General features: G+C 69.9%; 58 protein-coding genes and 2 pseudogenes (2 of these 60 running past the window's edge). 31 read left to right on the forward strand and 29 right to left on the reverse strand.

Annotated features, from left to right (window positions below; all coding sequences use genetic code 11):
- From IEY55_RS19330 to IEY55_RS19340, 3 genes are all read left to right on the forward strand, one after another.
- Nucleotides 1-319, forward strand: the 3' portion of a protein-coding gene (locus IEY55_RS19330; protein WP_189059847.1) for a hypothetical protein. Its footprint begins 2 nt before the window's first position; only the last 319 of its 321 coding nucleotides appear in the window; only part of the start codon is in view: it crosses the left edge, with 1 base visible at nt 1; it ends in the stop codon at nt 317-319.
- A 76-nt stretch (nt 320-395) separates the two neighbouring features.
- Nucleotides 396-1538 carry a LysM peptidoglycan-binding domain-containing protein gene (locus IEY55_RS19335; RefSeq protein WP_229686544.1) on the forward strand — a complete coding sequence of 381 codons (1143 nt, stop codon included), beginning with the start codon at nt 396-398 and terminating at the stop codon, nt 1536-1538.
- 10 nt (nt 1539-1548) lie between these two features.
- Nucleotides 1549-1818, forward strand: a complete 270-nt coding sequence (locus IEY55_RS19340; protein ID WP_189059851.1) for a hypothetical protein — start codon at nt 1549-1551, stop codon at nt 1816-1818.
- Between the two features lie 87 nt (nt 1819-1905).
- Here IEY55_RS19340 and IEY55_RS19345 read toward each other — a convergent pair whose 3' ends face one another.
- The 7 genes and pseudogenes from IEY55_RS19345 to IEY55_RS19370 all read right to left on the reverse strand — a co-directional run bounded on the left by IEY55_RS19345 (nt 1906) and on the right by IEY55_RS19370 (nt 5823).
- Nucleotides 1906-2736, reverse strand: coding sequence for a phosphotransferase family protein (locus tag IEY55_RS19345; RefSeq protein WP_189059853.1), 831 nt, complete (start codon nt 2734-2736; stop codon nt 1906-1908).
- Nucleotides 2733-3488, reverse strand: a complete 756-nt coding sequence (locus IEY55_RS19350) for an AAA family ATPase (protein WP_189059855.1) — start codon at nt 3486-3488, stop codon at nt 2733-2735. The genes IEY55_RS19345 and IEY55_RS19350 overlap by 4 nt, the downstream gene beginning before the upstream one ends.
- Before the next feature lie 9 nt (nt 3489-3497).
- The gene (locus tag IEY55_RS19355; RefSeq protein WP_229686545.1) at nt 3498-4382 is read right to left on the reverse strand and encodes a radical SAM/SPASM domain-containing protein; all 885 of its coding nucleotides are present in this window, start codon (nt 4380-4382) and stop codon (nt 3498-3500) included.
- A gap of 181 nt (nt 4383-4563) precedes the next feature.
- Nucleotides 4564-4767: pseudogene (locus IEY55_RS33040) on the reverse strand (helix-turn-helix domain-containing protein); the annotation flags it as partial.
- Nucleotides 4768-4956: 189 nt separating this feature from the next.
- The gene (locus IEY55_RS19360) at nt 4957-5178 is read right to left on the reverse strand and encodes a hypothetical protein (protein ID WP_189059859.1); all 222 of its coding nucleotides are present in this window, start codon (nt 5176-5178) and stop codon (nt 4957-4959) included.
- Nucleotides 5165-5512 (reverse strand): hypothetical protein, encoded by a 348-nt coding sequence (locus tag IEY55_RS19365; RefSeq protein WP_189059861.1) that lies wholly within the window; start codon nt 5510-5512, stop codon nt 5165-5167. The genes IEY55_RS19360 and IEY55_RS19365 overlap by 14 nt, the downstream gene beginning before the upstream one ends.
- Before the next feature lie 26 nt (nt 5513-5538).
- A complete protein-coding gene (locus IEY55_RS19370) occupies nt 5539-5823 on the reverse strand; it encodes a hypothetical protein (protein WP_189059863.1) in 285 nt (94 codons plus the stop codon).
- 252 nt (nt 5824-6075) lie between these two features.
- Between IEY55_RS19370 and IEY55_RS19375 the strand changes: the two genes are divergently transcribed.
- The gene (locus IEY55_RS19375) at nt 6076-7281 is read left to right on the forward strand and encodes a helix-turn-helix domain-containing protein (RefSeq protein WP_189059865.1); all 1206 of its coding nucleotides are present in this window, start codon (nt 6076-6078) and stop codon (nt 7279-7281) included.
- Between the two features lie 152 nt (nt 7282-7433).
- Here the strand turns inward: IEY55_RS19375 and IEY55_RS19380 are convergent, their stop codons facing one another.
- The 3 genes and pseudogenes from IEY55_RS19380 to ssd all read right to left on the reverse strand — a co-directional run bounded on the left by IEY55_RS19380 (nt 7434) and on the right by ssd (nt 9972).
- Nucleotides 7434-7961 carry a hypothetical protein gene (locus IEY55_RS19380; RefSeq protein ID WP_189059866.1) on the reverse strand — a complete coding sequence of 176 codons (528 nt, stop codon included), beginning with the start codon at nt 7959-7961 and terminating at the stop codon, nt 7434-7436.
- A gap of 323 nt (nt 7962-8284) precedes the next feature.
- Nucleotides 8285-8890: pseudogene (locus IEY55_RS19385) on the reverse strand (ATPase, T2SS/T4P/T4SS family); the annotation flags it as partial.
- Complete coding sequence (ssd, locus tag IEY55_RS19390; protein ID WP_189059870.1) at nt 8887-9972, reverse strand: septum site-determining protein Ssd; 1086 nt, start codon at nt 9970-9972, stop codon at nt 8887-8889. The gene ssd and the pseudogene IEY55_RS19385, both read right to left, overlap by 4 nt.
- 708 nt (nt 9973-10680) lie before the next feature.
- Between ssd and IEY55_RS19395 the strand changes: the two genes are divergently transcribed.
- From IEY55_RS19395 to IEY55_RS19425, 7 genes are all read left to right on the forward strand, one after another.
- Entirely contained in the window at nt 10681-11514 is an 834-nt protein-coding gene (locus IEY55_RS19395) for an HAD family hydrolase (protein ID WP_229686546.1), read from the forward strand.
- A gap of 689 nt (nt 11515-12203) precedes the next feature.
- Nucleotides 12204-14039: a glycoside hydrolase family 3 protein gene (locus IEY55_RS19400; protein WP_229686547.1), complete on the forward strand. Its 1836-nt coding sequence runs from the start codon at nt 12204-12206 to the stop codon at nt 14037-14039.
- A gap of 1 nt (nt 14040) precedes the next feature.
- Complete coding sequence (locus tag IEY55_RS19405) at nt 14041-15297, forward strand: exo-beta-N-acetylmuramidase NamZ family protein (protein ID WP_189059874.1); 1257 nt, start codon at nt 14041-14043, stop codon at nt 15295-15297.
- A gap of 7 nt (nt 15298-15304) precedes the next feature.
- Nucleotides 15305-17059 (forward strand): serine hydrolase domain-containing protein, encoded by a 1755-nt coding sequence (locus IEY55_RS19410; RefSeq protein ID WP_189059876.1) that lies wholly within the window; start codon nt 15305-15307, stop codon nt 17057-17059.
- Between the two features lie 1024 nt (nt 17060-18083).
- Nucleotides 18084-19016: a MurR/RpiR family transcriptional regulator gene (locus IEY55_RS19415; protein ID WP_189059877.1), complete on the forward strand. Its 933-nt coding sequence runs from the start codon at nt 18084-18086 to the stop codon at nt 19014-19016.
- Complete coding sequence (gene murQ / locus IEY55_RS19420; RefSeq protein WP_189059879.1) at nt 19013-19936, forward strand: N-acetylmuramic acid 6-phosphate etherase; 924 nt, start codon at nt 19013-19015, stop codon at nt 19934-19936. The genes IEY55_RS19415 and murQ overlap by 4 nt, the downstream gene beginning before the upstream one ends.
- 788 nt (nt 19937-20724) lie before the next feature.
- Nucleotides 20725-21042, forward strand: a complete 318-nt coding sequence (locus IEY55_RS19425; protein WP_189059881.1) for an ArsR/SmtB family transcription factor — start codon at nt 20725-20727, stop codon at nt 21040-21042.
- Between the two features lie 7 nt (nt 21043-21049).
- On the opposite strand, the gene IEY55_RS19430 is transcribed toward IEY55_RS19425, so the two are convergent.
- Together IEY55_RS19430 and IEY55_RS19435 are read right to left on the reverse strand one after the other, a co-directional pair.
- Nucleotides 21050-21256 (reverse strand): DUF5988 family protein, encoded by a 207-nt coding sequence (locus tag IEY55_RS19430; RefSeq protein ID WP_189059883.1) that lies wholly within the window; start codon nt 21254-21256, stop codon nt 21050-21052.
- A gap of 56 nt (nt 21257-21312) precedes the next feature.
- Complete coding sequence (locus IEY55_RS19435; RefSeq protein WP_189059885.1) at nt 21313-22092, reverse strand: Fic family protein; 780 nt, start codon at nt 22090-22092, stop codon at nt 21313-21315.
- Between the two features lie 269 nt (nt 22093-22361).
- Between IEY55_RS19435 and acs the strand changes: the two genes are divergently transcribed.
- Complete coding sequence (gene acs, locus IEY55_RS19440) at nt 22362-24350, forward strand: acetate--CoA ligase (protein WP_189059887.1); 1989 nt, start codon at nt 22362-22364, stop codon at nt 24348-24350.
- 106 nt (nt 24351-24456) lie between these two features.
- Here acs and IEY55_RS19445 read toward each other — a convergent pair whose 3' ends face one another.
- Nucleotides 24457-25335: an NmrA family NAD(P)-binding protein gene (locus IEY55_RS19445; protein WP_189059889.1), complete on the reverse strand. Its 879-nt coding sequence runs from the start codon at nt 25333-25335 to the stop codon at nt 24457-24459.
- Between the two features lie 55 nt (nt 25336-25390).
- Between IEY55_RS19445 and IEY55_RS19450 the strand changes: the two genes are divergently transcribed.
- The 5 genes from IEY55_RS19450 (at nt 25391) to IEY55_RS19470 (ending at nt 29449) form a co-directional block, all read left to right on the forward strand.
- Nucleotides 25391-25732, forward strand: a complete 342-nt coding sequence (locus tag IEY55_RS19450) for a winged helix-turn-helix transcriptional regulator (RefSeq protein ID WP_189059891.1) — start codon at nt 25391-25393, stop codon at nt 25730-25732.
- 602 nt (nt 25733-26334) lie between these two features.
- Entirely contained in the window at nt 26335-26715 is a 381-nt protein-coding gene (locus IEY55_RS19455; RefSeq protein ID WP_189059893.1) for a hypothetical protein, read from the forward strand.
- Nucleotides 26708-27310, forward strand: a complete 603-nt coding sequence (locus IEY55_RS19460; RefSeq protein ID WP_189059895.1) for a DUF3558 domain-containing protein — start codon at nt 26708-26710, stop codon at nt 27308-27310. Before IEY55_RS19455 ends, IEY55_RS19460 begins: the two co-directional genes overlap by 8 nt.
- 19 nt (nt 27311-27329) lie before the next feature.
- A complete protein-coding gene (locus IEY55_RS19465; RefSeq protein WP_189059897.1) occupies nt 27330-28694 on the forward strand; it encodes a PPE domain-containing protein in 1365 nt (454 codons plus the stop codon).
- A complete protein-coding gene (locus IEY55_RS19470; RefSeq protein ID WP_189059899.1) occupies nt 28691-29449 on the forward strand; it encodes an ESX secretion-associated protein EspG in 759 nt (252 codons plus the stop codon). The genes IEY55_RS19465 and IEY55_RS19470 overlap by 4 nt, the downstream gene beginning before the upstream one ends.
- On the opposite strand, the gene IEY55_RS19475 is transcribed toward IEY55_RS19470, so the two are convergent.
- A complete protein-coding gene (locus tag IEY55_RS19475) occupies nt 29446-29682 on the reverse strand; it encodes a DUF397 domain-containing protein (protein ID WP_189059901.1) in 237 nt (78 codons plus the stop codon). The genes IEY55_RS19470 and IEY55_RS19475 overlap by 4 nt on opposite strands.
- Nucleotides 29679-30551, reverse strand: coding sequence for a helix-turn-helix domain-containing protein (locus tag IEY55_RS19480; protein ID WP_189059902.1), 873 nt, complete (start codon nt 30549-30551; stop codon nt 29679-29681). The genes IEY55_RS19475 and IEY55_RS19480 overlap by 4 nt, the downstream gene beginning before the upstream one ends.
- Nucleotides 30552-30693: 142 nt before the next feature.
- On the opposite strand from IEY55_RS19480, the gene IEY55_RS19485 reads away from it, so the two are divergent.
- Nucleotides 30694-30933, forward strand: coding sequence for a hypothetical protein (locus IEY55_RS19485; protein WP_189059904.1), 240 nt, complete (start codon nt 30694-30696; stop codon nt 30931-30933).
- 47 nt (nt 30934-30980) lie between these two features.
- On the opposite strand, the gene IEY55_RS19490 is transcribed toward IEY55_RS19485, so the two are convergent.
- Nucleotides 30981-31784, reverse strand: coding sequence for a sulfite exporter TauE/SafE family protein (locus tag IEY55_RS19490; protein ID WP_189059906.1), 804 nt, complete (start codon nt 31782-31784; stop codon nt 30981-30983).
- 135 nt (nt 31785-31919) lie between these two features.
- Between IEY55_RS19490 and nhaA the strand changes: the two genes are divergently transcribed.
- From nhaA to IEY55_RS19505, 3 genes are read left to right on the forward strand one after another with little or no spacing between them, the layout of a single operon-like run.
- On the forward strand, nt 31920-33149 hold the full coding sequence (gene nhaA, locus IEY55_RS19495) for a Na+/H+ antiporter NhaA (protein ID WP_229686548.1): 1230 nt from the start codon (nt 31920-31922) through the stop codon (nt 33147-33149).
- 50 nt (nt 33150-33199) lie between these two features.
- The gene (locus IEY55_RS19500) at nt 33200-33730 is read left to right on the forward strand and encodes a phage holin family protein (protein WP_189059908.1); all 531 of its coding nucleotides are present in this window, start codon (nt 33200-33202) and stop codon (nt 33728-33730) included.
- Between the two features lie 23 nt (nt 33731-33753).
- Nucleotides 33754-34680, forward strand: a complete 927-nt coding sequence (locus IEY55_RS19505; RefSeq protein WP_189059962.1) for an alpha/beta fold hydrolase — start codon at nt 33754-33756, stop codon at nt 34678-34680.
- A gap of 179 nt (nt 34681-34859) precedes the next feature.
- Here IEY55_RS19505 and IEY55_RS19510 read toward each other — a convergent pair whose 3' ends face one another.
- The 4 genes from IEY55_RS19510 to nth are packed head-to-tail and all read right to left on the reverse strand — an operon-like array spanning nt 34860 to nt 38082.
- Entirely contained in the window at nt 34860-36044 is a 1185-nt protein-coding gene (locus tag IEY55_RS19510) for a MarP family serine protease (RefSeq protein WP_189059910.1), read from the reverse strand.
- Entirely contained in the window at nt 36041-36742 is a 702-nt protein-coding gene (locus IEY55_RS19515) for an NUDIX hydrolase (RefSeq protein ID WP_189059912.1), read from the reverse strand. Before IEY55_RS19515 ends, IEY55_RS19510 begins: the two co-directional genes overlap by 4 nt.
- A 3-nt stretch (nt 36743-36745) precedes the next feature.
- Nucleotides 36746-37372 (reverse strand): TlpA family protein disulfide reductase, encoded by a 627-nt coding sequence (locus IEY55_RS19520; protein ID WP_229686549.1) that lies wholly within the window; start codon nt 37370-37372, stop codon nt 36746-36748.
- Nucleotides 37369-38082 (reverse strand): endonuclease III, encoded by a 714-nt coding sequence (nth, locus tag IEY55_RS19525; protein ID WP_189059963.1) that lies wholly within the window; start codon nt 38080-38082, stop codon nt 37369-37371. The genes IEY55_RS19520 and nth overlap by 4 nt, the downstream gene beginning before the upstream one ends.
- Nucleotides 38083-38316: 234 nt before the next feature.
- On the opposite strand from nth, the gene IEY55_RS19530 reads away from it, so the two are divergent.
- The 3 genes from IEY55_RS19530 to IEY55_RS19540 all read left to right on the forward strand — a co-directional run bounded on the left by IEY55_RS19530 (nt 38317) and on the right by IEY55_RS19540 (nt 41519).
- Nucleotides 38317-38565 (forward strand): hypothetical protein, encoded by a 249-nt coding sequence (locus IEY55_RS19530; RefSeq protein WP_189059913.1) that lies wholly within the window; start codon nt 38317-38319, stop codon nt 38563-38565.
- A 136-nt stretch (nt 38566-38701) separates the two neighbouring features.
- Nucleotides 38702-39376, forward strand: coding sequence for a Crp/Fnr family transcriptional regulator (locus tag IEY55_RS19535; RefSeq protein WP_189059915.1), 675 nt, complete (start codon nt 38702-38704; stop codon nt 39374-39376).
- Nucleotides 39377-40259: 883 nt separating this feature from the next.
- Nucleotides 40260-41519, forward strand: coding sequence for an MFS transporter (locus IEY55_RS19540; RefSeq protein ID WP_189059917.1), 1260 nt, complete (start codon nt 40260-40262; stop codon nt 41517-41519).
- 290 nt (nt 41520-41809) lie between these two features.
- Here IEY55_RS19540 and IEY55_RS19545 read toward each other — a convergent pair whose 3' ends face one another.
- Nucleotides 41810-43285, reverse strand: a complete 1476-nt coding sequence (locus tag IEY55_RS19545; protein WP_189059919.1) for a CehA/McbA family metallohydrolase — start codon at nt 43283-43285, stop codon at nt 41810-41812.
- 162 nt (nt 43286-43447) lie between these two features.
- Between IEY55_RS19545 and dnaN the strand changes: the two genes are divergently transcribed.
- The gene (gene dnaN / locus IEY55_RS19550) at nt 43448-44557 is read left to right on the forward strand and encodes a DNA polymerase III subunit beta (RefSeq protein WP_189059921.1); all 1110 of its coding nucleotides are present in this window, start codon (nt 43448-43450) and stop codon (nt 44555-44557) included.
- A 90-nt stretch (nt 44558-44647) separates the two neighbouring features.
- Here the strand turns inward: dnaN and IEY55_RS19555 are convergent, their stop codons facing one another.
- The 3 genes from IEY55_RS19555 to IEY55_RS19565 are packed head-to-tail and all read right to left on the reverse strand — an operon-like array spanning nt 44648 to nt 46608.
- Nucleotides 44648-45457, reverse strand: a complete 810-nt coding sequence (locus IEY55_RS19555) for an MBL fold metallo-hydrolase (protein WP_229686550.1) — start codon at nt 45455-45457, stop codon at nt 44648-44650.
- Entirely contained in the window at nt 45454-46305 is an 852-nt protein-coding gene (locus IEY55_RS19560) for an NUDIX hydrolase (RefSeq protein ID WP_229686553.1), read from the reverse strand. The genes IEY55_RS19555 and IEY55_RS19560 overlap by 4 nt, the downstream gene beginning before the upstream one ends.
- A 30-nt stretch (nt 46306-46335) precedes the next feature.
- The gene (locus IEY55_RS19565; protein ID WP_189059925.1) at nt 46336-46608 is read right to left on the reverse strand and encodes a hypothetical protein; all 273 of its coding nucleotides are present in this window, start codon (nt 46606-46608) and stop codon (nt 46336-46338) included.
- A gap of 87 nt (nt 46609-46695) precedes the next feature.
- Here IEY55_RS19565 and IEY55_RS19570 point away from each other — a divergent pair, with 87 nt between their 5' ends.
- Together IEY55_RS19570 and IEY55_RS19575 are read left to right on the forward strand one after the other, a co-directional pair.
- Nucleotides 46696-47580 carry a Gfo/Idh/MocA family protein gene (locus IEY55_RS19570; protein WP_189059927.1) on the forward strand — a complete coding sequence of 295 codons (885 nt, stop codon included), beginning with the start codon at nt 46696-46698 and terminating at the stop codon, nt 47578-47580.
- 82 nt (nt 47581-47662) lie between these two features.
- Nucleotides 47663-48901, forward strand: coding sequence for a tetratricopeptide repeat protein (locus IEY55_RS19575; RefSeq protein WP_189059929.1), 1239 nt, complete (start codon nt 47663-47665; stop codon nt 48899-48901).
- 249 nt (nt 48902-49150) lie between these two features.
- Here IEY55_RS19575 and IEY55_RS19580 read toward each other — a convergent pair whose 3' ends face one another.
- The 4 genes from IEY55_RS19580 to sp36 are packed head-to-tail and all read right to left on the reverse strand — an operon-like array spanning nt 49151 to nt 51473.
- Complete coding sequence (locus IEY55_RS19580) at nt 49151-50167, reverse strand: hypothetical protein (RefSeq protein ID WP_189059931.1); 1017 nt, start codon at nt 50165-50167, stop codon at nt 49151-49153.
- 54 nt (nt 50168-50221) lie between these two features.
- Complete coding sequence (locus IEY55_RS19585) at nt 50222-50836, reverse strand: hypothetical protein (RefSeq protein WP_189059933.1); 615 nt, start codon at nt 50834-50836, stop codon at nt 50222-50224.
- 17 nt (nt 50837-50853) lie between these two features.
- Complete coding sequence (locus IEY55_RS19590; protein WP_189059934.1) at nt 50854-51312, reverse strand: RidA family protein; 459 nt, start codon at nt 51310-51312, stop codon at nt 50854-50856.
- 2 nt (nt 51313-51314) lie between these two features.
- The gene (gene sp36 / locus IEY55_RS19595; protein ID WP_189059936.1) at nt 51315-51473 is read right to left on the reverse strand and encodes a Sp36 family protein; all 159 of its coding nucleotides are present in this window, start codon (nt 51471-51473) and stop codon (nt 51315-51317) included.
- 107 nt (nt 51474-51580) lie between these two features.
- On the opposite strand from sp36, the gene IEY55_RS19600 reads away from it, so the two are divergent.
- The 3 genes from IEY55_RS19600 to bagB all read left to right on the forward strand — a co-directional run bounded on the left by IEY55_RS19600 (nt 51581) and on the right by bagB (nt 54219).
- The gene (locus IEY55_RS19600) at nt 51581-51832 is read left to right on the forward strand and encodes a hypothetical protein (protein ID WP_189059938.1); all 252 of its coding nucleotides are present in this window, start codon (nt 51581-51583) and stop codon (nt 51830-51832) included.
- A 249-nt stretch (nt 51833-52081) separates the two neighbouring features.
- On the forward strand, nt 52082-53086 hold the full coding sequence (gene bagA / locus IEY55_RS19605; RefSeq protein WP_189059940.1) for an ATPase BagA: 1005 nt from the start codon (nt 52082-52084) through the stop codon (nt 53084-53086).
- On the forward strand, nt 53083-54219 hold the full coding sequence (gene bagB / locus IEY55_RS19610) for an ATPase BagB (protein WP_189059942.1): 1137 nt from the start codon (nt 53083-53085) through the stop codon (nt 54217-54219). The genes bagA and bagB overlap by 4 nt, the downstream gene beginning before the upstream one ends.
- Nucleotides 54220-54872: 653 nt before the next feature.
- On the opposite strand, the gene IEY55_RS19615 is transcribed toward bagB, so the two are convergent.
- Entirely contained in the window at nt 54873-55181 is a 309-nt protein-coding gene (locus IEY55_RS19615) for a WhiB family transcriptional regulator (protein ID WP_189059944.1), read from the reverse strand.
- Nucleotides 55182-55400: 219 nt separating this feature from the next.
- Here IEY55_RS19615 and IEY55_RS19620 point away from each other — a divergent pair, with 219 nt between their 5' ends.
- Nucleotides 55401-56675, forward strand: partial view of a penicillin-binding protein gene (locus IEY55_RS19620; protein ID WP_189059946.1) — the 5' portion only. 1203 nt of this gene lie beyond the right edge of the window; the window shows 1275 of its 2478 coding nt (coding positions 1-1275); the start codon lies at nt 55401-55403; the stop codon falls past the right edge of the window.

Genomic DNA, 56675 nt, shown 5'->3' on the forward strand with positions numbered 1-56675 from the left:
GGACATCGGCACCGGACTCCTGACAGCCGCCCCACAGCTCGGCGTGGCCGGTGTCCTCGTCGCCCTGCTCGCCTACGTCCTGCGGCACGCCTCGGCCGACCGCAGCGACTACCGCGCCGCCCTGGTCGCCGCCGAACAACGCCACGCCACCGAACTCGACCGCATGCAACAGGCGCACGCGGCCGAGATCGCCGAGCTGCACGCGCGCCTGGACTCCCAGCAAAAGCAGATCGACGAGCTACACCGACTGCTCGACGACGAGCGGCGCCGCCGCTGGCGCGCCGAAGACGTCGCCGCCCGCGCACGCCGCACCACCTAACCCGATCACGCCGAACACCCGGCAGCACCGTTGCTGTGCCGGGTACTTCGGCATGCCCAGGAAAGGCACCACTCCCATGCCCGAGTACGGGATCGACGTCTCAAGCTGGAACAGCGCCTATGACTGGCACGCCGCCCGCGGCAACAACATCACGTACGCCAGCGTCAAACTCACCCAAGGCAACTACTACCTCTCGCCGGCCGCGCGCGAGCAGGTCCACGGCGCACGCAACGCCGGCATTTGCGCCGGCGGCTACCACTTCGCCGACCACCGCAACGGCGTCGCCGCCAACGTCACGACGTTCGTCGACACGGCACGCGAGCTGGGTCTACTCGACACCGGGGCGTTTTTGCCAATGTTGGACGTCGAGGACTCACCCGCCGACGGCATCTCATGGAACGCCAGCACCGCCAACACATTCGTCTCTGAGTGGATTCGCCACCTGCGCGACACCACGGGCGTGCAGCAGGTCGCCGTCTACGCCAACCTCTCGGCCTGGCGCGCACTCCTGCGACCGGATGAATGGTGCGACGACAACGTCGCGCTGTGGCTCGCCCTCTACAACGGCGACCCCGGCAACACCGGCGGCTACACACACCCCCGGCTCGCCCTGCACCAACACACCTCCCAAGGGCGCGTACCCGGCATCGCCGGCGACGTCGACCGCAACGTCACTGTTGGCCCGTTCAGCCTCGATCACCTGACCCTCGGCACCGTCACACCCCCACCCGCAGCCGGGCCACCCCCGGACGGCGACACCTACACCGTCGCGCCCGGCGACACGCTGTCCGGTATCGCGGCCCGGTACGGACTGGACTGGCGCGACCTCGCCCGCACCAACGCATTACCCAACCCCGACCTGATCTATCCCGGGCAAGTCCTGCAGTTACGCGGCGGCGCTCCCGCACCGGACGGTGCCACCTACACCGTGCAACCCGGCGACACCCTGTCCGCCATCGCGGCACGCGCCGGAACCACCTGGCAACACCTGCAACAGATCAACAGCATCCCGGACGCGAACCGCATCTATCCCGGCCAGGTACTCCGCGTCGACGGCGCCGCACCGGCACCGGCCGTCCGGACCTACACCGTCGCCCCCGGGGACACGCTCTCGGGCATTGCCGCCCGGTACGGCACCACCTATCAGGCCCTCGCCGCGGCAAACGGCATCGCCAACCCCGACCTGATCTATCCCGGCCAAATCCTGACCATCCCGTGAGGAGAACATCGTGCCCGACCGTCTCATCGCCTGGCTCCGCACCGTTATCCCCACCCTGTGGACAACCCTGTTGATCTACCTCGCCTCCCTCGGCGCCCCCGACTGGCTACTGACCCCACTCGGCCGCGCCGGCGAGCTGGTCGTCGTCCCCATCATCATGGGCGCCGTCTACCCACTCATGCGCGCAATCGAGCCCCGCCTACCCGACTGGCTCACCCGCATCCTGCTCGGCTCCGCCACACCTCCCAGCTACGCACCCGACCGGCGACCAAGCCAGTAAACAGCGCCCCTGCACCCGCGGCGACGGGTGCAGGGGCGTTTATTGTCGTTCTCAGACCGTCGCTGGCAACCGCCCGGCGGTTCAATGTCAGCGGCCCAGCAGCGAGCGGGCGTGCTGTGCGAGTGGCTTCGCAAGATCGGGGAAGTCTCCGCCGTCGATTCTGCGGAGAAGTCGGGCCACGACGTAGAGCTGAGCGATACGCCCGGTTGGTGATGCGAGTACGTCAGCGAATAGCGTGCGCACCCGCTCGGCAACGTCCGGGATCAGCAGGCTGTAGCAGAGCAGCGTCGCGGCGTCTGTTCCGGCTGGGCCGCGCCCCCACAGTTCCCAGTCGAGCAGGCCGAATTCGGGGCGCATGAGGTTGGCCCAGTGCAGGTCACCGTGGACGGTGTCCCATCGGTCGACAGCAGGGTCGACCTGGCCGCCGAATCGTTCCCGGATGCGTTGGGTGACCTTGTCCTGGTCGGCATTGACTCGGTGTGTCGGTGTCGCGGAGATGACGGAGATCGTTCGGTGTAGCTCGGTCCACCAGTGTTCAGGCAAGGTGATCGAGGTGCGGAGGACGTCGGTGGGTGAGCAGCGGCGTCCGGAAAGGCGGGTCATGATTTCGGCGCGTTGCTGGCGCCACTCTGCCCATTCGTAGACGTCGAGGACGTAGGGCTTGGATACTCCGGTGATGGCGTTGGCGTCGCGGTTGCCGGTCCAGAAGTCCAGGTGAGTCCACTGGGGATCTTCGGAGACCACGCGCAGCCAGTAGGTCCGGTCGTCCCGGCGTGCGGGTGCGCTGATCGAGCGGTCGAGCCAGCCGAAGCGAGGCTTTCCGGTGATCTTCAGTCCGAAGTGCTGGGCGGCACGCGTGAGGTTGTCGCGCATCCACTCGCGGAAGCGGGCGTCCGCCTCACTCGTCGGCTCGATCATGGTTGTTCGCTCTCGCCGTTGACGAAGTGTCGGAGGTAGGCGCGGGGGTTGTTGAGGTAGCGGCGCCAGTGATCGACGAGGTCGAGGTCATCCCAGGTGACGCGGCGCCATCCGTGCTCGCCAATCTCGATGATGTCGGCATCGGGTGTGGAAGCCAGGATCGGTGAGTGCGTGGCGCATACGACTTGGGCGCCGGACTGCCCGAGTTGGTGCATCAAGGCCACCAGTCGCAGGCAGGAGTCGAAGGAAAGGGCAGCTTCCGGCTCGTCCATCACGTAGAACCCGGGGTCACGGAACATCGCGGAGAACACGGTCAGGAAGGACTCGCCGTGGCTCATCTCGCTGGTGTCCTCCTCCCAGTACCCGCGGACACCGCCGAGGTTCTGCGTCATGTCGAACGCGGTTTCGGCGCGCAGAAAGAACCCGCGTTTCTTTAGCCGTGGACCGGACAGCATCCGGGCGCCCGCGGCGGTGGTCTCCAGCCGAAGCACCTCCCCGAGGGGCGTCTTGGGCCGGTCATTGCCGTACTTGCGCCCTGCTCGTCCGCCGCGCGCATCCAACCCGAACGCCTCGGCCACGGCTTCCACCACCGTGGACTTGCCCGAACCGTTCTCCCCAACCAGAAAGGTGACCGGCCGGTCGAACGTCATGCCCTCCTCGGCGAGCTGCTTCACACATGGCACGGTGAACGGCCACTCGGCACGGTCCCCGGGTTGCAGCGACTCCGGAATGTAGGCGCGACGGACGAGCACTAGTAATCCTTAGTAGTTGGGGGCGCAGTTGCCGGTGGGCCGACAGTTGTTCGCCGGCGCACAGGACGGGCTACAGGATGGCGAGCACGACGGGTCACACATCGTCGACGGGCAGCACCCCGGGTTACACCGGGCGTAGACCGGCTGGGCCCCGAGCTGCTGCTGCGCCGCAGCCATCGCCGGACCGGTGATGATCTCGGCAAGCGTTCGATCCCGGACGTTGCCAACCGGCATCCAGCGGGAGAAGACGCACGGCCACACGTCCCCCGTGGGTGACACCGCGACCTTGCCCCGGGCGCACTCCCCGCACAGCTGGGACAGGTCGGGGTACCGGTCACGCACGCCGCGTCCGACCTGGCGCAGCCGATCGACACCGATCTCGGTCACACCCAGCACGGTCAGCTCGGCGCGTGCCTGCTCGACGCGCTGCCCGTCCTGCACATCGATCAGACCCACACGCAGTGGAATGGACCGGCGCAGCGCCTCGGCGATGTTGGCCGTGGTCCGGGCGTGACTCCCTCGCCCCTGGGTGATGGCCTCGTGCTGGTCGGAGCGGTCGCTGTAGTAGCTCGTGGCCAGCCGCACCCCCGGCCGAGAGAAGACGTCCCAGAGCTGCGCAGACACGTGGACGAGGTTACTGAACACCTCGACGGTCAACCCGCGGTCAAGAGCCCGGCTCACCATGTCGGGCAAGCCCCGGTGCAGAGTCGGCTCACCACCGATGAACTGCACCATCCGCGTTCCCAAGCTCGCGGCCTGATCGATCACGCTCTCCCAGTCTTGCGAGGTCATCGTGCCGTGTGTGCCGCCCGGACCCGACTCGGCGTAGCAGTGACTGCACCGCAACTGACACTTCCCGGTGATCTCTAACCACACGAACGACAGGTCGTTCACGGGTACCTCCATGATCGCGACTGCACTGGTGAACTTGTCGAACAACTCGGCCCCCGCCTATCGCCCACAGGGCGTCAGACGAACGGGCGCAGGGCTCGTCCTGGTGCATCCGGGAGCGAGCGGACCTCCATCGGCATCCCGCGGAGTCGTCGCGTGGTTCGACGGTGCTCCGGGAGGTGCCGCCCGCTTCCCGGATCAAGGCCCGAACGTTCTCGCGCGAGCGCCCCGTGATGCGGGCCAGCTCGCGGACGGTGACACCCTCGCGCTCATACATGCGCCGCAGCGTGGCCGCCACGACCGTTCGGTTCGGGCCGACGAGCCTGGTGCCGGGTCCGAGATCCGCGAGGGGATCGCGAGGAGCGATCTGCTCAAGCCAGGTCTGCATACATCCTCACCGTGTCCAGTTGGTGTGCGGCGGGACCGACGGAGGTCGGGGGCTCGACGTCGGCCCCGCCGCGTCCCCCCGGTCGTCGCCCCCTCTCTGTCGCGCCCACGCCGCGCGACAGAACGACCGGGGAGGGCAACCCGCCCGTTTCCCCCTCGACAACGCGCCGAGGCACGGGCGGGATGGGGGTCACGTCGGCGTCCGCGCCTCGAAGAGGCGCACGCACTTCTTGCAGAGTTGGACGTCGTCGTAGGGAATGCGCAGCTCGGCAAGCGGCCAGAACAGGCGGCCTCGGCACAGCGGGCGCACCATCTCCCCGTCACGCTGCCCGCGGTGGGTGTCGCCGTCGGCCAGCGAGGCGACAAACCAGGAGTCCACGACCACCGCGCCGCCTCGGTCAGTGCCCGCCATCGGTCACCACCGGGGCCGTAAGACCGCACGGGCCGACCACCTCGACAGCGATCAAGTCACAGTCACGGGCACGGGCGACCAGGCGCCCGCCCGCCGGCGCGCGAGCGGCGACCACCACCTCGCAGCAGTTACCGACGAGTTGGATCGCCACCACCACCCACGGCAGTGCCGCCGTGTCCAGACGCCGCACCGTCTCGCCGACGCGCCAGCGGGACGCCACGCAGAACACCGACCGCGGCAACCACATCGGCGCCAGATCCCCGTCCAGCTCGACCGGATACCGCTCCCCCTCCGGAGGGCCGACAATCCGCCCCGGCCGCTGCTGACCGCCCATCCGGGCGATGATCGGCGTGTGTCGCACTAGGCCGCACACTTCGCATGCCTCCCCCGGTATCCCTCGACCTCGATCACCACGCCCGGACGCCACCGGACACGCGAGCGCCACCAATCCGCATAAGGCTCGTCATCGGGGTTGATAACCACTGTCGGTGCCTCACGCAGCCACCCCTCAACCGCGACTTGCGTGAGCCGGCGACTGCGGGTAAGCGCCTGCTCGATCACCTCGGCGTGCAAGTTTTCAACCCGCTCCCGCTGCCGAATCTTCAGCAGCAGCGCCACCGCGACCGCAACGGCCACGACCGCCATCAATCCGATGATGCTTCGCGCCCATTCGGCGCCCGTGACCGTCTGTAAGTCGCAGCGTCCACCGTCTGCCCCAACAGCCAGATCACGCCAACAGCCACGGTTAGCGACTCGGTCCACACCTCAGCCCTCCCCAGTCACAGCACGCTCTGTGATCAAGAGCGGACGTGACGTTAGGGTGACCAAGGTCGAAAAAGTTTCCTCTCAGGAAACCTAACTCTGGTGTACCCGATCGGACGCACGTACCGTCAGACCATGACCACTGGCGAGGCACCCGAGATCGGCACCGCCATCCGGCGTATGCGCCGCTGGCGCGGCATGACGCTCGACGCGCTTGCTGGCCTTAGCGGTCTGAGCAAGGGCTATCTCTCTCGGATCGAGAACGGGCGGCAAGCAGTAGAACGCCGCTCCACCCTGATCAAGATCGCGAACGGCCTCCGGTGCAGCGTCGCTGACCTCACGGGTGGGTTCGTGCCGACAGACCAATCCGACAGCGAGGTGCACGCGGCCATCCCAGACATTCAGTTTGCCCTGGTCACCACCAGCCTTGACCACACCCGATCCGCTCCACAACGCTCGCTAGCGGAGCTGAAGGCCGAGACTGCGCGAGTCGCTGACGCACGACAAGCGTGCGAATACACAGAGGTAGGGCGAGCACTACCACCCCTGCTAACTGATCTTCACGCGACCGCGGTGAAGGGCAAGGGGGACGACCGGCACGAGGCACTCCGGTGTCTCGTCCTGGCGTGTCAGGTCACCACCCTTTTGGTGCGCAACCTCGGGAATCACCTACTAGCTTGGAACGCTGCCCAGCGGGGATGCCAAGCTGCCGACAAGCTCGGCGATCCCGTATGGATCGCCGTTGCGGCGTTCGCCTACACGCAAGCCCTTATCTCTCTCGGCGCCTATGACGAGGCACACGAGCACGCACGGCAAGCGTTCCAAAACCTGCGTACGGACGACGACAAGAGTATCCAAGTCTACGGAACCTCGATCCTGACAGCAGGATTTTGTGCAGTAACCGCCGAGTCCGGGCAGGCTGACGACGAGATCGACGAGGCTCGGGCACTCGCCGCACGGGTCGAGCACCCCAATGCCTTCTGGCTAGGGTTCAGTCGTGCCAACGTCGATCTCTGGCAGATCTCGATCGCTCTTGAAGCAGACGACCCGGTGCTAGCCGCGGAGGTCGCGGAGCGGCTCGCCCCCGAGGAAATCCCTCTGCGGTCACGCCGGGCGGCATTCCACATCGACCATGCTCGTGCGCTTGCTGGGCTTCGGCGTCCGGATCGCGAAGTGGTTGACCTTCTACGCCGTGCCGAGCAGCTTGCGCCCCTTCGCACCAGGAACAATCTCTTCGCCCGAAGCATGGTGACCGAAATGGTGGAACGCTCCCGTCGCGACTCAGGCGGAAGGGAGCTGCTGGGGCTGGCCGAACGGATGGGCTTGTTCCGTTCCGTCTGATCATTTCAGGCAGCAGCGCCCCGATGGGTCCGGAACCCACCGGGGCGCTGTGCTATTAGTCGTCGCGCCGCGGGCTTGCCCTTGTGTTCATCCGCGCGCGTATGCGAACGCCCTCCCAGCCATCCCGGTGGGAGGGCGTTCGTGTTCATGGCCTACTTGGTGACGTTGCGCCGCGCCGTCTCGTATTCCTTGGCTTGGTCCGGTGGGAGCACGCGGGAAACGCGGACCAGCACCGGCCCGGCGACGTAGTCGTACTCGCCAGCAGCAGGCATGTTCTTCGCGATGTTCTGGATGTAATCAGCGCGCTTCTTCGCGCTCTCCGCGTCGGCGAACACCTCGACGGACCCGCCACGCTCGACGGCGTCCGGCTTGGTCCCCTCTACCTCGCTTTCCGGTACCCGGGAGTCGGCGAACGCGACCTTGGACTGATAACCGTTCGGCCGCCCGAGTAACTTGTTGGGGTCATCCTGCGCCGTGTACACCTTGGTGACCTTCGCCGTCGCGACCTCCGCAGTGAGCGCATTCGCGATTTTCTCGGCCGTTCTCTGCTTCGCCGGCTTGTCCGTCACGGCCGCGCTGGTCGAGTCGCCGCGTGCCGGCGTGCTCTCGGCCGATCCCGAACACCCACCCAGCACCGCGGCGGCGAGCACCGCGAGCACGGGCACCACAAAACGACGCATAGGTTCCCCTCACCTTTCGCCCAAACCGGGTCCGACGTTGGCGGCAAGATCACCGCCCGGACGGTGCATCGCTCAGACCTACGCGCTAGTTACCGAACGTCCCCACCTAACTCCGGAGAGTTCGATATGCGGCCGGCTCCACACGCCGGCAGACAGCGCCACGAAGCCACGGCCAGTCCTGCCGTATGACGATTGGGAGATAGACCGAACGTCTCAGTTCGTTACACCCGACTCACCTCCTGTGGTGGGCCGCTCGCACCTCGGGGCGCCCACGGGATGTTGTGCGATGCGAGTAGTCCATATGGGTGTTCTTGGCCATGTTCCGTGTTTCCCGAGCCCGTCCCTCCGACCACCAGGAAGGCCAGGCGGGCGAGCACGACCGCGTGCAGAAGTCCCGCAATGTCGGTGTCGAAGGTGCCGCCGCGCAGCAAGGAGCCCAGGTCGTGTGCTGCTGGGCGGAGCACGCGCAGCGACAGGCAGGTGCCATCGGTGGCAACGGGCGGCAACACGGCGTGCAACCGGACCGAGCCATCGGTGGCCAGCCCCGGGAGCCACGCGTCGACGAAGGGCTGGGCATCGTCGAGCCGGCGGCCGGCTGCGAGGGCGAGACGTTGGGCGAGCCGTCGCACGGCGTTCTCGTCGAGGAACCGGACACCTCGGGCTCGGCGCAGCCCACCTCCGCGGTCGACCCAGATTTCGGTCGGTCCGGTGACAAGGACGTCCGTCACGGCGGGGTCGCGCAGCAGCGGTTCGAGTGGGCCGGCACCTACGAATTCTTGTTGGAGCAGGCGAAGTGCGTCGAGGACGTCGCGGTCGCCGACGACTCCCCCAGCTTCGGCTCGTACCGCGGCGGCGACGGTGGCCGCCGTGACCGCGGTTCCGGCTCCGGCGAGCCGCTGGCGCACCCGCTCGACCAGTGCCGCGCTCATGCCGCACCGCCCATGGGCTCCGCTCGATCGGCCGCGGTGAGTACCGCGCGCGCGGCGCCCGCCAGCGGTCCGCGGCGGCGGAGAGGGAGTCGGCCGCGGTCCAGTGCGCGTTCCAGGCCGGGCTCGGGTCGCGTCGCGGCCAGCAGGGGTAGGTCCAGGGCGGTGGCCACGTCGGCAGGGGTGAGACCGCCGGGGGCGGGGCCGCGGACCAGCAGGCCGAGCCGGGCACCGTGTTCGAGGGCCGCCCGCGCCACGCCCGACGCGGCCGCGCAGGCGCGGACCTCGGCGGGGACGAGCAGGACGGTGAGGTCCGCTCGTCCGAGGACGGTGAGCGCGGCGTCGGTGGGATACCGGGGCAGGTCGCACACCACGGTGTCGCCGGCTCGGCGCCCGGCCTCGAGGACCGCGGCGACCGCTGCGGGGCTGGGTCCCTTCCCGCTGCGATCGCAGGAGAGGACCGTGAGCGCGGCGTCGCCGAGCTGCACCGTTGGGAGGGTGGCGTGCAGGGAGGCTGCAGCTACCCGGCCGCCGGTGAGGGCGAGCACCGGCCAGCGGGGTCCCTGCCGTTCCTCGATGCCGAGCAGGAGGTCGAGACCTCCCCCGTGCGGGTCGCAGTCGACCAGTAGGGTGCGGCTTCCCCGGTGTGCGGCAGCCGCGGCAACGGCGGCCGCCAGGACGGACGCTCCCGCCCCGCCTCGGCCGGCGCAGACCGCGAGGATGCGGCCGACGACGGGGCCCGGGGACTCGATGGCGTCGGCGAACCGGCTGATCAGCCAGCTCTCGGCCGCGGGCAGGGCGAGTACCCGCTCCGCGCCGACCGCGACCGCGGCCTGCCACACCGGGGGCGGTGGCTCGCCGGAGCAGAACACCAGGACACCGTGGCGCCGGGGAAGGGCGCCGGCGGCGCAGTCGGTCGCGGCGTAGCCGTCGAGAAGCACGAGCGGGGCCGTTGTCCAGCGTTGCCGAACGGCCGTCGCATCCGGAGCACGCTCGACTTCGCACCCGGCGGCGGCAGCCAGTCGGAGCAGGTCATCCAGCAGATCTCCGTCCCGTGCCACCACAAGTGGTCGTGCCGTAGTCATCGCCGTCCCTCCGTGTTCACTGCGCCGCACGACCACGGACCCGTTGTCCGCGCCAAGCCGCGGGCGCCGGTGATCACGGTGGCCCGACGTCCACCGACCCACCAGGGATCAAGATCAACTTGTGGATAACTTGAGGCACTGTGGACAACTCGACACCCGCCTGGGTGATCAAGGGGGATTTCGTCGGTGAGGTTGGGCAAGATCGAAAGGGATGCCGGGGGCGCCACCTCGTCGCCGTCCACAGGCCCACCGATGAGGAAGCTTCGGTGGGACTCGGCGAGGTTCTGGGCGTGTCGCACGCCTCGCACGTGTGCGACAGCTCTGCGAGCTCCTGCGGCGCGGCGGTTCAGGCGTCGTGCCGCACCACAACGGCATCGCCCGATGTAACACGTTGGCAGTACGAACAACGCTCGACGGGAGGTGACCACGAAGACAGAAACAGGAAAGACTTCAGGCGGGCGCGGCGTACGGCGGCAGGACCGCCTGCCGTCCCAAAACCGAGGCTGACCGGAAACGACCCCAGACATGGGACGACCCCCGCCAGGGGGGAGGGACGGGGGTCGTCGGAGTTCAGCCCCGGGGGGTCGAGCTGAACCCGTCCGGTGGAACACCGGACGCCCCATACTGTATCCCGCCCCGCCCGGGTGACGCCTCCCGTCCGATCGAGGGACCCGCCGACAATTGCCGATCGGCACCTATGCTGGGCCCGTGACCGAGCGCAGCGGGGACCCGCAGCCCGAACCCGGCTCCCGGGTCGCGGCGTTCTTCGACCTGGACAAGACCGTCATCGCGAAGTCCAGCACGCTCGCCTTCAGCCGCCCGTTCTTCCAGGAGGGCCTGATCAACCGGCGCGCGGTCCTGAAGAGCGCCTACGCGCAGTTCGTCTTCATGCTGGCCGGTGCGGACGCCGACCAGATGGACCGGATGCGGGCGCACATCACCGCGTTGTGCGCGGGCTGGGACGTCGAGCAGGTCCGGGCGATCGTCGAGGAGACCCTGCACGACATCGTGGACCCGCTGGTCTACAAGGAGGCCACCCAGCTCGTCGCCGAGCACAAGGAGCAGGGGCACGACGTCGTCGTGGTCTCCGCCTCGGGCGAGGAGATCGTGCGCCCGATCGCGGAGATGGTCGGCGCGACACACTGCATCGGCACCCGGATGGTCGTCAACGACGGCCGCTACACCGGAGAGGTCGAGTTCTACTGCTACGGCGACGGCAAGGTGGACGCGGTCCGCGAGCTCGCCGCGGAGCAGGGCTACGACCTCGCCCAGTGCTACGCCTACTCCGACTCGGTGACCGACCTACCGCTGCTGGACGCCGTGGGCCACCCCACCGCGGTCAACCCGGACCGGGGCCTGCGCAAGTCCGCGGTGCAGCGGGGGTGGCCGGTCCTGGCGTTCTCCCACCCGGTGTCGTTGCGCGCCCGGATCCCGACCCCGTCCGGCACCGCGGTCGCGGCGGCGGCGGTGGGCCTGGGCGCGGTGGCCGCGGCCGGCGTGGCCTGGTACGGCCTGCGCCGCCGCCGGCGCGGGGACGACTGAGCCGGGCCACGGCGCGTGAGCATCCGGTCGGCCATTCTCACGCTGCGTTCCTGTACCGGTGCACTCGACTGAGCCCTTGCTGTGGCGAGGGCCACGGATTACAAATGAGGTACGGACTCCCGGAGGCCAGGGACGGAGCGAAGAGAAGCGCCGTTCACCCCGAAGGGACTCCGCGCGTGAGCTTCGGGCACCCACGCCGAGCACGCCGCGGGAGGCTTAGTCGACAAGGGGCTGCGTATCGGGACGCCGGACGCCGAGCCCTGAAAGTACGACACAAGTGCACGCTTGGTAACCCGAAGGCCCGCGCAGTTGAAGGCGCCCACCCCGGCATCCGGTGGGCGCCTTCGCATGCGATTCGCATGTGACAGGCGGCGTCCGCATCGGCCGCCCGGACCCCTCAGCCGCGATCACGGTCGGGCTGTGCGCTGGTCCCGGGAGTGTTGCGCATACGCCCCGTGCGCCCCTTCCCTCACTGTTTCGGGTCGTTCCGCCCGCTTCTCCTCAGCACAATTACGTGCGCCGCCGATGCCCTCGGCATCGACGTTGCGCCCATGGGCTGCCTCTAGGGTCTGGGGCGGGCCCAGTTGGACGCAGCCCGGACCGGCCAGCCGGTCGTTGACCTGCCAAGAGTGACGTGAGTAACTTCCGAGAGGCGCCGCCGCGCCGGTAAAGAGTTTCCGGAGGCAGTCGTGGGTAAGGAGCGCTCCCCCAGCCGCCGGACCGCGACCGCCCTGGCGGCGCTGGTCACGGCACTCTGCGCCGCGGTCCCGGCGAGTGCCCGCCCGCACGTACCGGTGGCGGCGGGGCCGGAGCCACCGCCCCCTCCCCCCGCCGAGCAGACCGAACAGGACTGGGCCACCACCACGCTGCGGCAGATGTCCCTGCCGGAGAAGGTCGGCCAGCTGTTCGTGACCTACGTACACGGCACCGACGCCAACGCCCCGCACCCGGAGAACCGCAAGGAGTACGGGGTGGACACGCCGGCCGAGGTGGTGGAGCGCTATCACCTCGGTGGAGTCGTCTACTTCAACTGGAGTGCGAACTTTTCCAACCCGCCCCAGGTGGCTCGGCTGTCCAACGGGTTGCAGCGGGCCGCACTCGCCTCCGGGGCCCGCATTCCGCTGCTGATCTCCACGGATCAGGAACACGGCATGATCTCCCGGCTCGGCCCGCCGGCGACCCAGTTCCCCGGGGGCATGGCGCTGGGCGCCGGAAGGGACACCGGGGCCGCCGAGGAAGCGGCTCGCATCGCCGCCGCGGAGCTCCGCGCGGTCGGTATCAACCAGAACTACGCCCCGGTGGCCGACGTCAACGTCAACCCGGCCAACCCGATCATCGGGATCCGCTCGTTCTCCTCCGATCCGACGCTCGCCGCAGACATGGTCGCCGCCCAGGTGCGTGGCTACCAGAAGGGCGGCTGGCGGGGCGAGGGAGTCGCCTCCACGGTCAAGCACTTCCCCGGCCACGGCGACACGAACGTCGACAGCCACACCGGCCTCCCCGTGATCGAACACGATCGGGAGCAGTGGCAGCAGCTGGACGCGCCGCCGTTCCGCGCCGCGATCGAGCAGGGCGTCGACATGATCATGAGCGCCCACATCGTGGTGCCCAAGCTGGACTCGTCGGGCGAGCCGGCGACGCTCTCCCCCACCGTCCTGACCGGGATGCTCCGCAAGGAGCTCGGTTTCCACGGCGTGGTCATCACCGACTCGCTGCAGATGGAGGGCGTGCGGCAGCGCCACTCCGACGCCGAGATCGCCGTACGGGCGCTACTGGCCGGCGCCGACCAACTCCTGATGCCGCAGGACATGGATGCCGCCTACAACGGTGTGCTGGAGGCGGTCCGCTCGGGCCGTATCTCCGAGCAGCGCATCGATGAGAGCGTCCGGCGGGTCCTGGAGATGAAGTTCCGACAGGGAATCCTCATCCGTCCGATCGTGGACGAGTCCGCGGTGAGCAGGACCGTGGGTACACCAGAGAATCTGGCGGCAGCACAGCGGATCACCGACGGAACCACCACCCTGATCCGCAACGACGACAAGATCCTGCCGCTTCGCAGCAGGCCCAACCGCGTGCTGGTGACCGGCTGGGGCGAGACGACCACGGCCACGCTCGCCAAACGGATCTCCGCCCGTGGACCATCGGTCACCACGAAGACCACGGGCATGAAGCCCGATGCGAGCCGCATCGCTGAGGCGGTGGGCGCCGCCAAGGAGCACGACCTGACCGTCGTGTTGACCAACGGGGCGTGGAATGACCCCGGTCAACGCGATCTCGTTCGCCAGCTGGCCGGCACGGGTAAGCCGGTCGTCACGGTCGCCGTTCGGGACGCGTACGACGCCGCACACGTCGACGAAGCGCACACCTGGCTCGCGACCTACTCGTACGCACCAGTCGCGATGGAGTCGCTGGCCAAGGTCGTCTTCGGCGAGATCGCACCACGGGGCAAGCTCCCCGTCGCCATTCCTGATCCCGGCCGCCCCGGCGTTGACCGGTACCCGTTCGGACACGGGCTGGGTTGGTGACATGGCCAGGCTGGGTAGAAGGGGCTTCCTCGCCGCCTCCGTGCTCGCCGCCCCGGCGGTCTCGGCCTCAGCGACTGTCAGACGCGAGCAACACAACGACGTCCGTACCGGGGCGGACCTGCTCGCGGCGCAGGGCTGGCACCGGCTGGCCGGTCGTCGCGTCGCCGTCCTGACCAACCCCACGGGCCTCCTGCGCGATCTCCGGCACATCGTCGACGACATGCACGGCAGCGGAAACATCAACATCGTCGCGGTGTTCGGACCTGAGCACGGATTCCGTGGCACGGCGCAGGCCGGTGGGTCCGAGGGTGACCACATCGACCCCCGCACCGGCATCCCCGTCTACGACGCCTACGGCGCATCGGCCGACAAGCTCGCGGCGATGTTCCGCAAGGCAGGCGCGCAGGCGCTGGTCTTCGACATCGCGGACGTGGGCGCCCGCTTCTACACCTACATCTGGACCATGTACACGGCGATGCGGGCTGCGGCCGCGACGGACACCGCGTTCGTCGTGCTGGATCGACCGAATCCACTCGGTGGGCGGGCGGCTGGCCCCCAGCTGGATCCCGCCCAAGCCTCCGGTGTCGGTCTGAAGCCCGTCGTGCAGCAGCACGGGATGACCGTCGGGGAGCTCGCCAAGCTGTTCGACGCCGAGTTTCTGCCCGGCGACACGGGAAAGCGGCTGCCGAGCCTGGAGGTCGTTCCGGCCGCGGGCTGGCGCCGCTCGCAGCTCTTCGCAGAAACCGGCCTGCAATGGGTCCCGCCGAGCCCCAACATGCCGACCCCCCAGACCGCCATGGTCTACCCCGGAACCTGCCTGTTCGAGGGCACGTCGTTCTCGGAGGGCCGAGGCACCACACGCCCGTTCGAGACGATCGGTGCGCCCGGTGTCGACTGGCGCTGGGCCGACGATCTCAACGCCATGGGTCTGCCGGGCGTGCGATTCAGGGAAGCGTACTTCGTCCCGACCTTCAGTAAGCACGCCAAGCAGACCTGTGGCGGTGTCCAGATCCACATCGAGCAACCAGAGTCCGTCGACCCGATCCGCATCGGGGTCGCCATGCTCGTCACGGCCAAGCGGCGGTATCCCCAGGTCTTCTCGTGGCGGCAAGACAACTGGGTGGACAAGCTTTCGGGCTCCGACCGGCTACGGCGGATGGTCGACCGGGGCGCCGGGGTTGATGAGATCGTCGGTGCGTGGCAGGCGGAGCTGGCAGCGTTCCGGCGCCAACGCGGGCCATACCTGCTTTACCGGTGAGGTGTCTATGCGTGCTCTGGTCTTCACCCTCGTCGCGCTCCTGACGATGACCGCCGGTGCCTCCGCGGCGCATCCCGACGATCGCGACTCGACGGGCCGGTTCGACCGCCCGAGACCCGGTTTCGCCTCACCGCTCACGGTCTTACGCGAGGGAACGCCCGAAAGCGTCAGGCTCGACCCACGCCCCCTTGCCGCGGCGCTCCGCCGGATCAAGAACTGGACCGAGGGCTCCGGCTCGGTCCGCCCCATGTTCGCCGGTGCGGTCTCGCTCGTGGCGCACGACGGCGTGATCGTGCGTCAGGAAGCGGCGGGTTTCGCACTGCGTTACCGCGAGGTGCGGCCCGACGGCTCCGGGGTCGAGCTACCTCGCGACCAGTGGATCCCGGCCCGGGACGACACGATCTTCGACGTCGCCTCCGTGACGAAGCTCTTCACCTCGATCGTGGTGATGCAGCAGGTCGAGGCCGGGCGAATCGACCTGCAGCGGCAGGTCGCGCAGTACCTTCCCGAGTTCGCGGCCAACGGCAAGGAGTCCATCCCGGTCGAGTGGCTGCTCACCCACCGGTCCGGCCTCCCGCCGTTCCTGTTGCTGTGGAAGAACTGGCCGGACAAGCCCGCACGGATCCGTGCCGTGCTGGAGGCGGCGCCGCAGGAGAAGCCGGGAACGAAGTACATCTACTCGGACCTCAACCTCATCGCGCTCGGCGTCCTGGCCGAACGCGTCTCCGGGCAGCCCCTGGACGAGCTGGTCCGGCAGGGAATCACCGAGCCGCTGGGGATGAGCGACACCGGATACAATCCCTCCCCCGAGGTCCGGAACCGCGTGGCGGCCACGGAATTCGTCACCGATCCGCCACGTGGGCTGGTGCACGGCGAGGTGCACGACGAGAACGCCTGGTCACTCGGCGGCGTCGCGGGCCACGCCGGGATCTTCTCCACGGCACGGGATCTCGCGGTGCTGGGGCAGGCCATCCTCAACGGCGGCACCTATCGTGGCCGGCAGATCCTGCGGCCGGACACGGTCGAGGACATGCTGACCAACCGCAACCACGATTTCCCCGAGGACTCCCACGGTCTGGGCTTCGAACTGGACCAGCGCTGGTACATGGAGGGGCTCGCCAGCCCATGTACCGCCGGGCACACCGGGTTCACCGGCCCCTCCATCGTCATCGACCCGCTGTCCCGCTCCCTGGTCGTGCTGTTGGCCAACCGTGTGCACCCGAGCCGCAACTGGGGTAGCAACAACCCCGCGCGACGCGCCTTGGCACAGGGCCTCGCCGAGGCGATGGCCGTGATGCCGGTGGGCGGCCCGACCGCCTGGTTCTCCGGGGTCGAGCCGGCCCACGACGCCGTCCTGCGAACCGAGGATCTGCTAGTCCGTGACGGCCGGGTACGGGTGTTGTTCGACGCGTTCGTGGACACGGAGAAGACCGACACACTGGCACTGGAGTCCAGTGTGGACGGAGGAAAGAACTGGCGCCGGGCGTCGATGACGGCGCACGGTAGGGGTGCGCCAAAGGGTGAGCAGGCAACCCTCGCCGGCCATGGCCACCGGTCGTGGTGGCGGGTGCTGGCGGAGGTTCCCACCGCTCCCGGCGAGAGGGTGATGCTGCGCTGGCGTTACAGCACGGACGAGCTCTACACCGGTCGCGGTGTGTACCTCGACCGGATCCGGGTGCACGACGGCCGTGGTGTTCTCCTGGACGACGAGTGGGAGCCCGGCCGCCTGATCGCCGACGGGTGGCGACCGGCGGAACGGTAGGTGCGCTGTCTGCTGGGACCGTGTCAGTCTGGTTGCGATCTGGTGGGCGCGCCCTCGACCGTGTCCGGCCGCGGGATCCGACGGCAAGCCGTGAAGCCAGTCGCGCCGGCCCCGAGCGTCAGTCGGCCTCATGGGCAGCACACGGTGATCAGGTGGGACCCCGAACGCGGCCGCGCTGCTCGCCACAGCCGTGCGGCACCACGCCAGCATGCGGCGTCGCGGCTGTACGGGGGCTGGTGCGTGGTTGCCACACCGGCGACGAACCCGAGGGCTCCACGGTGGCGGCTCAGTGCGAGCTGGGGACCCGCGACCGCCTCAGACCAACAGCAAGTACCCGCCAATAGCGTCGGGGTGGCCAGGGGTGCCCGAAAAGGTTCGCCGGGTCGGCGCTAGTGCTGTCGCCAGGGGCGCTGGGGTGCCATGCAACCGGCGAGGTAGTGATCACCATACGAGACGCACAGTATGGTCGGGAGGGTTTCCACGTCGTTCGTCACACAACGATCACGGGCGCCCTCGCTTCATACCCTCAGCTACGCCCTCGCATAGGTCATCTAGGCCCAGTGCCACTGTGGCCTGCCGAGACGCCGAGGTACATGGCCCCCTTGATCGCTATGTACGCGGCATAGCATCGAGGCCTGCATCGCCGTGGGACACGGGCGTCTACCGAACCAACGCGCCGCCCGCTCCCGGAAGGCGCGTCTCCGCCATCCGCATGACCTCTCACCCGCCCGACACAGCCGTGATGGTCCGTTCGGCGCTGGCGCGGCCAGAGGATCGCCACACCTGGTTCCCACAACCGAGTGAGGTGCGCCACAGTAGGGGGTCAGACCTGCCGCGCCGACCGTCCACGGAGGAACACGTGAGAATCATTCACAATTGTGGGAAAAACTCGTACCGAAAACGTCTGACAAATAGCCAGCTGATCACGGTGTTGTTAGTTGACGCGAGCAAGCGCAGGCGTGGAGACACAAACAATGCCGCACAATGCGTTGACCTGGGCTCTACCTGTTAGTAAGTTTCCGACGTGAGCACCCAGAGCGGTCACCCCGAAACCGCGGAAAGCAGTCCACTGGTCCGGATCCGGTCGCTGTTGCCCGGCCTCGCCCGGGCCGAGCAACGGGTCGCGAAGGTGGTGTTGAGCGACCCCGCCTCGGTCGCGCACCGCAGCATCACGGAGGTCGCCGAGGAGGCCGGCACCAGCGAGACCACCGTGACCCGGTTCTGCAAGGCAATCGGCGTCGGTGGCTATCCGGAGCTGCGCATCGCCCTCGCCGCCGACACCGCCCGCAGCGCGGCTCGCGCCGACCGGGACCTGGGCAGTGACATCGAGCCAGGCGACGACCTGAACCGTGTGGTGGGGAAGGTGGCGTTCGCCGACGCCCGGGCGGTCGAGGAGACCGCCGGGCAGCTCGACGTCACCGTCCTGGACCGGGTCGTCCGCGTGGTCGCCGAGGCCCGACGGGTCGATGTCTACGGGGTCGGCGCCAGCGCGTTCGTCGCCCTCGACCTGCAGCAGAAGCTGCACCGGATCGGCCTGACCTGCTTCGCGTGGAACGACACGCACATCGCCCTCACCTCGGCCGCCGTGCTGCGTCCCGGTGACGTGGCCGTGGGCATCTCGCACACCGGCTCGACCGCCGAGACGGTCGAGGCGTTGCGGGTGGCCCGGGAGCGCGGCGCGACCACGGTCGCGTTGACCAACTTCCCGCGCTCGCCGATCTCGGAGGTGGCCGACCACGTGCTGACCACGGCGGCCCGGGAGACCACGTTCCGGTCCGGGGCGATGGCCAGCAGGATCGCCCAGCTCACCGTGATCGACTGCCTGTTCATCGGCGTGGCGCAGAAGCATCTCGACACCGCCCGGGCGGCGCTGGAGTCGACCTACAACGCGGTGAGCGGGCACCGGCTCGGTCCGCGTCCGGACGGCCGGCGACGTCCCCGGGAGGCCGGCCAATGATCCCAGCAGCTCGGCAACCGGTGGTGAACGTGGACTCGCCGACCGAGCAACGCAACCCGCGCACCCTGGACATCGACCGGGTGTCCACGGTGGACGTACTGCGGTTGATCAACGACGAGGACCGCACCGTGCCGGACGCGGTCGCGGCGGCTCTTCCGGAGCTGGCCGCGGCCGTCGACATCGCGGTGGAGACGCTTCGCGGCGGCGGGCGGGTGCACTACGTGGGGGCCGGTACCTCCGGCCGCCTCGCCGTGTTGGACGCCGCCGAGCTGGTGCCGACGTACAACGTGCCGCCGGACTGGTTCGTGGCACACCACGCGGGAGGGTCGTCGGCACTGGTGCGTTCGATCGAGGACGTCGAGGACGACGACATGGCCGGCCGCGCCGTGATCGAACGGAGTGCGACCGGCAAGGACTTCGTCGTCGGCGTCGCGGCCTCCGGACGCACGCCGTACGTGGTGGGTGCGTTGGCCGAGGCGCGGCGGATCGGGGCCCGGACGGCGTTGCTCGCCGCGAACCCGTTCATCACGCCCCAGGTGGACGTGCGGGTGCTCCTGGACACCGGGCCGGAGGCCATCGCGGGCTCGACGCGGATGAAGGCCGGGACGGCGCAGAAGATGGCGCTCACGGCGTTCTCGACCGCGGTGATGGTGCGGCTTGGTCGGACCTACTCCAACCTGATGGTCAGTGTCGTGGCGACCAACGCGAAACTTCGCGGGCGCACGGTACGGATCCTGCAGGAGGCGACGGGGTTGGGCGACCGGGAGTGCGCGAACGCGTTGGCCAGCTCGGACGGCGACGTCAAGACCGCGCTCGTCTGCCTGCTGTCCGGGGCGGACGTCACGCGTGCGAACACGGCGTTGGCCGCCGCTGACGGCCACGTGAGGGGAGCGTTGGCACAGCTCGGCGTTACCGAGTAGGGAGGATTGTCGTCAGGGCGGTATGAGCGCTGTCGTGCAGATCCACGAGCGCGCACAGCAGCCCCGCACGACATAGTCGACGCACCGGCGGGACACAGGCATCTGGGTCACTGCAATGGAACCCGCTTGGTGCGACGGCGTCCACAGTCGGTTCCTGGAGCTGTTGGAGCCCCCTGGACCCGCCTGAGGGCGACCGGCAACATGTCGGTGTGGCGGTAGGGAGCGACACCGGCTGCGTAGTTGTGAGGACGACCAAGGCCCCGGAGCGGGTGTCGGTAGTTCTACAGCCCCCAAACACATGACACGCCGACCACCCCGGTGCCTTGCGGCTCGCCGTTCGTCCAGGAGCCCAGCGCCTTCATTGCGGATCCTGCTGGCGAACGACAGTGAGCCGGGATGTCTCGGGGTGACCCGGCGGTGGGTACGCGCCCGGGGTACGCAGATTGCGTACGCCGGAACATGTCCGGAGGGTGCTCACACGAGCCTGGACAGCTCCGGTCGCTGCCGGCGGAAACCTGGTGCAGCCATCGGAGCTGGCTCGGCGAACCTGTTGGGGGCGCTGGGCGCTCTCTCGCGACGGCAGTGTCCACGCGGCCCCACCCAGCTGGGAGTCGATTGAGATCCCGGCGCCCCGGAGAGCATTCAAATACCTCTATTGGGTGAGTGATGGCGACTCCCCGAATGGGGGTTAGCATGACAATGCGCAAGTTCGGCGCGGTGTTCTTCGCTGCCGCGGAGAGCAATTCGACTGTTGTCAAATCCTTGACGCGCGAAGCAAGGTTGCGCGCGTGGAACGGACCTTGCCGCAGCCGAAGCCAGAGGACCTCGACCTGGTGTCGGTGCTCAACGCGCTGGCCGACCCGGTGCGGCTGCGGCTGGTGGGGCGGATGGCCCATGGCGAGCCCTGTGGCTGCGGGCCGGCGGAGAACGGGGTGGACGTGAGCGCCTCGACCCTCTCCCACCACTGGCGGGTGCTGCGGGAAGCCGGGGTCACGCGCACGTTGGTCTCCGGCCGCCGCCGCTGGGTGGAGCTGCGGCGGGAGGACCTCGACGCGCGTTTCCCCGGCCTGATCGACGCGGTGGTCACGGCGGCGGGCCGCCGCTGACCGCGGCCTACTCGGCGACCTCGGTGCGCTCGAACCACTCGTACACCGGCAGTCGCCCCTCCGAGGTGTCCTCGTGCCGGGGGGTCACCTTGAAGTGCTCGTAGCCCCCCTTGAACTGAATCTTCAGCTCGACACCGGGCGGGGTGATCGGCACGATCCGCTCCGGCAGGTCCTCCGGACCGCCTTCCAGGACCGCCTTGACCGCGTTGCTCATGGCATGAACAGTCCCGCCCCGGCAGGGTGATCAGCAATTACCCGGTGCGGTGACCGTCACACCCGGACGGAGTCAGCGATGGACCGCGCCTCCCGGGCCCCGGTCTCCATCGCCTTCCCGCAGTACCGCAACCACCCGGCCACGCCCTCGGGGTCGCCGGCGGCGAACCCGGCCGCGGCCGACCGGTACTCGTCCGGGCGACGCAGGTACTCCACCTCGGGGACGGCGAGGCCCTTCGGGTCCAGCCCGGAGGAGATGGCGGCGAGCCGGGCCGCGGCCCGGGCCACCACGCCGTCGGCGGTGCCGAAGGGGGTGAGGGACAGCAACTCCCCGTGCACGACGGCGGCCACCACGAGCCCCGGTGCGCTGGTCCCACCGGCCACCACCTGGGCGAGCAGGTTCAGCCGGGCGGCGATCTCCTCGCCCGGCCGGGGCCGGCCCAGCTCGTCGGCGTGGCCGGCGGGCACCAGGTCGGCGGCGGCCAGGACGTGCATGCGCGCCAGCGCCTGCAGCGGCGCACGCTCCCAGGTGGTGAGCAGGTGCCCGATGGACTCGGCCACCCGCAGCGCGCCGGCCAGCACGGGGTCGGTCACCTCCCCGCCGGGCGGGATGTCCACGGCACCGCCGTCGAGGGCGGCCGACGCGCGGGCCGCGCGCACCGACGCCTCGGCGGCGGTGGTCGGCCATCCGCGCCGGTTGGTGGGGTGCTTGTGGACCTCGGCCACGGCATCCCGGGCGGCCGCGACGGCCTCGCGTACTCCGGGTAGGTCGAGCAGGGGCGCCAGCGGATCTCCAGCCACCGCGTTCACGCCGGCGCACAGTACCGGTTGCGCCATGGCCCACGGCGATCGGTCCACCACCGCGGTTCGCCCGAATGCCGCCTGGTTCGGTGGTTGTGGGTGGGCTTCTGTGGCGCCGGGTGGCCGGAGGCGGGTGGCAAGGCGACGGTCGAGCGGAACAACTTCACCCGTTAGGAGGAAGACCCGGGCAAAACGCCCAAAATTGGTCTGAACCTTTTGCGGAATCCCCTGTTGGAGCAGGTCGCGGCGCACTAGTTTGGGCCAGGTCACACCCGTGGAGACGAAAGGCAGGGAGGTCTGCCGCGATGACCCCAGGCAGCGGTGCGTCGGGAGAGGGCGCGACCTTGGACAACCTCCTGGTGGAGGAGCGCGCGTTCGCCCCCACCGAGGAGTTCGCCGCGCAGGCCAACGCCACCGCGGCGCTCTATGCGGAGGCGGCCGCCGACCGGGAGGCGTTCTGGGCGAAGCAGGCCGAGCGGCTGCACTGGGAGACCCGGTGGAGCCAGGTCCTGGACTGGACGAAGGCGCCGTTCGCCCGCTGGTTCGTCGACGGGCGGCTGAACGTGGCCTACAACTGCGTCGACCGGCACGTGGAGAGCGGGCACGGGGACCAGGTCGCGATCCACTGGGAGGGCGAGCCGGGCGACACTCGCACCATCACCTACGCCGACCTCAAGCGGGAGGTCAGCAAGGCGGCCAACGCCCTGGCCGCACTCGGGCTGCGCGCCGGCGACCGGGTCGCCATCTACATGCCGATGGTGCCCGAGGCGATCGTTTCGATGCTCGCCTGCGCCCGGCTCGGACTGACCCACAGCGTGGTCTTCGGCGGTTTCTCGTCGGAGGCGTTGCGCTCGCGGATCGAGGACGCCGCGGCACGGCTCGTCATCACCACGGACGGCCAGTACCGGCGCGGCAAGGCCGTGGCGCTGAAGACCGCGGTGGACGAGGCGGTGCGGCACACGCCGAGCATCGAGCACGTGCTCGTGGTGCGGCGGACCGGCACGGACGTCGACTGGAGCGACGGGCGTGACCTGTGGTGGCACGACCTGGTCGACGAGCAGTCCGAGGAGCACACGCCGGAGGCGTTCGACAGCGAGCACCCGCTGTTCATCCTCTACACCTCGGGAACGACCGGAAAGCCGAAGGGGATCCTGCACACCTCGGGCGGCTACCTCACGCAGGCCGCCTACACGCACTACAACGTCTTCGACCTCAAGCCGGACAGCGACGTCTACTGGTGCACCGCCGACATCGGCTGGGTCACCGGCCACTCCTACATCGTCTACGGACCGTTGGCGAACAGGGCGACGCAGGTGGTGTACGAGGGCACGCCGAACACGCCGCACGAGGGCCGGCACTGGGAGATCGTGCAGAAGTACAAGGTCTCCATCTACTACACCGCGCCCACCCTGATCCGCACTTTCATGAAGTGGGGCACTGACATTCCGGCGAAGTACGACCTGTCTTCGTTGCGGGTGCTGGGAAGCGTCGGTGAGCCGATCAACCCCGAGGCGTGGATGTGGTACCGCGAGCACATCGGCGCGAACCAGTGCCCGATCGTCGACACGTGGTGGCAGACCGAGACCGGCGCGATCATGATCTCGCCGCTGCCCGGTGTCACCGCGACGAAGCCGGGGTCGGCCATGGCGCCGCTGCCGGGCATCGGCGCGAAGGTGGTCGACGACAGCGGCGCCGACGTGGGCAAGGGTGGCGGCGGCTACCTGGTGCTCGACCAGCCGTGGCCGTCGATGTTGCGCGGTATCTGGGGAGACGAGCAGCGCTACCGCGACACCTACTGGTCGCGGTTCGGCGAGCAGGGCTACTACTTCGCCGGTGACGGCGCGAAGTACGACGCGGACGGCGCGATCTGGTTGCTCGGCCGGGTGGACGACGTGATGAACGTGTCCGGACACCGGATCTCGACGACCGAGGTGGAGTCGGCGTTGGTGTCCCACCCGTCCGTCGCGGAGGCGGCCGTGGTCGGTGCGAGCGATCCCACGACGGGGCAGGGGATCGTGGCGTTCGTGATCCTGCGCGGTGATGCCGGTGGGGGCGACAGCGTGGCGAAGGACCTGCGGGACCACGTGGCGCGGGAGATCGGGCCGATCGCCAAGCCACGCCAGATCATGGTGGTACCGGAACTGCCGAAGACACGGTCCGGCAAGATCATGCGCCGGCTGCTGCGCGATGTCGCGGAGAACCGGTCGCTGGGTGACGTGACAACGCTGCAGGACTCCTCGGTGATGGAGCTGATCAGCTCGGGTCTGCAGAAGGGAACATCCAACGAGGACTGAGCACGCCAGCTGACGAGGGCGCGGTGGCGCAAGAGATCGGCACCGCGCCTTCGGCCTGTTCGTGTGCGGTCCAGGATCTTGGGCACCGGCCGGAAGTCGGGTTCGGCTAGCCGGGAAGTTGCACCTGGAGTTCGGTGAGCCAGGCCGCGAGGGAGCGGGGTGCGATGCCCAGGGGCCGCGTGGGACCCGTGGCCGCCGGGAAGGTGAGGCCGGGATAGAGCGCCAGGGACTCGTAGAGGGCGCCAGTCCCGGCGGCCGCGGCCGGACCGAGCAATGGTGCGATTGACGCGGCGAACTCGGCCGGCTCGATGTAGCGATAGGTGACCGGGCGGCCGAAGTGGTTCGCGAACGCCGCGGCGAGGTCGTTCCCGGTGAGGCCGGGCACCTGCCCGATGTTGAGGCTTTCCGGTGCAGGCTCACCGGTGAGCACGGCGGTGGCAACGTCAGCGACGTCGAGATGGCTGCTCCACGCCACGGAACGTTCGACAGGAAGCGGATAGGGGAGGACCCCTTCGGTAGCGATGCACTGCAACACCGGGGGCAGCAGGAGGTTCTCCAGGAACAGTCGGGGTGCGAGCACGGTGACGGTGAGCCCGGCCGCACGAAGATCCGCAGTCAGTTCGCGCAATGCGGCGATCTTCTCGACACCGAACGGGGAGGCTGGGTCGTTGAGCATTCCTCCGCTCGTGGACACCACGATCCTGGCTGGCCGCGTGGCACGAGCGGCGGCACCGATCGCGTGGGTCCACCGTGTCCGCGCATCCGGATCGCCGGTGATGGGTAGGTGGACGAAGACGCCCTGGACACCGCGGTAGGCCGCGGTGAGCGCCTCGACATCGCCGAGATCCGCCTGAACCGGCTGCACGCCGTCCCGTGGTTCGGCGCCGCCGCGGCCGAGTGCGCGGACCTGCTGGCCGCGGGCGAGCAACGCTCGGACGACGGGGGCGCCCTGGGCGCCGCTAGCTCCGTGTACGAGGAAGGTCATGGTGCTATAGTTCCCAAAGGGAATCAGTTTCCTCAAGTGAACTGTCGGAGGGGCCATGAGTGAAGACCGTCACGTTCTGCCGGAATGCCACGTCGCGCGGTTCCTGGCCGTGCTCGAGGGCCCGTGGGCGACGTTGATCGTCCGCGAACTGCTGTCCGGGCCGAAGCGCTTCACCGAACTGCGCGCCGGGCTGCCGGGGATCAGCCCCAAGACGCTGTCCGCGCGGCTGAAGCGACTCGAAGAGACCAGGCTGGTGACGCGCACCTCCTATCCCGAGGTGCCACCGCGAGTCGAGTACGAGCTGACGCCGGCAGGTGCGCGCCTGGAACGGGTACTCGCGGCGATGGCGGAGTGGGCCGAGCGCGACCTACCACGCGAAATCCCCGTTCCTGCCTGACGGATGTGGCGGCCCAGTACCCGGGCTACGCATTGGACCGTCCAATAAGGACAAGTCGCGACGGGGCTCCACATTGACTGGTTTGCCCGCGTAGCCTGCGGAAGGAGGAAAGGAAGCGTAAGGTCCTGTCATGGGACAGCGCGAGCGCCAGCCAGGGGGGCATCAGGTGGGCACCACTCCACGGACTGTGTGCCACCGGTGCGGTGGCGAGGGCCAGATGCTGATCCAGCGCCACGCCGTGATCGGTGGGGTGGGGCGCACCGCCACGGTCTTCCAGGACTGCCCGGACTGCGACAACACGGGCAAACTCAAAGGGCTGGTTCCGCCACTCTGACGGAAAGGCCGCGGAAATCGCCGGCTGGCGGAATCGAGCCGCAAGTAGGCGGCCGACGGTGACACGGGCCGAGGACAGCACGATCGACTGGTCGTCAGGTTCGTTCGGGTATTCCACACGGTCGCTCACGGTCCTGCCCGCCGGCCGATAGTCCGTTCCGGTTGGGTATCGAATCTCCTGGGAACCGAACACCGTTGGTGACCCTCTGTTATACCGTCAGTCGCGAGCGACTCTCACGTCTTGGTCCTGACAGGGGGAGACAACACGGATGCCAGCAGTGATGCGCGACGGCGGCGGCTACCCGCCACCCGCTCCCACCAGCTCCACGGTCCGGGTCAACAAGGAGAACGTCCTCCAGGCGGCGGCAGCCTTCCAGGCTGAAGCCGACCGGATGCTGAAGCAGATCGACCTTCGCCGATCAGAGATGCGGTTCGAGCCCGCGCTCGGTGACCCCGCCAGCACGGACGTCGCCCAAGTGCTGAAACTCAAGCTGGCGAACGGCGACGAGTCCTACATCGAGCGCGCGCTTCAGTACGTCGATGAGTTGCAGAGCACCGCGCAGCAACTCACGGAGGCAGCCAAGAGCTACGGCTACACCGACGAGGACATCGCGAGCGCCCTCTCAGCCCAGGGAGACCCGCGTGCGTAGACGACTCCTTCCAATTTTTCTCGTGACGTCGAGCGCCGTTCTTGTCGCCGCCGCGTGCAGCACACCGGGAAATCCCTCAGCTAACGACCCCACGTCGGACCAGGGCACGGCGTCCACCACTGCAGATCAGTCGTTGCCGAAAAGACCGAAATCCTTCTCTGCGAAGAGCATTGACCCATGCAAGCTCCTGACTAAGGAGCAACAGCAAAGACTCGGTCTGGACCGCGAGCCCAGTATGAACACTGAGGGTACCGATAAGCACGGCAACTACGGGTGCAGCTACCTCCGAAGCAGGAGCAAGCCCTCCTTCAGCTACCTGGCCGTCCCGGTTCCCCAAGAAGGCGCCGACGAGTGGCTTAAGGGCACCCGGGCGGTCGAGGTCAAGCACGTGACGGTCGCCGGATTCGGTGCGGTCACCACCCAGCTCGGAGAAAGCGACCGCTCATGCAACACCGTCGTGGACATCGCTGACGGCGAGAGCCTGGACATTCAGTTCACCGGCGTAACAAAGGGTGCGTTTACCCACGAGCAGTTGTGCGAGAAGTCCAACGAGTTCGCCGAGCTGGCGATGCAGAACCTGATGAAGCAAGGCTGAGGGTTTCGAGGGGGATGACGTGTACCTGGACGTGGGTTACTACCGCTACCAGGGTTTCGATCTGAAGGAGAAGATCGGTTGGGCGCAGCAGGGGGCTGGCCCAACCGTTCTGGGCGAGACGGCACGTGCCGTCAACGGTCTCGGCAACGACCTGATCGAGTCCGAGGAACGCCTGAAGTCGGTACTGAGAGACCTCGGCGCCGAATGGGAGGGTTCCGCCGCTTCCTCTGCCGGTGCGGCGATGCAGCGGGCGGCGTTGTGGTCCGGGGACTCCGGGCACGTGAGCCAGACGGCCGGGACCCAGGTGTCGGCGCAGGGCGACACCGCCACGCACACCAAGAACAGCATGCCCAACGAGTCGGAGATCCCGGCGATCGACGGCTGGGACAAGTTCAAGAAAGGCATGTCGCTCGGCGGAAAGATCGGCTTCGGTCTCGACGTGCAGACCAGCTTCGACGACAAGGCAGCCGAGAAGCGGGCGCTGGACCAGAAGGTCAACGAACTGCTGCAACAGCACGAGTCGGCATCCCGATCCAACGTGCAGGCGATCGAGCCGGTGCCGGAGCCACCGAAGATCACCGTCGAGAGCGCGCCGCGGGACACGTCTCCGCCGCCCCCGGGATCGGTCAATGACTGGGGACGCGGTTCGGTCGACCCGACGGCGAACACCAACATCCAGCCGGGTGGTCACATCGAGCCACACCAGCGCGGCATCGTGGTCCCTCCCCCGTCGGGCCACGACTTTTCGGTGGACTCCCGGGGTTCACAAACCGTCGACCCGCAGAGGGTGGCGCCGCCACCGGTCACGCCGAATCCCGTTCCCACCCCGACGCCCGCCCCGGGTCCCGTTCCGCCACCTGGTCACCAGCCACCCGGCCTCATCGGCGTCCCGCCGGTCGGCGCTCCGCCAGTTGGTCCGCCCGGTAGCGGACGGGGTCCCGGCGTCCGGCCACCGAACACACCGCACGGGTTCGGGGAGCGCTTCGGTAGGGGTACCGGGACCGGTCGCGGCGGCACCACCACCGGGATGCCGGGTGGTGGTGCCCGCGGCGGCGTTCCGGGTGGCATCTCGGGCGGCGGTTACGGTCCCGGCAGTCCCAGCGGTCCCGGTGGTCCGGGAGCCGGTAATGCGCTGGGGCGCGGCGGGATGTCCGGCACGGGTGTGCCCGGCGAGGCCGTCGCGGCAGGCCGGGGTGGACCGGCCGGCGCGGGGCGGCCAGGTGCCGGTTCGCTCATGCAGCCCGCGGTTGCCGGTCGCGGTGGCAAGGGCGACGAGGACGGCGAACACACCGACAAGTACGCGAAGCACACCGACGAGCATTTCTTGGATGACATCCCCCTGGTCGCTCCCCCGGTCCTCGGCGAGCAGCCGCCGCCGCGATGAGCACACCCGCGAGCCAGTGGGCCCCGATCGCGCTGTCCACTGTGGAGTTCGAGGTCTGTTGGGAGCGGCTTCACCTCGGTGAGCCGCCGTACGTGCTGGAGGTGCCCAGCCCGGGTCGCACTCACGAGGAGCGGCAGCAGATCGTCGAGAGTGTCCTGGACGGGCTCCGCTACCGCGGCCTGGCCGACGGGCACTGGTTCCACCCGGATCTGGTGGAGCGGATGGAGCTGCTGGCCGACTGCTCCTGGGCGGTCGACGCACGGCTGATCGCGGACCGAATGATCCGGGCTCGCGGCGCCGTGGCCGGGCGACGCGGCGTGCTCGCGGTGATCGACGAAGAGACGGTCACGCTGTCCGCGCTGCCCGACCACCTGGTGCTCGGCGAGGTCGTGGCCCTAGCCGGGGATGCCCCGGTCGGCCGATCGACATCGGCCAGCGTCCGGGCGGCCACGCTGGACGCGGCGGCCGAGGTGAGCGCGGACGCGCGGTCCCTGGCGGAGAACCTGATTCGGGAAGGCGAACGCCCGGACGACGCCCGCGCCCTGGCACACATGCTGTCCGGCGTGGGGTTCCGGGGCCAGTTCTCGGTGGTCGTCGGGAACCGGCGAGGACCGTGGGTCGTGGGCTTCCACAACACCCCGGAGAGCCGGCACCTCCAGCTCCGCCGCAACGGCTGGGTGACCATCGCGCCGGTCAGCGGCCAACAGCTCGTGCGACACGTCCGGGAACTGCTCGACGCGACGCCACGCGACTAGTTCTCCTTGAGGTGATGGAGGAACCCGGCCCAGGTCCGGCGGTCGAAGGACAGGACCGGGCCGGCCGGGTTCTTCGAGTCCCGAACACCCACCCGGTCCCCGCCTAACGCGACATCGACACAGGCGTTGCTCGCGCCAGCGCTCCGGCTGCTCTTCACCCAACGCACCTCAACGCACATGTTGTTCGCCGCGCCACTACGGCTGCTCTTGAACCACCCGTTGTCTCGCTTCAACGTGGCCCCTCCTCCAGAATCTTGACCAGCAAGGACTTGCTGTCAGCCGGGCTGAGCGCCAGCTCCGTAACTCGATGGAATACCCGCTTCATGGGCTCGACATCTTCCGTCTGGTCGAAGTAGATGGCAGGTCCTGCTAGTACGGACGCGAAGCCGATGGAAGGCGCTGCCTCGAAGTCCAGGAGGAGAAACCCGCCACTCAGCGCAGGGTTGTCCAGGCTGCCTGTTGGGACAATCTGCAAGATCAGACCTTCGTTGTTCTCCATAAGTTGGATCAGGTGGATCATCTGGCCCTGCATGACCATCGGGCTTCCGAAGACGTTGTGGAGCGCGTCCTCGGTGAAGACGAAGTGCAACTGCTTGCGCGGAAGGGCCTGCAGAACCCGACGCTGCTGCTCCAGTCGGAACGAGATCCGGCGCTGGGTTTCCGCGGACGACCGCTCCCACCAGATCCCCTCACCGCCCCTGATGACCGCCTCGAGGTAGCTCGTTGACTGGATGAGACCGGGGATAAGGCCGTTCTCGTAGAAGCTGATGGAGGTGGCGTCAGCCTGGAAGTCGGCTAGGCGCCGATAGCTCTCCGGCAACTGATCCGCATACGCACGCCCTACCCTCCGACGCTTCCGCGAGACCGCCCCGAGCATCAGGAGGGTCTCCCGTTCGGAGTCGGCAACCTCGTACAGACCGAGCAAGGTGCTCAGCTCTTCGGGGCTGAGGGATCCGCGTCCGGCCTCGATGTGGCTGATGCGGCCTGGCGTCCGGCCGATCGCATCCGCGGCTTGCTGCTGGGTAACACGACGTTCATCACGCAGTCGACGCAGCACAAGACCAAGCTGACGCCGCTCAACGGTCGGCCGCCCGTGAGCCATGTTCGTACTCCTTGATCACCCGTTCCGGGAAGTGACTAATGCCACACCTTAGCCATACATTGCCACATGTACGACACATGCCAGGTCTGGCAAGTGACTCATTGTCCGCAACTAGTCACCACACGAGATCAGGAGGTCATCCGTGTTCGGAACCAGCACGGTGGAGGCGTCGACGCATGTGTCGATCTTCGAGGGAGGCACGATCGACCACTTCGTGGGCCGGGACGGCACGGTCGAGCTGAACTTCTCGGGCGGGGATGACCTCACGCTCGCGCTGAGTCGGGAGGCGTTCGAGCGGCTACTCCAAGCGTGGCCTGATCTCGTGGCGAAAGTGGAGGCCCGCAACCGGGAGTTGGACGCCCTGGAGCCGACAGAAGCCTGAGGACCAACACCAACCGAAGGTGCCAGCGAGGGGCCGTCCCGGCTGTGTCACGGCTGGGGCGGCCCCTGTTTCACCAGGCTCCGGCGACGGATCAACGTCCTCACATCTCCCCATACCGTGCGAAACGCCACAACCACCAGGAAACACCCGAAGAGGACGTCCGACAGCACCGGGTTCATGAAGACCGCGACCTGGCTGCTCGCCGCGGCGGCAAGCACGCCACCAGCGCCGATCCACAGCGCGTCGGGTAGGGATCCGTTGCCGTTGCGAAGGTTCCGCCATCCGCCCAGTACCGAGGTGGGCAGGATCACCAGCAGGGACGTGCCCTTGGCCAGCGTCGCGGGGATGTGGAACCCGAGCTGCATCGCGGGAATCATCAGTGCACCGCCGCCGATGCCGGTCAGCGCGCCGATCATCCCGACGATCACACCCGTCGGGAGCAGCAACACCAGCCGCCACCACTCGAACGTCGCCGGGCCGAGGACCTCCCCCGGGTCGAGGGCGAGCTTGGCCGCCGTGACCAGCGCGGTCACGGCGAACACCCAGCGCAACACGGCCAGGGGCACCCGGTGCAGCAGGGCCGCACCGATCCAGGCGCCGATCACCGACCCGGCGATCAGAGGTACCGCCGGCCGCAGGTCGACCTCGCCGTGTGCGGCGTAGCCGATCACGCCGACGAGGGCGAGCGGGCCGAGGGCGAGGAACGACGTGGCCACCGCCTGCCGCTGGTCGCGGCCGCACCAGGCGACGAGCGCCGGCACGATGACCAGGCCGCCGCCGATGCCGAAAAGGCCGGACAGCGCGCCGGCGACGAGCCCGACCAGGGCGAGCTTCCCGCGGTTGGTGACCACGTCAAGTACCGTAATCCCGGTCCCGTGATCACATGACGTGATGAAGTCGATCAATCGTCCGATAATGATCACCCGACGGTGGCGTTAGGATTCCGTCAGGGTGTGCCGGGAAGGCTGGTCGGCGATCGTTGCCGCATGCCCAGCGACCGTGGAGCCATCAACGTGACACGTAGCCGTCCCACGCACGCCATGAACGAGTTCGCTCGATTCCTGCGCACCGAGACCGTGGGCGGCATGGTCCTTCTCGCGGCCACGGCGGTTGCGCTGGTCTGGGCGAACTCGCCGCTGAGCGACCTCTACACGACCATCCGGGACTTCCACGTCGGCCCCGCGGCCCTGCACCTGGACCTCAGCCTGGCGGAGTGGGCGAAGAACGGCCTGCTCGCGATCTTCTTCTTCGTGGCGGGCCTGGAGCTCAAGCGCGAGCTGGTGGTCGGCGAGCTGTCCAACTTCCGCTCGGCGTTGCTACCCGTGGCCGGCGCCGCGGGCGGCATGGTGATCCCGGCCGCACTCGCACTCGCCGTGAGCTGGGGTGCGCCCGGCGCGACCACGGCGTGGGCGATCCCGGTGGCCACCGACATCGCCTTCGCGCTCGGTGTGTTGGCCATCACGGGCTCGGGAATGCCGAGCAGCGCCCGCATCTTCCTGCTCAGCCTCGCGGTCGTCGACGACCTCGGCGCGATCCTGATCATCGCGATCGTGTTCCCGGCCGGGTTCAGTCCGATCCCGTTCGTCGCCGCGATCGCGCTCTGTGTCCTTTATGCCTATCTCCAGAAGCGTCGCATCACGACGCCGTTCCTCTACGTGCCGCTGGCGCTGGGAACGTGGGTCGCGGTGGAGTTGTCCGGTGTCCACGCGACGATCGCCGGGGTCGCGCTCGGCCTGTTGACCCGCGTTCGTCGGGACCCGTACGAGAAGGAGGCGCCCGCGGTGCGCCTCGAGCACCGGTTGCAGCCCTGGTCGGCCGGGTTCGCGGTGCCGGTGTTCGCCTTCTTCGCCGCCGGGGTGCCGGTGAACGGGGAGGCGTTGCGGGAGATCGCCGTGGACCGGGTGGCGATCGCCGTCATGGTGGGCCTGGTGCTGGGCAAGCTGATCGGCATCTTCGGCACGTCGTTGGTCGCGGTGAAGCTCAAGCTCGCCAGCAAGCCGGACGACATGGCCTGGCGGGACATGGCCGCGGTGGCCATGCTCGGCGGTGTCGGCTTCACCGTGAGCCTGCTCATTGCCGAGCTGTCGCTGGCCGACGCCGCCGCCGAGCGGGCGAAGGCCGCCGTGCTGTTGGCCTCCGCGCTGGCCTCGCTGCTGGCCGCGGCCATGTTGATCCGGCGCAGCCGCGTGCATCGGGTGAACAACAACGAGGGCTAGCTGTACTGCCCCGGCGGTTCCCCCCGCCGGCAATCGACACGCATGGCACGATGACGGACGTGACCAGCGCCCAGCACCCCCAGAACGGCAGCCGGGCGGGGAGCGGGTTGCCCCCCGTCCCGTCGATTCCGCTGTCGGAGGACGCCTCGAGCATCCCGCCCAGCGAGCAGTCCATCGGCGGGTTGGTCCGGGATGCCACCACCCACCTGTCCACCCTGGTCCGCTCCGAGGTGGAGCTGGCCAAGACGGAGATCACCGCTGAGGTGAAGAAGGGGCTGCGCGGCAGCGTCTACTTCATCCTGGCGCTGACGGTGCTGGCGTTCGCCTCGTTCTTCCTGTTCTTCGCGCTCGCCGAGTTCCTGGCCGATCTGGGCCTGTACCGCTCGGCGTCGTTCGCCATCGTGTTCCTACTGATGCTGGTGGTGGCCGGTGGGCTCGGTTTCCTCGGCTACCGCAAGGTGCGCACGATCCGGGCGCCGGAGCGGACGGTGAGCACGGTGCGCGAGACGGCGGCGACATTGACCCACCGTGGTGGCTCGGACGAGCGGGCCGAGCTGTCGCCGCGCAGTTCGAGCAGCTGAGCCGGGGGCGTTCCGCCGTGCGGATGCCGCCGGACCCGGCCACGGTTCGGATCAGCGGGCCGTGGACGCACCGGGACGTGTCCGCGAACGGGATCCGGCTGCACGTGGCCGAGGCGGGCGACGGGCCGCTGGTGTTGTTGCTGCACAGCTTCCCGGAGTTCTGGTGGACGTGGCGACACCAGCTCATCGGCCTGGCCGACGCGGGTTTCCGTGCGGTCGCGGTGGATCTGCGTGGTTACGGCGACTCGGACAAGCCGCCGCGGGGCTACGACGGATGGACGCTGGCCGGTGACGTCGCAGGTTTGGTCCGTGCGCTCGGGGAACGCCGGGCTTCGCTGGTCGGTCATGGTTGGGGCGGGTTGCTCGCGTGGACGGTCGGCGCGATGCATTCCCGTGTCGTGGAAAGCGTCGCGGTGTTGAACGCGCCACATCCGTTGGCGTTGCGGCGGGCGGTGTGGCGCCATCCGCGCAGCCAGGGCAAGGCGTTCCGCCCGGTGTTCGCCGCGCAGCTTCCCCTGATGCCGGAGCGGCGGTTGACGAAGAACAGCGCCGCGGCGGTGGAGCGCATCATGCGCTCCTGGGCCGGTCCCAAGTGGACGGTGGCGCCGGAGTTCGACGAGGTGGTGCGGCGCAACCGGGAGGCCATGCTGGTGCCCGGTGTCGTGCACTGCTCGCTGGAGTACTTCCGCTGGGCCATGCGCTCGCAGCTTCGTGGCGATGGTCGGCGCTTCGCCGCGATGGTCGATCGGCGGCTGCCGGTGCCGGTGCTGCGGCTGCACGGGGCCCTGGACCCGGTGATGGTGGAGTCCACGGTACGGGAGTCGGCGATCTGGACGGGTCCGCGGTCGCGTTACGAGGTGCTCGCCGAGGTCGGCCACTTCCCGCACCAGGAGGCGCCGCACACCACCACCCGGATTCTGGCCGGGTTCCTCGGCGCCGGCCGCGGTTAGCCGCGCGTGCGTGTCCTTGCCAGAAGACAGCCCCCGCCCGACCCGGGGTGGCGCCCCGCGTCCAGCCTATCGGGTCGTTTTCGCAGGTCAAAATGCTGATCCACAGGTCGACACGGCTGTCCACAGAGGACGAGAACGGGCTTGACAGCCGATCCCGGTCCAGGTAGCTCGTCCCGCGGCTAGGCCGCGCACGAGCTGGTCGACACCTGTGTGCCCAGGCCGGGAGCGGCCGCCACCTCCTGGGCGACCTCCTTGCCGGTCAGCACGAACCCGGTCTCCTGGCTGTCCACGGCCGCGCCGAAGACCACCCCGAGCACCCGCCCCTGCGGGTCGACCAGCGGGCCGCCGGAGTTACCGCTGCGGACGTCCGCCCGCACGGTGTACACGTCGCGCTGGACGGTACGGGCCTCGTAGATGTCCGGGCCCTTGAGGGTGATCCGATCGCGGACACGGGCCGGGGTGGCCCGGTAGGGGCCATCCAGCGGGTAGCCGAGCACGATCGCGTCCTGGCCGGAAGCGGCCTCGCCCGGCGCCCAGGGCAGCGGGCGGGCCGTCAGGTTGGGCACGGCCAGGATGGCGACGTCCTTGGCCGGGTCGTAGAGCACGACCTTGGCCGGCAGCGTGCCGTTGCCGACCTCCACCGCGACCTGGCTGGTGCCGGCCACCACGTGGGCGTTGGTCATCACCCGCTCCGGGGAGATGACGAAACCGGTGCCCTCCAGGGCCCGCGAGCAGGACGGTGCCTTGCCGCGCACCTTGAGCACACTGGGCCGCACCCGCTGCACCACCGCGTTGCCCTGCAGGTGGCTGTCGGGCGGCTGCACCTCGGTGAGCGGGGTGTCGGAGAACGGGGCGAGGGCGGCCGGGAAGCCGGAGACGTCGAGCAGCTTGCGCAGGTCGTCGGGGAGCTGGCGGGCCTGCGGGGGCATCACGTTGTCGACCGTGCCGAGCACCACCGACCGCTTGAGCGCCGAGACCAGGCCGGGCAGGCCGGGAGCGTTGGTCAACGGCAGCGCGACCAGCCACGCGACCACGAACACCACCACGCCCTGCACGACAGCGCCGAGCGCGTTGTCGACACCGGCGAGCTTGCGCGAGGTGATCCGGTCGCGCAGGGACCGGCCCAACCAGACGCCGAGCGTCTCACCGAGCGCGATGAGCAGGATGAGCACGGCGACGCCGAAACCGACCCGGGTGATCGGGCTGTCGAAGTGCTCGACGACCTGGGGTGCCAGCCACAGCCCGAGCACGACGCCGCCGAGCACGCCGACGAACGCCGGCAGCGCGATGAGCACACCCTGCCGCGCGCCGGAGATGGCGGCCAGTAGCGCGAGCAGCACCACGACCAGGTCGATCCAGTTCACGTGCGTACCTCCCGGGCTCGGGTGGCCCGCCACGCTACGTCAAGATCGCGCACGTCGGTGGCGTCCCACTCCCGTTCCCAACCCCCGAGAGCAAGCAGGCCGGACAGCAGGCCGCCGGTGAAGCCCCAGACGAGCATGCCGGGCACGGCGAAGGCCGGCCCGACGTAGCCGGAGGGGTGCCGCACCCGGAACCGGTTGGCCGGGTCGGACAGGTAGCCCACGGGCACCCGCGCCACCGCCGCCGTCTCGGCGGGGTCGACCGGGGCGACCGGGCAGGGCTGCTGCCAGTGCGCCAGCACCGGGGTGACCAGGAACCCGGAGGGCGGGACGTAGAGCTCGGGGAACACGGCCACCGGCCGCACCCCGGCCGGGCGCACGCCGACCTCCTCCTCGGCCTCGCGCAACGCGCCGGCGACCGGCCCGGAGTCGGTCGGGTCGAGCGCACCGCCGGGGAAGGCGACCTGGCCCGGGTGGGCGTTGAGGCCGTCGGCGCGGCGCAGCAGCAGCACGTCGGGGCCGCTGTCCGGGCCGGCACCGTCGGCGCCGAAGAGCATGAGCACGGCCGCGCGGCGCGGGCTGTCGGTGAGCGGCGGGGACACCCTGGTCAGCGCGGACGCCTCCAGGTCGGCGGTGGACCGCACCAGGCCACGCAGCCACTCCGGCACGTCCTCCGGGTCGACCAGGGGTCCGGCTCGCATCGACTACTCGCCCTCCCGCAACGCCTTGTCGACCTCCCGCCGTACCTGGTCGGCGTCGGTGAAGACCTGTAGCGGGAGCTGGCGCACCTCGCCGCGCTCGGTCACCACGTACGAGGTGGGCAGCGCCTTGGGGCGCAGCGCCTCCTTGAGCTTCCCGTCGGGGTCGTGCACGGCGGGCAGTTCGACGCCGAGCTGGGCGAGCAGCTCGAGTCCGTCGCCGGGCGCGCTGTCCACCTGGACGGTCAGCACCGGTAGCGCACCGGGCCGGGCAGCGTAGTCGGCGAGGGCGGGCAGCTCCCGCCGGCACGGCTGGCACCAGGTCGCCCACACGTTCACGAGGGTGGCGTGGCCGGCGAGGGCCTTGCCCAGGTCGATGGTGGCGCCGTCGGACTGGCAGGTGGCGTGCAGCCCGGCCAGGTCGGCGGGTGCGGTCGCGTCGGGCTTGCCGCTCGGGCAGGGCGGCAGCCCGGCCCTGGCGCGCAGCGGTGCCAGGTCGGTGGCCCGGGGCGGCGGGCTCGGGTCCGGCTCGGCCGACTGCCCGCCGCGCGGCCACAGCGCGACCGCGGTGGCCACGACGAGCACCGCGACGACCAGCCCCCAGCGCAGGATCACGCCCGACGGTCCCTTCACCCGGCGGCTCCCCGGGTCGTGGCCGAGCCGGGCACGCCGGCCAGGGCCAGCAGGTGCGCGGTCTCCGGGCCGCGCACGAGCCTGGCCGCCTCGGCCGGGTCGGTGGGCCCGACGCCGAAGGACGGGCAGTCCCGGGCGAGGAAGCAGGCGCCGCAGGCGGGCTTGCGGGAGTGGCAGACGCGGCGGCCGTGGAAGATCACGCGGTGGGAGAGCATGGTCCACTCCTTGCGCGGGACCAGCTCGCCGACGGCGTGCTCGATCTTGACCGGGTCGGTCTCGGCGGTCCAGCCCCAACGGCGGACCAGCCGGCCGAAGTGGGTGTCGACCGTGATGCCGGGGACGTCGTAGGCGTTACCCAGGATGACGTTGGCGGTCTTGCGGCCGATGCCGGGCAGCGCGACCAGGTCGGCGAGGGTGCGCGGCACCTCGCCGCCGTGCTTGTCGACGATGGCCGCGCCCAGCGCCATGATCGCGTTGGTCTTGTTGCGGAAGAAGCCGGTCGGCCGGATCAGCTCCTCCAGCTCGGCGCGGTCGGCGCCGGCGTAGTCGGCGGCGGTGCGGTAGCGCGCGAACAGGGCGGGGGTGACCTCGTTCACCCGCTTGTCCGTGCACTGGGCGGAGAGGATCACGGCGACGGCCAGCTCGAGCGGGTTGCGGAAGTCCAGCTCGCAGTGCGCGTCGGGGTAGCCCTCGGCCAGCGAGCGGACCATGCGCCGCACGCGCCGGACCAGACCGACTCGTGTCTCCCCGGCTGCACGGCTACCTGTGCTGCGCTTTCCGGCTCGGCTGGTCGTCGGGGGCACGGGCACCAGCGTACGGGGAACAGGCGCGGGTTGGCCCGATCGTGGGTTCCGGTGGCGGTGGCGCGTTGTGATCAGTGGCACGCGGACAGTCGACCCCCGGTGGTGACGGGCGGGAGTGGATACGCAAGGATCGAGCGCACCATGGCTGCTTGGCTCGTCTTCGTCGTCCCGCTCGTGGTGATGTTGTTCGCGCTCTTCATGGAGCGCGTCGAGTCTCGCCTCCGGCACGTGGCCGTGCAGGAGGACGAGGTGGAGGAGTTGTTGGACCACGCCCGGCCGGACGAGGTGCGGGCGTTGTTCCGCTCCGGTATCGGTCGTGCCCTGGAGTTGTTCCGGCTACGCCGTCTGGGTGGCAGGAGCATTCGGCGCTCGACTCGTTCGCGCAGCTAGCACCCGGCCGTGCCGCCCGGCGGGTCCCCCGGACCGGGCTTTAGACTGCTCGGAGTGATCGGCGGCACCAGGCCGGTTCCGCATCGGGCGGGTCCGGCATGTCAGGACGGCCGCCGCGTCTCATAGGAGGGACGAGGTGGACGAGACCCTGGCCCGTGCGGGCATCTTCCAGGGCGTGGAGCCGGCGGCCGCGGAAGCGCTCGCGCAGTCGCTTGAGCCCGTGGACTTCCCGCGCGGCCACGTGATCTTCGCGGAAGGCGAGCCCGGCGACCGGCTCTACATCATCCAGAGCGGGAAGGTGAAGGTCGGGCGCAAGTCGCCGGACGGTCGGGAGAACCTGCTCGGCATCTTCGGGCCGGCCGACATGTTCGGCGAGCTCTCGATCTTCGACCCGGGCCCGCGCACCTCGACGGCGACCACGGTCACCGAGGTGCGGGCCTACTCGATGGATCGCCCCGCGCTGCGCGAGTGGATCAACAAGCGCCCGGAGATCGCGGAGCAGCTGCTGCGCGTGTTGGCCCGCCGGCTGCGGCGGACGAACACGATGATGGCGGACCTGATCTTCACCGACGTCCCCGGCCGGGTGGCCAAGGCGTTGCTGCAGCTCGCGCAGCGCTTCGGCAGCCAGGAGGCCGGCCTGCTGCGGGTCACCCACGACCTGACGCAGGAGGAGATCGCCCAGTTCGTGGGTGCGTCTCGGGAGACGGTGAACAAGGCGCTCGCCGACTTCGCGCACCGCGGCTGGCTCCGGCTGGAGGGCAAGAGCGTGCTCATCCTCGACCCGGAGCGGCTGGCCCGTCGGGCCCGCTGAGCCGGGACGGCGCAGGCGGCGCGACCGGGCACGCAGACGCGCTGGCCCACGACGCGTAGTGCGGCTGCGGACCGACAGCAGGTCGACCCGCGGGTCGACGGGACAGCCCAGGCGTACGCCCCTGGTCAGGGGCGTACGCCTGGGCTGTCGTCGTTCGCGGACAGGTAGGAACACCCGCCCGTCAAGCCGTTGACCGTTCCCTGTGGACAGCGTGACCTGCCTGTGGATAGCGGTTTGACCTGCGTTTTTGCTGATCAGTAGGCTCAGCGCGGGGCGCCGCCCCCGGGACGGGCGGGGGGTGTCTTCCGAGCGTGAGCCTGCGTTGGGCGATCCGCGCAACTACTGAACCCGCCAAGGCGACCAGCGGCGGTTGGGGGCCCGGGGCTTGCCCCGGCTGGGGTGTGGGGCTTGGCCCCCACAGAACACCGTGTGAGCGACCGGTCCGCGCTCTCTGCGGACACACCTCTCCGGAGCTGACACGAGGGACCGGGCGCCGCCCCCGACGCGGCGCTCCGGTCCCTCGTGGATGGCGTGGTCCGTCCCCCGACCGACCACGCTCCCCCGCCTCCGACGCTCTCGGCCCCGACCCGTTGGCGTCGGAGGAAGACCATGCTGAAGTTGTACGAGAAACCCTCCCGGTAGGCGTACCCCCGGTGGCGGATCCCGACACCGCCACCATGGACGCGTCCTACCGTCCACTCAAGCGTCTTCACCCAGCAGGACGCTGCTTTCTCCGGGTTCGTTGCGCCGGTTCACCCGAAAATCCCGCTTTTGTGACCCACTTGCAACATAAGTAACGCTGCGTAACCCCTCTTCCGGGGTGAGGAATGACACCCCGACAGAGAGTGGTACGCACGTACCAGACTATGCCAGTCTGGTACGCATGTCCCACTCTGCCTCGCTTGCCGACTACCGCGCCGCGCTGACCGCGCCCGGTGCGCGCGGCCCCGTGCTCGCGTCCCTGCTCGGCCGGCTTCCCGTGGCAATGGTGGGAATCTCCCTGCTGCTGTACGTCGAGCGGGCCACCGGCTCGTTCGCGGCTGCGGGTCTCGTCGCCGCCGGCACGCTGACCGGCGTCGCGATGGGCTCGGTGGCGCAGGGCCGCCTGGTGGACCGGCTCGGCCCGACCCGGGTACTCACCGCGGTCGTCGCGGTGTTCGCGCTGGTCGTGGCGGCCGAGGTGGTGGTGATCGAGACACGCGGTCCGGTATGGCTGATGGCCGCCCTGGCCTGGCTGGCCGGGCTGACCGAGCCGCTGGTGGGCTCTCCGTCGCGGGCGATGTGGTCGCGGCTGCTGCCCTCCGGCCCCGCCCGGCAGGCCGCCTACACCTACGAGGCGATCAGCATGGAGGTGTTCTTCATCCTCGGCCCGGGCATCTCCGGGTTGCTGGTCGGCTTCGGCTGGCCCGGTTGGGGCCTGGTGGTCGCCGCGGCGCTGCTGATCATCGGCGGCCTCGGTTTCGCCTTCACCCCGGCGATCCGGCGATGGCGGCCCGAGCCGGCGACGGGCCCGGCGGGTAGTCTGCTCGGCCCGCTGGCCTCCCCCGGAATGCGCACGGTGGTGCTGGCCGCGCTGGGCTTCGGGGTCATCATCGGCTTCGTCGAGGTGGCGGTGCCGGCATTCGCCCGCGACGCGGGCTACCCGAGCATCGTCGGCGGCCTGCTGCTGAGCGGCTGGTCGCTGAGCTCGGTGGCGTTCGGCGTGCTGTACGGGATGCGGCCCTGGCCCCGGCCCGTCCACCTGCGGCTGCCCGTGCTGCTCGGGGTGTTCTCGATCCTGCTCCTGCTGCCGGCGATCCCGACGTCGCTGGCCGGGCTGACGGCGGGCCTGGTCGTGGTGGGCGCGTTGATCACGCCGCAGTCCACCACCCACTCGATCTCGATCGAGCTGGTGGCGCCGCCGAGCATGGCGGCCGAGGCGTTCGGCTGGGTGCTCACGGCGGTGACGCTCGGCCTGGCCGCCGGCCAGTCGGTCAGCGGCGTGATCGTGGAGTCCCACGGCACGTCCGCGGCGTTCCTGGCCGCCGCCGGGGTCGGGCTGATCCTGGCGGCCGGGGTGTGGCTGATGCGGAACACGGTCCGTCCCGAACGGGCCACCGCCGAGCAGACCAGCCGTGCGGAACTGAGCCTGGCGGCGCACTGAGCGGAGCCTCCCGCCGGCAACCATTACGGTGTGCCCCCGAGACGCGATGCACCGACGGGAGGCTCCTTTCACCGGGCCAGGTGGTCTCCCCGGGTTGTCCTTCCCTGAGCTGGCATCCAACGAGCCGGCGTCGCTGGCTCGGCGTCCTACCCTCCACTCTCGTTCCGCCCAGGAGGACGTGTCCGATCGTGCTCCGCGGTGGGCTGCCAGCCCGCTGTTCGAGGCGAGGCGAGCCGCTGGGGAATCCACCGGTCGGACCGGGGCTGCGCGCAAGCGTCCGTTCCATCCCCTCAGCCACGGAGGAAGATCGGATTCGTCAGGGCGACCATCGTGTCCGGCGTCGTGTCGGTGGGCTCGGGCCGGCGGACCTCGGCCCGCACCCATGCGGAGTCCTTGGCCCTCGTCGTCCAACCGATGATGGTGTCGCCGGAGCGGGGAACCTCGGCCGTGTGCGTGACGCCGGCCGGCGTGAGAAGACGTGCCTGGCAACCGGGAACACCGCGAAGTTCGAGCTCTACCTCGACGGGCTGCCCCGGCCCGCAGCGGAGGTGCTCGCCGATGCCCGCTGGGCGGCGGCCACGGGCGGTTGCCCGGAGCGAGAGGTCAACCTCGGACGACTCCGCCAGCCAGGAGCGGCCTGCACGGAGCCCGGCGAGCACCGCCGGTGTGCTGAGGTCGTCGGCCAGCACCGCTGTCTGCGGCAGGCCCACGACCTGCGGCTCGCTGTGGGCGTCGCTGTTGCCGATGGCGGGCACCCAGTTGCCTTGTCGGAGCAGGTGATCCCAGGTCTGGACGGCCTTCTCGTCATCAAGCGTCCACGGGCCGTTCCAGACTTCGGTCCCGTCGACGTTGTCGTAGCCGAACTCCCAGGGACAGCCCACGTATGGGCAGTACGGGTGCGCGGCCACGACCATGCCGCCGAGGGCATGGACGTCCCCGGCGAAGCGCCGGAAGTGCTGGGGCTCGGTCGCGCGGTAACGCCAGTCGACCCAGTACCCGGGTGGTAGGCCGAGCGCGAGCCAGTGGCCGGACCGGGTGGTGACCTCCTCGCCGTCGATCACGAGCAGGTCCGGCCCGGCGTGGTCTCCCCAGACGAGCGAGGCGGTGCTGGTGTTGTGCTCGGTGGAGGCGATGAAGTCGAGCCCGGCGGCGCGGGCGGCCGCCGCGGTATCGGCCGGCCAGCGGTGGCTGTCGGAGTGCTGGGTGTGCAGGTGGCAGTCGCCGCGGTACCAGGCCCGGCCGCGGCCGCGGGCCCGTTCCGGCGCCGGGCGCGGCACGAAGGGCACCCCGGGCGGCCCGGGTCGCAACGTGATCTCCACTTCGTAGTTCATTCCCTGCGGCGCCACGGTGTAGGGACCCAGGATCACGTGCCAGATGCCGGGCTCGATGGGACCGGGTACGTAGCCGGGCGTGGCCTCACTCGCGCTGATCGTGAAGCGATCGCGGAACCCCCCGGACCAGCCGCGGAAACCAAGGCGGTTACCCAGATCCGTTCCTGCTGACGAGAAGCAGCCGATGTCGAGCGCGTTACCGGGTACGCCGGGTGGTGGTTCCGGGCGGTCGTAGCGGTAGACGACCTCGATTTCGCGGGTGCCGACGGGCACGTCGAAGGGCAGGTAGTGCCAGTCGGGGGCGCCGGGTTCGAAGCGTCCCTTGATCGTGCGAGTACCGTCCGCGTCGGCGAACGCCACCTTCGGCAGGAAGACACCGGCGAGTGCCGCTCCCCCGGCCGCGATCATCGTTCGCCGGCTCAGCTCTCCGCACATGGCAGCCTCCCCATGCTCGTGCGGACCGCATCCGCGGCATCCAGGAGCCTTGCGTTGTGCCCGGTCCCGCGGAACACCTCGACGTTACGGCCGCACGCGGATCCGCGGTAACCACTGCAGGGTGAACGGGAACTGTCGGTGTTGCCGCCTAGCGTCGGCGACATGGACGTCACCGTTCCCACCGCGGAGCTGGCGGAGACGGCTGGGAACGCCGTGCGGGTGTTGTCGGGACGCGTTGTTGACCCGGTTCTGTCGGGTTTGCTCATTTCCGCCGAGTCGGACGGGTTCGTGCTCGCGGGCACCGACCGCGAGCGGTCGTTTCACGCGCGTTGTCCCGGTGTCACACGCCGCGGGGGCCGGGTTCTGGTGCCAGGACGCCCGTTCGCCGAGACGCTTCGTGCCCTGGCGGAGCCCGAGGTTCGGCTGGCGGTGGAGGGTGCGCGGCTGGCCGTGCGCACCGCGGGCGGGCGTTTCGCCCTGCCGTTGCTGGACATCGACTTCCATCCCGGTGTCGACGAACCGCCACAGGTGGTCGGGACGGTGGCGGGATCGGTGCTCGCCGCAGCGGTGCCGCCGGTGGCGGCCGCGGCTTCCTCCGACGAGACGGTGCCGGCCTTCACCGGGATCCGGGTGCGTTCCGAGGGTGAACGGCTCGTGCTGGTCGCGACGGACCGGTACCGGCTCGCTGTCTGCTCGCTGCCGTGGGAACCACGCCGCGGCGGCCTGGACGTGCTCGTGCCGGCCGCCGTGCTCGCCGAGACCGCGCGGCAGGTCCGCGGAACCAGCCGGGTCAGCCTGCACCACACGGCAGGCGACGCCGAGCGCGTGGCGTTGACCTGGCTGGAGTCGACGGTGACCAGCGGCGTGCTCGCCAGCCCGTTCCCGGACGAGGCCAAGTTCTTCTCGGCGGAGGCGGAGTGTTCCGTGACGGTACGGGCTGACGTGCTGGCCGCTTCCGTGCGGCGCGTCGCTCCCTACGCCGGCCCGTACTCCTCGATCACCCTCGAGGTCGGGGACGGCGAAGTGTGGGTGCGAGGCTCTGATCCGTCGACCGGTGAGGCCGAGGAGCGGGTCGAAGTCGGGATCTGCGGTGAGCGCGTGTCCCGCGCGTACCGGGCGACTTACCTCGCCGAGGCGTTGAATGCGTACGGCGAGGCCACGATCCGGTTCGGAATGCGGGGCATCCGGCAAGGCAGCATCATCACGGCGGTTGATGCGCGCCCGGGAGGGATCGAGTTGCGGTACCTCGTGATGCCGCTCGTACCTCGCTGACGTACTCCCCGCCATGAAGGCGCGGAACCGCGGGTCAGGGACGCAACCCATCCCAGCACGACGGCCGGGTAGCACCGAGGCGACGCCTGGTTATCCGTGCTCGCGGAGGTAGTCGAGCTGCGCTCGAACCGACCACTCCGCGGCCGGCCAGAGCGACTGGTGCACGTCGGCGTAAACGATCTCGACGACCTGGCGGGCGGTCGCGTCGGGGCCGAGCTGTGCGAGCGCGGCACGCACCTGCTCGAGACGTTGCTCGCGGTGCGCGAGGTAGGCGCGCGCGGCCTGTCCGGCGTCGGGCAGCTCGGGTCCGTGGCCCGGCAGCACCACCGTGCCGGGCGCGAGGTCGGACAGGCGGCGTAGGGACTCCAGGTAGTCGGCGAGGCGCCCGTCCGGGTGTGCGACAACGGTGGTTCCCCGGCCCAGCACGGTGTCCCCGGTGAGGACGGAGCCGTCGTCCTCCAGCAGGAAGCACAGCGAGTCACTGGTGTGGCCGGGCGTGCCCAGCACGCGAATGGTCAGGCCGGCGACCTCGACCACGTCACCGTCGGCCAGCCCCTCCGAGCCGAGCCGGAACACCGGATCCAGGGCACGTACGGGCGCGCCGACCATCTCGGCGAAGCGTCGCGCGCCCGCGGAGTGGTCCGCATGGCCGTGGGTGAGCAGCACGAGCGACACCGGGCCGTGCGCGGCGACCTGGCGCAGGTGCTGCTCGTCGTCCGGCCCCGGGTCCACCACGACCGAGGCTTCGCTGTCACCACCGCCCAGCAGCCAGGTGTTGGTGCCGTCGAGGGTCATCGGCGACGGGTTCGACGCGAGCACCACCGCCGCGTTCCTGGTGACCTGACGGAGTTCGCCGTACGCGGGATGTTGGGCGCGGACTCCCTCGACGAAACCACTCACCTGTGCTCCAGCCGGTCCTCGGGGCGGGCGTCCAGGTGCCCGGCCGCCTCCTGGTACTCCGGGTCCCCGGGCAGGACGACCCGAAGCACGCCGTCCCGGCGCACCACGCGCGGGACGATCTTGGCGATCCGGCGCTCGACGGTGAGTGCCCGCGCCAGCGAGCCGCATTCGGCCAGCTCGGCCAAGGTCATCCAGGTCGGTGGCAGCAGTGCCCGCCGCCCGGCCTGCCAGTCGGCCAGCGCGTCGGCCGGTCGCTGCCAGGCCGAGTCCTCGGCCTCGCTGGTGGCGCCGTCCGCGTGTTGGCCGGTGGGGACGGCGGCCAGGAAGAACCGGGCGTCGTAGCGGCGCTGCTCCTCCGGCGGGGTCACCCAGTTCGCCCACGGCCGCAGCAGGTCGGCACGCAGCACCAGGCCCGCGCCGGCCAGGAACTCGGCCAGCGAGGCTTCCCGGGCGACCAGGGCCCTGCGTGCCCCGGCGTAGGGGGTGGTGTCGGCGACCACGGAGTCGGCGTCGGGGCCGGCGAGCAGCACGCCGGCCTCCTCGAAGGTCTCCCGGACGGCGGCGCAGACCAGGGCGCGGGCCAGCTCCGGCCCGCAGCCGAACCGCTCGGCCCACCACGTCGGCTCCGGTCCCGTCCAGGCCACGGCGGTGTCGGCGTCCCGGCGGTCCACGCCGCCGCCGGGAAAGGCGCTCATGCCGCCGGCGAAGGCCATGCCGAGCACGCGGCGGAGGAGGAACACCTCGATGCCGTGGGCACCGTCCCTGGCCAGAACGACGGTCGCGGCGTCCTTGGGCGTCGCGGACGCGGCCGACGGCTCGTCCGGGACGAACCCGGGCGGCAGCGTCAGGTCCTCCGGCAGTTCGGGCACGCCCCGACCCTAGAGGGGGGTCCGCGCGGTTGACGAGAGGCGAGTGGGGCCGAGCACGACGCGCGGCGGCCGGTCAGCGGAAAAGAGCACCTCGGAGATCAACACGGATTGCCCCGCGAGCACCACGGGCTGCCCGCGTACCAGCACGGCGTGGCGGGCCCCGGGCCCATCTTCCTGCCAGTAACACAGCCGGACCCGGTCCCCGGCGACGGCGGTTACCGCATACCGAACGCGCCGTGGGTCGGCCACCACGCCGCCGAGCGGGACTGTCACCCCTGTCACCACACATCCCCCCTCTGGTGAATCGCGTGCGGCTGGGACGGCGCGGCGGCGGCCGCGGTTCCAGCGTGTTCGGTGCACGATGGGGCGGTGGACGAGCAGCTCCGGGTTGGACTCGTGGGAGCAGGGCCGTGGGCACAACGGGTACACGCTCCCGGTATCGCCGATCACCCAGGAACGCGGCTGACCGCGGTGTGGTCCCGGCAACGGGCGAGCGCGGAGAAGCTGGCCGGGCCGCACGGAGCGGAGACCGTCGACAACCCGGCCGAGCTGCTGGCCACTGTGGACGCCGTGGCGTTCGCGGTCCCGCCCGCGGTGCAGGCCGAGCTCGCGCTCGCCGCGATCCGCGCGGACAAGCACGTGATCCTGGAGAAGCCACTCGGGTCCACTGTGGAGGACGCGGAGCGGTTGGCGGGCTCGGTGACCGAGCGCAACGTCGTCGCGTTGCTGATGCTGACCCGCCGGTTCGCGCCGGAAACCCGGGCCTGGCTTGCCGAGCTGGATCGACTCGGCGGCTGGGCGGGTGGCTCCGCCCGCTGGCTCTCCGGTGCGCTGTTGGGAGTAATCGATGACAACGGTTGGCGGCACGGCGAGGGTGCCCTTGCGGACATCGGTCCGCACGCCATCGACCTCATCGACGCCGCGTTGGGCGACGTGTCGGAAGTCCTTGCGGCACATCGTTCCCGCCACGACCTGTGGTCCCTCATGTTCGGGCACCAGAACGGCGCGAGCAGCACGGTGACGATGTCGCTCCATCTTCCGGTGCGACCGACCATCGTCGAGTTCGCCGTGTACGGTGTGCACGGTTTCCGCGCGCTGTCAGGGCGAGCCACCCCGGCGGAAGAGTGCTACACGAACCTGCTCGACGACCTCGTCGCCATGGTGCAGACGGGAACCCGCGAGCACCCCTGCGATGTGCGCCGGGGTCTTCACCTGCAACGGATTCTGGCGGACGCGCGCCGGCGGGCCGGTTAGCGCATCCGAGTTACCCCGGCTAACACGAGCGCATCTCATTCGATCAACTGGTTACCGAACGCACGCGCGGCGGGGGACACCAGTGACCGGACTGCAGACGGAGCTCTACGCTTACACCATCGATCCAGAGACGTTGCAGGAGAAACTGCGCCGCCCGGAACGATTGGCCGCCTGGTTGGACCAGGCACTGCGGACAACGGAGCCCGGCAACCCGGCGGAAGCCCGCATGCACCACACACAGATCGGTGTCGCCGCGCGGCTGCTGCGCCGGTTGGACGTTGCCGAGGAGCACCTGCGGGCCGCGTTACGGTTGGCCGAACGGTATGGGCCGACGCCGTCGGAGGTGCTGGCCCGCGCGCGGTTCGCCCAGGCACTGCAGGGCCAGGGGCGTTTCGGGGAGGCGTTGCGGGAGTTCGAGCGTTGCCTGGAGGAGGGCCGGCTGCTCCCGGAGCTCGGTAACCACTACATCTTCGTGTTCCACCAGGCTGGTAGGGCGTACTACGAGTCCGGGAAGTGGGACCGGGCAAGGGAGTTGCTCGCTACCGCGCTGCGCCTGCAGCTGGAGTCCGAACCGGACGAGGAGGCCGTGGAGTCGGCACGGGTGGCGTTAGACGCCTCGGATGCCTGCGCGACCGCGGCAGACGTGGGACGCGAGCTGTACCGACTGGTTCCTGAGGTGCACGACCATGCCGCCGAACGGCTCAACGAATTGTTCGACCGAAATGGCTTACAGGCGCATGGAGACTTCCTTCTTCCGCTGCGCACGTTGCTGCTTGCTGGGCCGGTACACACCGATCTTGCGCGAGCAGTGCACCGGGAATACGACGGGGACGTCGATGCGGCGCTCGCGCAGCTGGCGGCCCATGACTGGCTGCAGTTACGGGGCAACCACCTCGTGGCCTCCGAGCGGACACGTGAGGTGCTGACAGCGTTGCTCGACATCATCGACGACACCGCACGCGGGCTGTGGGGTCAACCGGTCGAGTTGCTCGAGTCGCTGGACGAGGTGGTCTGCCGCGGAACGGGCACGTCGTCGGGGCGGGTCTACGACCCCTGGGTGGCGGCCGCCCCGAACTCCGGCATTGCCGGGCGGTTTTTCGACAGGTTGTGTGCACTCCAGGCGCACCGCGCGGACGCCCGGGCGACGGCACGACTCGGTGAGGGCGTCACCATCGACCAGATGCGGGCACTCCCGCTGGGCGACCCGGTGCGGATTCGCGCGGCCGCAGCGACGGACCGCATCGCGGCGCGCCTCTTCCGACCACTGGACGTGGAGGTTCGGGTACGGCTGACGGATGCCCTCCACGCGCTCCCGGCCTGAGCACGCGCTCACAGCCGAGGCGGCCAGGTGCCCGAGCCGGTCGAGTTCGAGGTTGCTGTTGTGGCGAGTACGCGGAGGGGGTCGACCCCTCGCGGCCACCTCGGAGGTGGGGCCGACTGCATTCCGCGAGGCAACAGCCGCGCGGGGAAGCACTCGTGGTTCGAGGTCGGCTTCGGCTCCGCTTCCCTGCGGACGCCGGTATGTCAGCGAGCGTGACTTCCGTCCGGGAGCGGCAGCGGACAGGGCCCGTCAGGGCGTGGGCGGGATGCTCGAGGAACCCAGGGGCGGGTATCCGTTGGGCGCCCCCAGCTCGGGGCCGCCCGCCGGTCTCCCCTCGCCTTCGCCCTCGTCCATCTCGCCGGAAAGCTGCCAGCCGGAGGTCTCCGGGCGGTCATCGCGCTCGCGCTGCTCGAGTTCCTCGTGCAGCCGCTGCAACAGTCCGCGCTCCCGCTCGGTGAGCCTGGAGTCCACCGCGGCCGGCAACCGCGCCGGCTGCTCCCGACGCGGCTCGTCAGTCCGCACCGAGAGCACCTCGGGTTCCGGGAGGTCGTCCACCGCCGGTGGTTCCGAGCTCCGCGGGTTGTCCTCGTAGTCCCCGTAGCCCTGCCGGCGCGGGTTGTGCCGCTCCGCGCCAGCGGGTTCCGGCCCCGTGTCGGCGGGAGCCCGGCCGTCCAGCACCACCGGCATCGATGCCTCCAGGGCCCTCCGGTGGTATTCGGGCAGTTCCTCCCCCGCCCGGTATACCTCGACCGCAGCGCGGGATCCGGCCTGTCGCACCGCGTTCGTCATCTGGTAGGCGGTGGCCGCGGCGAACCCGTCGTGTTCGATCTCCACCAGCAGCACGCGTTGCGGGACCCTGCCCGGTGTTGCGCCGGCCGGCGTGGTCCGCCACGTGGTCCGTACCGAGCGCACCCCGCCCACGCGGGCGGCGGCCGACCGGAGGGCGGAGCGAACGTCCTCATCACCGTCGTTCCGGCTGGAGAACCGGTGCGGGTCGGTCGGGGATTCGTCCAACACGGCAAGCCGTTCCACCAGCGTCGGCTCCGACGCGGTCACGTCCAGCAGCCTTCGGAGCTGGTACTGCTCTCCCGAGGTCACCGGAATCCGGCCGGCCAGCAGGCAGCCCACGAGCAGTTCGACCGCGCGGTCCGGCTCGGCCACGGCGACCAGCTCGCGCGCCGACGCGAGCGCGTCGTCGTCCACCCGCCCGGCGAAGCCGAGCAGCAGGTGGTGCAGCCGGTCCGGTAGCGCGTGCGTCTCCGCCACGGATGCCTCCTTCCCGCCCGCGCCACCCGCGGGCCGCGGTCCAACCAAGATCAGTTATGCTGGGACCACGTCCGCCCCGGTGCTCACCAGCTCCGACGTGCGCAACGCCGCGCGGTGGTAGGCGGGCGGGTCGAGGTCCGTCGGCAACACCTCGACCACCGGCTCGTGCTCGCCGAGCGCGCGCAACATGCGTTGCAGCTCCCCGGTGAGCCCGGGCAGGTCGCCGGTGGCGGTGACCAGCACGACGCGGACCACGTCGCCGTGCGGGCTCCGGCGCCAGCAGCATCGCACCTCGCGTACGCCGGGGCGGCCGCGTAACGCGGCACCGAGCACGACGAGTGTCGGGTCCGCGCCACCCCGGTCCGGTGGGTCGGAGGTGAACTCGTAGCCCACGTCGGGGCGCTCGGGGCGCACCGAGAGGGCGGCCAGGGCCGCGGGGTCCGCGCCCAGCGGGCTCAAGGCGTTCCGGAGCAGCCGGTGCTCCCGTTCGGAGCAGCCGATCCGGTCGTGCAGCAGGGTCCGGGGCAGGGCGCGCGCCAGCACGTCGAGCGCCCCACCAGCCAGCCAGTCCCGGTACCGCCACAGCAGGTCGTCCGGCAGCCGGCCGGCCAGCCGGAGCAGCAGCTCGTGGCAGTCCCGCTCCGCACCGGGCGTGGTCGTCGATCCCATGCCGAACCCCACCCGGCTCAGCCGACCTCGACCACGAGCTCGACCTCGACCGGGGCACCCAGCGGCAGCTCGGCGACGCCGACCGCGGAGCGGGCGTGCCGGCCCGCCTCGCCGAACACCTCGCCGAACAGCTCGGAGGCGCCGTTGATCACGGCGGGCTGGCCGGTGAACCCGTCGGCGGAGGCCACGAAGCCGACCACCTTGACCACCCGGACCAACGCGTCCAGGCCGACGAGCGCGTCCACGGCGGCCAGCGCGTTCAACGCGCACAGCCCGGCCAGACCCTTGGCCTCCTCGGGCCCGACCTCGCCGCCGACCTTTCCGGTCACCGGTAGGGCACCGTTGACGAACGGCAGCTGTCCGGAGGTGAACACGAGCGAGCCGCTGCGCATGGCCGGCACGTAGGCCGCGACCGGTGCCGCGACCGGTGGTAGCTCGATGCCCAGCTCGGACAGGCGCTGCTTCCAGGCGCCCACGCTCACTCCCCCTTCGGCCGCTTCAGGTAGGCCACGTGCTGTTCCCCGCTGGGGTTGGGCAGGACGGTGACGAGCTCCCAGCCGTCCGCGCCCCACTGGTCGAGAATCTGCTTGGTGGCGTGGATCAGCAGCGGGACGGTGGCGTACTCCCACTTGGTCATGGCGCGGAGCGTAGCCAACACGCCGGCCGTTCGGGTGGACGAGCCCACCCGGTCGCGGCCGGATCGCCGGCTCCCGACCCCCGAACACCGGGTTTACCGTCGTGGTCGTGGAGACCTGGCGGATCGTCGCGGCCAGCCTGATGGCGGTGGGCGGCTTCATCCTCGCCCTGGTCGCCATGGCCCAGACCAGGGACCGGCGGGGCCGCGACCAGCTGGATGTGCTGCGCACCGGCGCCATCGCGCTCGGCATCCTCGCCGTGATCACGCTGCTGGTGGCCACGGTGCTGCCATCGACGGTGAGCTGGGGGCTGGTCGCCGCCTCATGGATCATGGTCGGGGTGGTCACCCTCGCCGACTAGCGCGGTGACCACTTACCGTCGCCGGGTTGACAGCACCCAATCGCCCCGGCGACAGCACTCGCGCCGACCCGTAATCCTTCCTGGACATCGCCCTAGCCGTACCGATCCGTTGGGTTGGAATGCGATTGGCGGGTGGTCTGCGACGAGCTGTTGGTTTCCCGGGTGGTTGGGGATATCGGTTGGCCACCGGGTGATCGACCCCACGCCGCGAACCGCGCCCGGCGGCGGCATGCCGCCTACGCTGGGCACGTGACCACCCCGTCCCCCGGCTGGACCGACGAGCTGGCCCGAGCCCGGCTGCACGTGGTCACCGGGAAGGGCGGGACCGGCAAGACCACGGCCGGTGCCGCACTCGCGTTGGCGCTCGCCCACGGCGGCCGGCGGGTGCTGTTGATCGAGGTCGAGGGCAGACAGGGCATCGCCCAGCTCTTCGGGTTGCCGCCGTTGCCCTACTCCGAGGAGCACGTGACCAACGTGCCGGGTGGCGGCGAGCTGCGCGCGCTCGCGGTGGACGCGGAGGCGGCCCTGCTCGAGTACCTGTCGATGTTCTACAGCCTCGGTTTCGCGGGCCGGACACTGCGCCGGATGGGTGCGATCGAGTTCGCGACCACCCTCGCCCCCGGCCTGCGCGACGTTCTGCTGACCGGAAAGGTCAAGGAGTGCGTCACCCGCACGGATGCGCGCGGCAGGCATGCGTATGACGCGGTGGTGCTCGACGCCCCACCGACCGGTCGTGTGGTCAAGTTCCTCGACGTCACCAAGGCAATGGCGGACCTGGCCAAGGTCGGACCGATCCGCGAACAGAGCGACGGCGTGGTGCGACTGCTGCACTCCGGGGACACCGCCGTGCACCTGGTCGCGTTGCTCGAGGAGCTTCCGGTACGGGAAACGCTGGAAGCCGTCGAGGACCTGGATTCCGCCGAGCTACGGCCGGGAGCTGTGCTGGTCAACCGGGTGCGGCCGGTGCGGCTGCCGGTTGCGGTCGCCGATGGTGCGGCCACCGGCCGCGTGGAGACCGACGAGCTGATGGCGGGGCTGCGGGCGGCCGGGCTCACCCCGTCGCCGGCGGTAGTCGAGGGCCTGGTCGACGAAACCGTGGAGCACGCGATCCGGGTGCGTTCCGAACGGCAGGCCATGGACCAACTTGCCGGTGCGGACCTTCCGGTGCTGGAGTTGCCCGACCGCGCCGACGGCATCGGCCCCGGTGCCCTGCACGAACTGGCCGAGCTGCTGATCGAGCAGGGGGTTCGGTGAGCACGCCCAGGGTCCGGCCACCAGGGCTGGACATCGACGAGCTGCTGGACGACGGGGATACCCGTGTGGTGGTGTGTTGCGGCTCGGGCGGGGTCGGCAAGACCACCACCGCGGCGGCGCTGGCGCTGCGCGCGGCCGAGCGCGGACGGCGCACCGTGGTGCTCACCATCGACCCGGCCCGCCGGCTGGCCCAGTCGCTGGGCCTGCGCCAGCTGGGCAACCATCCGCGGCGGGTGGCGTTGGACGACGCCCCCGGCGAGCTGCACGCGATGATGCTCGACATGCGCCGCACCTTCGACGAGATGGTGCTGGCGCACGCCGGACCGGAGCGGGCGCAGCAGATCCTGACCAACCCCTTCTACCAGACGATCTCCACGTCGTTCTCCGGAACGCAGGAGTACATGGCGATGGAGAAGCTGGCCCAGCTAGCCACCGAGGGCGGCTGGGACCTGATCGTCGTCGACACTCCGCCGAGCCGGTCGGCGCTGGACTTCCTGGATGCGCCGCAGCGGCTTTCCACCGTGCTGGACGGCAAGATCATCCGACTGCTCTCGGCACCGGCCCGGGCCGGCGGGCGAGGTATCGCGCGGTTGGTCAGCACCGGGTTCGGTCTGTTCGCCAAGGCGGTGTCGACGATCGTCGGCGGGCAGCTGCTGGCCGACGCTTCCGCGTTCGTGCAGGCATTCGACAGCGTGTTCGGTGGTTTCCGCGAGCGTGCCAGGGCCACCTACCGGCTGCTGCGCTCGCCCGGCACCGCGTTCGTGGTGGTGGCCGCGCCCGAGCCGGACGCGCTGCGGGAGGCGGCCTACTTCGTGGATCGGCTTGCCACCGAACAGATGCCGCTGGCCGGGCTGGTACTCAACCGGACCCACCCGGTACTGGCCGGGCTGAGCGGGGCCGGTGCGCAGGCGGCCGCCGACACCCTCACCGAACGGGGCGACGCCGCGCTGGCCGAGGCGGTACTGCGGCTGCACGCCGACCGGGTGGCGGTGGCGGAACGGGAGAAGCGCCTGCTCGCCGGGTTCACCACCGCCCACCCCGAGGTCCCGCTGATCGGCGTACCGGCGCTGCCCACCGACGTGCACGACATCGCCGGGTTGAGGGAAATCGGTCACCGGTTGGCGGGAACCTGACGCAGCGCGCCCCGGTTCGGGGTTTGCCACGGCACACGCTCCGACAGCGGGTTCGCGGTGCCGCATCGGGCGCTCTCACCAGGAACAATACGATTGCCGGGGAAACTCGGCCACCCAACGCAGTTGCTCGGGCGAGGGTCGTACCGACAACTCCCAAGATCACCCATTAGAGTGATCTACTCGGGCGTGTCCCCATCGACGCGCTCCCCTTGCCCGGTACGCGGAGCAGTTCGCGTCACGTGACCTCCGGAACCGGCGCGAAGCCGTCATTGCGTCGTATGCCACCAATGAGCCCGAAGTCGCACGTGGCGAGCGGTTTCCGCCCCAGTTGCCGAGTAGTGTGCCCGCCTGTCAATGTGCGGTTCCGGAACCGGCCACACCTCCAGCGTCCCGGAGGTGTGGATGGCTCCGGCGCCGTGCTGGTCAAGCAAGATCCCAGCGGAGCTCGACAGCGATCGCGTCAACTTTCTCGGCGCAGCAGCAGTGCGGCGCGGGAAACGGCCCGGCCTGCCGGGCGGAGCGCGGGCATGCCGAAGCCAGACACCGCGGGCTCACGCTCCAGCCACCGGAGCGGGTGGCGCGGAACTCGTCCGTCCGCGGCGGTCCCGGGTGCGGTGCCCGTCAAACACCTGGCCGACACCGGCCGGTGCTGATCAGCCAACCTTCGCCTCGGTCGCCTCGGTGTCTCCGTGCTCCCGCCGCGCGGCCGCGAGCAGGTCGTGCCACGACTCCACCTCGGGCCGACGGCGGAGCAGGGCGCGGCGCTCACGCTCCGTCATCCCACCCCAGACGCCGAACTCGATCCGGCTGTCCAGCGCCTCGGCCAGGCACTCGGTGCGCACCGGACAGCCGAGGCAGATCACCTTGGCCTTGCGCTGCTCGGCTCCGCGGACGAACAACGTGTCCGGATCCTCGTCCCGACAGGCAGCCCGGATCCGCCAATCCCCCTGGTCGAACACCATGTCCCCCAGCTCCTACCGTCGTCGCGACGAACCCGGCACCCCCCGGCACCGGGCCAGCGGCACACTTTCGGGGAGCGGCCGCCGTGCGTGGTCGTGAAGACGTTGACGGACTGTAGAGCTTTTCGGTTCCACGTCCAACACCGGGTTGCACAGCCGTTACCGGACGTCACCGTTTCCGGGCAAGATGTGATGTCACTTACACAGGTGACAGTTACCCTGATGCCCGTGCGAGCACGGGACGGCCTGCTCCAGCTCCTCGGTCTTTGCCTGCTGGCCGGCGTCCTCGTCGCGGGAATCCTGTTCCCGGTCGTGGGCGCGGCCGGTGTTGTCTCGAACCGTGCCAGCGAGACGGTCAACAACATCTCCGCCGACCTAATCACCCAGGACCCGCCGCTGGTCACCACGATCACCGACGTCAACGGCAAGCCCATCGCCTACGTCTACGACCAGTACCGGGTGCTCACCCCGCCGGACAAGATCGCCGACACGATGAAGGCGGCGATCATCGCGGTGGAGGACCGGCGGTTCTACGAGCACGAGGGAGTCGACTGGCGGGGCACGGTCCGCGCGGGGCTGACCAACCAGCTCTACGGCGAGATCACCCAGGGCGGATCGTCGTTGACCCAGCAGTACGTCAAGAACTACCTGCTCCACGTGGTGGCCCAGACGGCGACGGAGCGGATCCGCGCCGTCGAGCAGACCCCGGCCCGCAAGCTGCGGGAGATCCGGATCGCGCTGCAACTGGAGAAGCGGCTCACCAAGGACCAGATCCTGGCCGGCTACCTGAACGTCGTGCCGTTCGGCCACCAGACCTACGGGATCGCGGCCGCGGCGCGCACCTACTTCGACACCACGCCGGACAAGCTGACGATCGCGCAGGCCGCGATGCTCGCCGGCATGGTCAACCAGCCGGGCCTGCTCGACCCCGTGCTCAACCCCGAGCTGGTACTCCAGCGCCGGAACTCGGTCATCGACAAGATGGTCGACTACGGCAGCATCACCCGGGAGATGGGCGAAAGCGCCAAGCAGGAACCGCTGGGCATCTCCGAACCGTTGACCGGGCTGGACAACGGCTGCATCGGCGCCGGCCCCTCGGACGGGTTCTTCTGCTCCTACGTGCTGGACTACCTGGAGCGGTCCGGGTTCTCCCTGGACACCATCAAGCGCGGCGGCTACACCATCCGCACCTCGCTGGACCCGGAGATCACGCGCCTGGCCAAGGAAGCCACGGAGAAGCACGTTCCCAAGCGCACCTTCGGGATCGCCAACGTGATGGCCGTGGTGCAGCCGGGGAAGGACCGGCACCGGGTGCGGGCGCTGGTCGCCAATCGTGACTACGGCCTGGACGCCCGGGCCGGGCAGACCCAGTACGACCTGCCCAGCGACATCATCAAGTTCGGTGCGGGCTCGATCTACAAGGTGTTCACCGCGGCGGCCGCCCTCGAGAGGGGCATGGGGATCCGCAACCGCATCGACGTCCCCGGCGCCTACACC

Origin of the sequence: Longimycelium tulufanense (assembly GCF_014645795.1) — a bacterium.
GTDB lineage: Bacteria > Actinomycetota > Actinomycetes > Mycobacteriales > Pseudonocardiaceae > Longimycelium > Longimycelium tulufanense.

Coding starts and splice junctions, on each gene's coding strand:
- IEY55_RS19370 (WP_189059863.1), bottom strand. CDS start 5,823: ATGGCGGTCGTGGCCGTTGCGGTCGCGGTGGCGCTGCTGCTGAAGATT.
- IEY55_RS19470 (WP_189059899.1), top strand. CDS start 28,691: ATGAGCACACCCGCGAGCCAGTGGGCCCCGATCGCGCTGTCCACTGTG.
- IEY55_RS19455 (WP_189059893.1), top strand. CDS start 26,335: ATGCCAGCAGTGATGCGCGACGGCGGCGGCTACCCGCCACCCGCTCCC.
- IEY55_RS19530 (WP_189059913.1), top strand. CDS start 38,317: ATGGCTGCTTGGCTCGTCTTCGTCGTCCCGCTCGTGGTGATGTTGTTC.
- acs (WP_189059887.1), top strand. CDS start 22,362: ATGACCCCAGGCAGCGGTGCGTCGGGAGAGGGCGCGACCTTGGACAAC.
- IEY55_RS19615 (WP_189059944.1), bottom strand. CDS start 55,181: ATGGTGTTCGACCAGGGGGATTGGCGGATCCGGGCTGCCTGTCGGGAC.
- nth (WP_189059963.1), bottom strand. CDS start 38,082: ATGGTCCGCTCGCTGGCCGAGGGCTACCCCGACGCGCACTGCGAGCTG.
- IEY55_RS19430 (WP_189059883.1), bottom strand. CDS start 21,256: ATGAGCAACGCGGTCAAGGCGGTCCTGGAAGGCGGTCCGGAGGACCTG.
- IEY55_RS19450 (WP_189059891.1), top strand. CDS start 25,391: ATGAGTGAAGACCGTCACGTTCTGCCGGAATGCCACGTCGCGCGGTTC.
- IEY55_RS19445 (WP_189059889.1), bottom strand. CDS start 25,335: ATGACCTTCCTCGTACACGGAGCTAGCGGCGCCCAGGGCGCCCCCGTC.
- IEY55_RS19360 (WP_189059859.1), bottom strand. CDS start 5,178: ATGGCGGGCACTGACCGAGGCGGCGCGGTGGTCGTGGACTCCTGGTTT.
- IEY55_RS19375 (WP_189059865.1), top strand. CDS start 6,076: ATGACCACTGGCGAGGCACCCGAGATCGGCACCGCCATCCGGCGTATG.
- IEY55_RS19480 (WP_189059902.1), bottom strand. CDS start 30,551: ATGGCTCACGGGCGGCCGACCGTTGAGCGGCGTCAGCTTGGTCTTGTG.
- murQ (WP_189059879.1), top strand. CDS start 19,013: ATGATCCCAGCAGCTCGGCAACCGGTGGTGAACGTGGACTCGCCGACC.
- IEY55_RS19380 (WP_189059866.1), bottom strand. CDS start 7,961: ATGCGTCGTTTTGTGGTGCCCGTGCTCGCGGTGCTCGCCGCCGCGGTG.
- IEY55_RS19435 (WP_189059885.1), bottom strand. CDS start 22,092: ATGGCGCAACCGGTACTGTGCGCCGGCGTGAACGCGGTGGCTGGAGAT.
- nhaA (WP_229686548.1), top strand. CDS start 31,920: ATGCCCAGCGACCGTGGAGCCATCAACGTGACACGTAGCCGTCCCACG.
- sp36 (WP_189059936.1), bottom strand. CDS start 51,473: ATGACCAAGTGGGAGTACGCCACCGTCCCGCTGCTGATCCACGCCACC.
- IEY55_RS19365 (WP_189059861.1), bottom strand. CDS start 5,512: ATGGGCGGTCAGCAGCGGCCGGGGCGGATTGTCGGCCCTCCGGAGGGG.
- IEY55_RS19410 (WP_189059876.1), top strand. CDS start 15,305: ATGCGTGCTCTGGTCTTCACCCTCGTCGCGCTCCTGACGATGACCGCC.
- IEY55_RS19540 (WP_189059917.1), top strand. CDS start 40,260: ATGTCCCACTCTGCCTCGCTTGCCGACTACCGCGCCGCGCTGACCGCG.
- IEY55_RS19545 (WP_189059919.1), bottom strand. CDS start 43,285: ATGTGCGGAGAGCTGAGCCGGCGAACGATGATCGCGGCCGGGGGAGCG.
- dnaN (WP_189059921.1), top strand. CDS start 43,448: ATGGACGTCACCGTTCCCACCGCGGAGCTGGCGGAGACGGCTGGGAAC.
- IEY55_RS19585 (WP_189059933.1), bottom strand. CDS start 50,836: ATGGGATCGACGACCACGCCCGGTGCGGAGCGGGACTGCCACGAGCTG.
- IEY55_RS19345 (WP_189059853.1), bottom strand. CDS start 2,736: ATGATCGAGCCGACGAGTGAGGCGGACGCCCGCTTCCGCGAGTGGATG.
- IEY55_RS19405 (WP_189059874.1), top strand. CDS start 14,041: ATGGCCAGGCTGGGTAGAAGGGGCTTCCTCGCCGCCTCCGTGCTCGCC.
- IEY55_RS19515 (WP_189059912.1), bottom strand. CDS start 36,742: ATGCGAGCCGGACCCCTGGTCGACCCGGAGGACGTGCCGGAGTGGCTG.
- IEY55_RS19500 (WP_189059908.1), top strand. CDS start 33,200: ATGACGGACGTGACCAGCGCCCAGCACCCCCAGAACGGCAGCCGGGCG.
- IEY55_RS19505 (WP_189059962.1), top strand. CDS start 33,754: ATGCCGCCGGACCCGGCCACGGTTCGGATCAGCGGGCCGTGGACGCAC.
- ssd (WP_189059870.1), bottom strand. CDS start 9,972: ATGACTACGGCACGACCACTTGTGGTGGCACGGGACGGAGATCTGCTG.
- IEY55_RS19335 (WP_229686544.1), top strand. CDS start 396: ATGCCCGAGTACGGGATCGACGTCTCAAGCTGGAACAGCGCCTATGAC.